Origin of the sequence: Terrisporobacter othiniensis (assembly GCF_000808015.1) — a bacterium.
GTDB lineage: Bacteria > Bacillota > Clostridia > Peptostreptococcales > Peptostreptococcaceae > Terrisporobacter > Terrisporobacter muris.
The window spans coordinates 57,672-115,342 of sequence record NZ_JWHR01000115.1 but is presented as its reverse complement, the minus strand read 5'-3'; the positions used below and the strand labels follow the sequence as shown (position 1 = coordinate 115,342).

At 28.3% G+C, this 57,671-nt stretch carries 53 protein-coding genes (2 of these 53 cut by a window edge); 19 read left to right on the top strand and 34 right to left on the bottom strand.

All coding sequences use genetic code 11. The features are described from left to right. From QX51_RS14760 to QX51_RS20090, 5 genes are all read left to right on the top strand, one after another. On the top strand, positions 1 to 748 hold the 3' portion of the coding sequence (locus tag QX51_RS14760; protein ID WP_039680653.1) for an alanine/ornithine racemase family PLP-dependent enzyme. 377 nt of this gene lie to the left of the window's left edge; the window shows 748 of its 1,125 coding nt (coding positions 378-1,125); the start codon falls outside the window, past its left edge; the stop codon is at positions 746 to 748. Between the two features lie 126 nt (positions 749 to 874). Then, positions 875 to 2,254, top strand: coding sequence for a YjiH family protein (locus QX51_RS14755; RefSeq protein ID WP_052233080.1), 1,380 nt, complete (start codon positions 875 to 877; stop codon positions 2,252 to 2,254). A 230-nt stretch (positions 2,255 to 2,484) separates the two neighbouring features. Further along, the gene (locus QX51_RS14750) at positions 2,485 to 3,654 is read left to right on the top strand and encodes a PucR family transcriptional regulator (protein WP_039680652.1); all 1,170 of its coding nucleotides are present in this window, start codon (positions 2,485 to 2,487) and stop codon (positions 3,652 to 3,654) included. Between the two features lie 152 nt (positions 3,655 to 3,806). Beyond that, entirely contained in the window at positions 3,807 to 5,420 is a 1,614-nt protein-coding gene (locus QX51_RS14745; protein ID WP_039680651.1) for an amidohydrolase, read from the top strand. 90 nt (positions 5,421 to 5,510) lie between these two features. After that, positions 5,511 to 6,803, top strand: coding sequence for a protein kinase domain-containing protein (locus QX51_RS20090; protein ID WP_082007844.1), 1,293 nt, complete (start codon positions 5,511 to 5,513; stop codon positions 6,801 to 6,803). 41 nt (positions 6,804 to 6,844) lie between these two features. Here the strand turns inward: QX51_RS20090 and QX51_RS14735 are convergent, their stop codons facing one another. After that, positions 6,845 to 7,903: a HAMP domain-containing sensor histidine kinase gene (locus tag QX51_RS14735; RefSeq protein WP_039680650.1), complete on the bottom strand. Its 1,059-nt coding sequence runs from the start codon at positions 7,901 to 7,903 to the stop codon at positions 6,845 to 6,847. Next, the gene (locus QX51_RS14730) at positions 7,893 to 8,570 is read right to left on the bottom strand and encodes a response regulator transcription factor (RefSeq protein ID WP_039680649.1); all 678 of its coding nucleotides are present in this window, start codon (positions 8,568 to 8,570) and stop codon (positions 7,893 to 7,895) included. Before QX51_RS14730 ends, QX51_RS14735 begins: the two co-directional genes overlap by 11 nt. Positions 8,571 to 8,740: 170 nt before the next feature. Here QX51_RS14730 and QX51_RS14725 point away from each other — a divergent pair, with 170 nt between their 5' ends. Together QX51_RS14725 and QX51_RS14720 are read left to right on the top strand one after the other, a co-directional pair. Then, on the top strand, positions 8,741 to 10,504 hold the full coding sequence (locus QX51_RS14725; RefSeq protein WP_039680648.1) for an ABC transporter ATP-binding protein: 1,764 nt from the start codon (positions 8,741 to 8,743) through the stop codon (positions 10,502 to 10,504). Continuing rightward, positions 10,504 to 12,267, top strand: coding sequence for an ABC transporter ATP-binding protein (locus QX51_RS14720; RefSeq protein ID WP_052233079.1), 1,764 nt, complete (start codon positions 10,504 to 10,506; stop codon positions 12,265 to 12,267). The genes QX51_RS14725 and QX51_RS14720 overlap by 1 nt, the downstream gene beginning before the upstream one ends. Before the next feature lie 164 nt (positions 12,268 to 12,431). Here QX51_RS14720 and QX51_RS14715 read toward each other — a convergent pair whose 3' ends face one another. The 9 genes from QX51_RS14715 to QX51_RS20715 all read right to left on the bottom strand — a co-directional run bounded on the left by QX51_RS14715 (position 12,432) and on the right by QX51_RS20715 (position 18,813). Continuing rightward, positions 12,432 to 12,968, bottom strand: a complete 537-nt coding sequence (locus QX51_RS14715; RefSeq protein ID WP_039680647.1) for a hypothetical protein — start codon at positions 12,966 to 12,968, stop codon at positions 12,432 to 12,434. Between the two features lie 103 nt (positions 12,969 to 13,071). Further along, positions 13,072 to 13,200, bottom strand: coding sequence for a hypothetical protein (locus tag QX51_RS21465; protein ID WP_257560493.1), 129 nt, complete (start codon positions 13,198 to 13,200; stop codon positions 13,072 to 13,074). A 132-nt stretch (positions 13,201 to 13,332) separates the two neighbouring features. Further along, a complete protein-coding gene (locus QX51_RS14710; RefSeq protein ID WP_039680646.1) occupies positions 13,333 to 14,325 on the bottom strand; it encodes a catalase family protein in 993 nt (330 codons plus the stop codon). A 162-nt stretch (positions 14,326 to 14,487) separates the two neighbouring features. Beyond that, the gene (locus QX51_RS14705) at positions 14,488 to 15,852 is read right to left on the bottom strand and encodes an MATE family efflux transporter (RefSeq protein WP_039680645.1); all 1,365 of its coding nucleotides are present in this window, start codon (positions 15,850 to 15,852) and stop codon (positions 14,488 to 14,490) included. 260 nt (positions 15,853 to 16,112) lie between these two features. Beyond that, complete coding sequence (locus QX51_RS14700) at positions 16,113 to 16,580, bottom strand: hypothetical protein (protein WP_039680644.1); 468 nt, start codon at positions 16,578 to 16,580, stop codon at positions 16,113 to 16,115. Between the two features lie 230 nt (positions 16,581 to 16,810). After that, positions 16,811 to 17,788, bottom strand: coding sequence for an SPFH domain-containing protein (locus QX51_RS14695; protein WP_039680643.1), 978 nt, complete (start codon positions 17,786 to 17,788; stop codon positions 16,811 to 16,813). A 52-nt stretch (positions 17,789 to 17,840) separates the two neighbouring features. Next, the gene (locus tag QX51_RS14690; protein ID WP_039680642.1) at positions 17,841 to 18,026 is read right to left on the bottom strand and encodes a hypothetical protein; all 186 of its coding nucleotides are present in this window, start codon (positions 18,024 to 18,026) and stop codon (positions 17,841 to 17,843) included. A 74-nt stretch (positions 18,027 to 18,100) separates the two neighbouring features. After that, positions 18,101 to 18,571, bottom strand: a complete 471-nt coding sequence (locus QX51_RS14685; protein ID WP_039680641.1) for an HAD family hydrolase — start codon at positions 18,569 to 18,571, stop codon at positions 18,101 to 18,103. Positions 18,572 to 18,642: 71 nt separating this feature from the next. Next, positions 18,643 to 18,813, bottom strand: coding sequence for a hypothetical protein (locus tag QX51_RS20715; protein WP_161791929.1), 171 nt, complete (start codon positions 18,811 to 18,813; stop codon positions 18,643 to 18,645). Positions 18,814 to 19,223: 410 nt separating this feature from the next. Here QX51_RS20715 and QX51_RS14680 point away from each other — a divergent pair, with 410 nt between their 5' ends. The 3 genes from QX51_RS14680 to QX51_RS14670 all read left to right on the top strand — a co-directional run bounded on the left by QX51_RS14680 (position 19,224) and on the right by QX51_RS14670 (position 20,886). Continuing rightward, on the top strand, positions 19,224 to 19,793 hold the full coding sequence (locus tag QX51_RS14680) for an HD domain-containing protein (RefSeq protein ID WP_039680640.1): 570 nt from the start codon (positions 19,224 to 19,226) through the stop codon (positions 19,791 to 19,793). Positions 19,794 to 20,011: 218 nt separating this feature from the next. Then, a complete protein-coding gene (locus QX51_RS14675) occupies positions 20,012 to 20,557 on the top strand; it encodes an NADH peroxidase (RefSeq protein ID WP_039680639.1) in 546 nt (181 codons plus the stop codon). An 11-nt stretch (positions 20,558 to 20,568) separates the two neighbouring features. Then, positions 20,569 to 20,886: a DUF1540 domain-containing protein gene (locus QX51_RS14670; protein ID WP_039680638.1), complete on the top strand. Its 318-nt coding sequence runs from the start codon at positions 20,569 to 20,571 to the stop codon at positions 20,884 to 20,886. A 61-nt stretch (positions 20,887 to 20,947) separates the two neighbouring features. On the opposite strand, the gene QX51_RS14665 is transcribed toward QX51_RS14670, so the two are convergent. From QX51_RS14665 to QX51_RS14650, 4 genes are all read right to left on the bottom strand, one after another. Continuing rightward, positions 20,948 to 21,355, bottom strand: coding sequence for a VOC family protein (locus QX51_RS14665; RefSeq protein ID WP_039680637.1), 408 nt, complete (start codon positions 21,353 to 21,355; stop codon positions 20,948 to 20,950). Positions 21,356 to 21,748: 393 nt separating this feature from the next. Then, complete coding sequence (locus QX51_RS14660; protein ID WP_141660798.1) at positions 21,749 to 24,232, bottom strand: heavy metal translocating P-type ATPase; 2,484 nt, start codon at positions 24,230 to 24,232, stop codon at positions 21,749 to 21,751. Between the two features lie 95 nt (positions 24,233 to 24,327). After that, entirely contained in the window at positions 24,328 to 25,431 is a 1,104-nt protein-coding gene (locus QX51_RS14655) for a sensor histidine kinase (protein WP_052233078.1), read from the bottom strand. Next, on the bottom strand, positions 25,421 to 26,089 hold the full coding sequence (locus QX51_RS14650; protein WP_039680636.1) for a response regulator transcription factor: 669 nt from the start codon (positions 26,087 to 26,089) through the stop codon (positions 25,421 to 25,423). Before QX51_RS14650 ends, QX51_RS14655 begins: the two co-directional genes overlap by 11 nt. Before the next feature lie 158 nt (positions 26,090 to 26,247). Between QX51_RS14650 and QX51_RS14645 the strand changes: the two genes are divergently transcribed. Then, positions 26,248 to 27,198 (top strand): urease accessory protein UreH domain-containing protein, encoded by a 951-nt coding sequence (locus QX51_RS14645; protein WP_052233077.1) that lies wholly within the window; start codon positions 26,248 to 26,250, stop codon positions 27,196 to 27,198. 54 nt (positions 27,199 to 27,252) lie between these two features. On the opposite strand, the gene QX51_RS14640 is transcribed toward QX51_RS14645, so the two are convergent. From QX51_RS14640 to QX51_RS14615, 6 genes are all read right to left on the bottom strand, one after another. Continuing rightward, the gene (locus QX51_RS14640; RefSeq protein WP_039680635.1) at positions 27,253 to 27,894 is read right to left on the bottom strand and encodes a hypothetical protein; all 642 of its coding nucleotides are present in this window, start codon (positions 27,892 to 27,894) and stop codon (positions 27,253 to 27,255) included. A 155-nt stretch (positions 27,895 to 28,049) separates the two neighbouring features. Further along, positions 28,050 to 28,982 (bottom strand): 1-phosphofructokinase, encoded by a 933-nt coding sequence (pfkB, locus tag QX51_RS14635; RefSeq protein ID WP_039680634.1) that lies wholly within the window; start codon positions 28,980 to 28,982, stop codon positions 28,050 to 28,052. Positions 28,983 to 29,131: 149 nt separating this feature from the next. After that, positions 29,132 to 29,728 (bottom strand): cytidylate kinase-like family protein, encoded by a 597-nt coding sequence (locus QX51_RS14630; RefSeq protein WP_039680633.1) that lies wholly within the window; start codon positions 29,726 to 29,728, stop codon positions 29,132 to 29,134. Between the two features lie 50 nt (positions 29,729 to 29,778). Continuing rightward, on the bottom strand, positions 29,779 to 30,423 hold the full coding sequence (locus QX51_RS14625; protein WP_039680632.1) for an HAD family hydrolase: 645 nt from the start codon (positions 30,421 to 30,423) through the stop codon (positions 29,779 to 29,781). Positions 30,424 to 30,512: 89 nt separating this feature from the next. Then, entirely contained in the window at positions 30,513 to 31,151 is a 639-nt protein-coding gene (locus QX51_RS14620; RefSeq protein WP_039680631.1) for a CDC27 family protein, read from the bottom strand. Between the two features lie 87 nt (positions 31,152 to 31,238). Further along, positions 31,239 to 31,919 carry a CPBP family intramembrane glutamic endopeptidase gene (locus QX51_RS14615; RefSeq protein ID WP_052233076.1) on the bottom strand — a complete coding sequence of 227 codons (681 nt, stop codon included), beginning with the start codon at positions 31,917 to 31,919 and terminating at the stop codon, positions 31,239 to 31,241. Between the two features lie 150 nt (positions 31,920 to 32,069). Here QX51_RS14615 and srtB point away from each other — a divergent pair, with 150 nt between their 5' ends. After that, on the top strand, positions 32,070 to 32,765 hold the full coding sequence (gene srtB, locus QX51_RS14610) for a class B sortase (protein ID WP_039680630.1): 696 nt from the start codon (positions 32,070 to 32,072) through the stop codon (positions 32,763 to 32,765). Between the two features lie 103 nt (positions 32,766 to 32,868). Here the strand turns inward: srtB and QX51_RS14605 are convergent, their stop codons facing one another. From QX51_RS14605 to QX51_RS14565, 10 genes are all read right to left on the bottom strand, one after another. Continuing rightward, a complete protein-coding gene (locus QX51_RS14605; protein WP_039680629.1) occupies positions 32,869 to 33,546 on the bottom strand; it encodes a ferredoxin-like domain-containing protein in 678 nt (225 codons plus the stop codon). 69 nt (positions 33,547 to 33,615) lie between these two features. Next, positions 33,616 to 34,482: an aldose 1-epimerase family protein gene (locus tag QX51_RS14600; RefSeq protein WP_039680628.1), complete on the bottom strand. Its 867-nt coding sequence runs from the start codon at positions 34,480 to 34,482 to the stop codon at positions 33,616 to 33,618. Positions 34,483 to 34,580: 98 nt separating this feature from the next. After that, positions 34,581 to 36,290 carry a phosphoenolpyruvate--protein phosphotransferase gene (gene ptsP / locus QX51_RS14595; protein WP_039680627.1) on the bottom strand — a complete coding sequence of 570 codons (1,710 nt, stop codon included), beginning with the start codon at positions 36,288 to 36,290 and terminating at the stop codon, positions 34,581 to 34,583. Between the two features lie 69 nt (positions 36,291 to 36,359). Beyond that, positions 36,360 to 36,620 (bottom strand): HPr family phosphocarrier protein, encoded by a 261-nt coding sequence (locus tag QX51_RS14590; RefSeq protein ID WP_039680626.1) that lies wholly within the window; start codon positions 36,618 to 36,620, stop codon positions 36,360 to 36,362. Positions 36,621 to 36,665: 45 nt separating this feature from the next. Continuing rightward, a complete protein-coding gene (locus tag QX51_RS14585) occupies positions 36,666 to 37,916 on the bottom strand; it encodes a patatin-like phospholipase family protein (RefSeq protein ID WP_079764678.1) in 1,251 nt (416 codons plus the stop codon). A gap of 1 nt (position 37,917) precedes the next feature. Then, a complete protein-coding gene (locus QX51_RS14580) occupies positions 37,918 to 38,262 on the bottom strand; it encodes a hypothetical protein (protein ID WP_039680625.1) in 345 nt (114 codons plus the stop codon). 58 nt (positions 38,263 to 38,320) lie between these two features. Beyond that, complete coding sequence (locus QX51_RS14575; RefSeq protein WP_242842756.1) at positions 38,321 to 39,982, bottom strand: Eco57I restriction-modification methylase domain-containing protein; 1,662 nt, start codon at positions 39,980 to 39,982, stop codon at positions 38,321 to 38,323. Between the two features lie 223 nt (positions 39,983 to 40,205). Next, positions 40,206 to 40,343: a C40 family peptidase gene (locus QX51_RS21835; protein ID WP_408645576.1), complete on the bottom strand. Its 138-nt coding sequence runs from the start codon at positions 40,341 to 40,343 to the stop codon at positions 40,206 to 40,208. 639 nt (positions 40,344 to 40,982) lie between these two features. After that, the gene (locus QX51_RS14570) at positions 40,983 to 42,062 is read right to left on the bottom strand and encodes a C40 family peptidase (protein WP_039680623.1); all 1,080 of its coding nucleotides are present in this window, start codon (positions 42,060 to 42,062) and stop codon (positions 40,983 to 40,985) included. 251 nt (positions 42,063 to 42,313) lie between these two features. Next, positions 42,314 to 42,748, bottom strand: a complete 435-nt coding sequence (locus QX51_RS14565; protein ID WP_039680622.1) for a dUTP diphosphatase — start codon at positions 42,746 to 42,748, stop codon at positions 42,314 to 42,316. A 165-nt stretch (positions 42,749 to 42,913) separates the two neighbouring features. On the opposite strand from QX51_RS14565, the gene QX51_RS14560 reads away from it, so the two are divergent. Together QX51_RS14560 and QX51_RS14555 are read left to right on the top strand one after the other, a co-directional pair. Further along, the gene (locus QX51_RS14560; RefSeq protein WP_039680621.1) at positions 42,914 to 45,112 is read left to right on the top strand and encodes a type IA DNA topoisomerase; all 2,199 of its coding nucleotides are present in this window, start codon (positions 42,914 to 42,916) and stop codon (positions 45,110 to 45,112) included. A gap of 98 nt (positions 45,113 to 45,210) precedes the next feature. Next, the gene (locus tag QX51_RS14555; RefSeq protein ID WP_039680674.1) at positions 45,211 to 45,744 is read left to right on the top strand and encodes a dihydrofolate reductase family protein; all 534 of its coding nucleotides are present in this window, start codon (positions 45,211 to 45,213) and stop codon (positions 45,742 to 45,744) included. Between the two features lie 278 nt (positions 45,745 to 46,022). On the opposite strand, the gene pepT is transcribed toward QX51_RS14555, so the two are convergent. The 3 genes from pepT to QX51_RS14540 form a co-directional block, all read right to left on the bottom strand. Then, positions 46,023 to 47,240, bottom strand: a complete 1,218-nt coding sequence (gene pepT / locus QX51_RS14550) for a peptidase T (RefSeq protein ID WP_039680620.1) — start codon at positions 47,238 to 47,240, stop codon at positions 46,023 to 46,025. Positions 47,241 to 47,343: 103 nt separating this feature from the next. Continuing rightward, the gene (locus QX51_RS14545) at positions 47,344 to 48,726 is read right to left on the bottom strand and encodes a peptide MFS transporter (RefSeq protein WP_039680619.1); all 1,383 of its coding nucleotides are present in this window, start codon (positions 48,724 to 48,726) and stop codon (positions 47,344 to 47,346) included. A gap of 211 nt (positions 48,727 to 48,937) precedes the next feature. Next, on the bottom strand, positions 48,938 to 50,731 hold the full coding sequence (locus QX51_RS14540; protein ID WP_039680618.1) for an aminopeptidase P family protein: 1,794 nt from the start codon (positions 50,729 to 50,731) through the stop codon (positions 48,938 to 48,940). A 408-nt stretch (positions 50,732 to 51,139) separates the two neighbouring features. Between QX51_RS14540 and QX51_RS14535 the strand changes: the two genes are divergently transcribed. From QX51_RS14535 to QX51_RS14515, 5 genes are all read left to right on the top strand, one after another. Beyond that, positions 51,140 to 52,219, top strand: coding sequence for a M24 family metallopeptidase (locus QX51_RS14535; RefSeq protein ID WP_039680617.1), 1,080 nt, complete (start codon positions 51,140 to 51,142; stop codon positions 52,217 to 52,219). 268 nt (positions 52,220 to 52,487) lie between these two features. Further along, positions 52,488 to 54,305 carry a potassium-transporting ATPase subunit KdpA gene (gene kdpA, locus QX51_RS14530; protein ID WP_039680616.1) on the top strand — a complete coding sequence of 606 codons (1,818 nt, stop codon included), beginning with the start codon at positions 52,488 to 52,490 and terminating at the stop codon, positions 54,303 to 54,305. A gap of 13 nt (positions 54,306 to 54,318) precedes the next feature. Continuing rightward, on the top strand, positions 54,319 to 56,388 hold the full coding sequence (kdpB, locus tag QX51_RS14525) for a potassium-transporting ATPase subunit KdpB (RefSeq protein ID WP_039680615.1): 2,070 nt from the start codon (positions 54,319 to 54,321) through the stop codon (positions 56,386 to 56,388). Between the two features lie 165 nt (positions 56,389 to 56,553). Beyond that, a complete protein-coding gene (kdpC, locus tag QX51_RS14520) occupies positions 56,554 to 57,150 on the top strand; it encodes a K(+)-transporting ATPase subunit C (RefSeq protein WP_082007842.1) in 597 nt (198 codons plus the stop codon). A 186-nt stretch (positions 57,151 to 57,336) separates the two neighbouring features. Next, positions 57,337 to 57,671 carry the 5' end (the start) of an ATP-binding protein gene (locus QX51_RS14515; protein WP_039680613.1) on the top strand. It continues 2,362 nt past the right edge of the window, so only the first 335 of its 2,697 coding nucleotides appear in the window; it begins with the start codon at positions 57,337 to 57,339; the stop codon falls past the right edge of the window.

Genomic DNA, 57,671 nt, shown 5'->3' with positions numbered 1-57,671 from the left:
TCTTATGGTTGACCTTGGTGATTTGAGAGAGGGATTTTTTAATAAAGAAGAACTCATAGATATTACTTTATACATTGAAAATAATTTGGAATATGTAAAATTATATGGAATAGGAACAAATTTAAGCTGCTATGGATCAATCAAACCATCTCATGAGAATTTAAGTTATTTATGTGAAATAGCACAAGATATTGAAGATAAAATAGGCAGAAAACTAGACATAATATCAGGGGGATCAACAACATCTCTACCACTATTATTTGATAATAAAATGCCATCTAAAATAAATAACCTAAGAATAGGAGAAGCCTTAATAATAGGCAGAGATTTGATAGATTATTGGGGTTATGATTTAGATAAAATGCATAAAGATACCATGATTCTTAAGGCTGAAGTAATAGAAATAAAAGAAAAACCTACATATCCCATAGGAGAGATGTTCTTAGATGCCTTTGGAAATAAACCTGTTTATGAAGACAAGGGGATAAGAAAAAGAGCAATATTAGCAGTAGGAAAACAAGATTTTGTTAATGATAGAGACTTGGTACCATTAGATGAAAATGTTGAAATAGTAGGTAGTAGCAGTGATCATCTTATAGTAGATATACAAGATTCAGACACTAATTTTCAAGTGGGAGATATTATGAGTTTTGGAATGTTTTACTCCAATGCACTTTACTTAACATCATCAAAATATGTAAACAAACATTATATTCAATTGGAAGAGTTAGAGAAAGAATACGCATAGAAATTAAAAAAGTTTTTAAATGAAAATTCTAATAAATTACCTATGGAAACTATAAAGAATTATTGGAATAATTAAAATTATTAAAAAAATACAAAAATCATAAATGAAATTTACGGAGGAATTATTATGAATACAGAGCAAAATTACACACTGGAACAGACGAGTAGTATCTCGAAATTTTTAAAATTTTTTATACCATCATTATTGGGACTATTTTTATTTATCATACCATTACCTTTTGGAGAAATATTTAATGTGGCAGATGTATCACCAGTAAATATAGGTGTTGGATTTATTTCAGAATTATTAAAACTTGCCATAGGTGATTATGTACCAACTATATGTTTAGTGATAATTGTTGGATCAGCAGTTTTATCACTTGTAGCAAAATTTATAAATATAAAAAATGAATTTTTCAAAAACATATTAGATGTACCACCATTTTGGTTATTCTTCAGAATAGTTGGAGCAGTGTTTATGGCTATGATATACACAAATGTGGGACCAGAATTTATAATTTCTGAAGACACAGGTCACGTAATCTTAGGAATTATGCCAAGTTTAATAGCATTATTTTTAATAGCAGGATTTTTACTTCCTTTAGTTTTAGATTTTGGATTAATGGATTTCTTTGGAACAATGATATCTAAATTTATGAGAACTTTATTCTTAGTTCCAGGAAGAGCTTCAGTAGATACACTATCTTCATGGCTTGGAGATGCAACTTTAGGAATAATGATAACAAATACTCAGTACAAACAAGGCTTCTATAACAAAAAAGAAAGTTGTATAATAGCAGTTTGTTTCTCATTAGTTTCACTACCTTTCTCTACTGTTATAGCAGACCAACTTGGATTTATGGATAAATTTGTACCATTTTATTTAACAGTTTGTGCAGCATCACTTGTTTGTGCATTAATACTTCCAAGAATTTATCCTTTATGTAAAATAAAAAATGAAACTTACAACAATGTTCCTTACGAAGTAGAAGAGATTAATGAAGAAGGTGGATTATACAAACAAGGTTTAAACAATGCAATGAATAGAGCTGCCAAAGCACCAACGCTTAATGAAATAATAGTAAACGGATTTAAAAATATAGTAGATATATATATAAGTCTAATACCATTGGTATTAGCATGGGGAACAATATCTCTAGCTTTAGCTGAGTTTACTCCAGTATTCACATGGATATCATATCCAGTAATATTAGTATTAGAATTACTTCAAATACCAAATGCAGCTCAGGCAGCACCAGCAGTACTTGTTGGATTTACAGATATGTTCATACCATCAGTAATGGTAAGTGGAGACGGATTTGCAGAAATAACTAAGTTTGTAATAGGTGCATTATCTATCTCTCAATTAGTTTATATGACTGAAACAGGTGCAGTTATATTAAAATCAGAAATACCACTAAAATTAAAAGATTTAATGGTAATATTCTTAATAAGAACAGTAATATCTCTTTTAGTTATAACACCTATAGCTCATATGTTATTTTAATAAAAATAAGTAAAAAGATATCACATGAATGTGATATCTTTTTTTGTAAGAATTTTATATGTTTTTTGATAAAATATAAAATTAAGCTAGTTAAAAATGCAAATTTTACTAGATAAAGAATATTTTTATTGTAATATTTTATAATAAGTATAAAATATTAAGAGATATTTATAAGAAATAATTATTTATTTACTATAAATATAGTATATGGAAACACGAAGGAGAGTACTATGTCAGTAGGTTTGAGTTCTTTATATGAAGAAATAAAAAAGCATGGAGTAGAATTAGCATGTGGAGAAAATGGATTAAAAAATAAAATAAGATGGATTCAAATAGTTGAAAGTATTGAATCAGCAGGATTTTTGCAAGGAAATGAATTTGCTTTTACTACAGGACTGGGAATAAAAAATGAAAGAGATTTATTAGATTTAGTTGCAAAAGCAAATGAAAAAGGTGCAAGTGCTATTATTGTCTATATAGGAAAATATATTAAAAACATTAGTAGTGATTTGATTGATTATTGTAATACACATAACTTCCCTTTATTTGTAGCTCCTTGGGGAGTTGATATGTCAAATACTATGAAAGATATAACTATAAATATTATAGAATCAGAAAAAAAATATACAGAAGTATCAAATGCAATAAAAGATGCTATATTTTTACCTGAGAAAACAGATCTATATTTACCTGTGTTTAGAAAACTAGGTTACAAAACAGAGTGGAAATATACAATAAGTTTGATTGAAATTGAAGCAAAAGATGTGAAAACATATAATGTAGAAGACTATACATCATATATAATATCATATATTGATGAAGAGCTTAGTCATATTAGAAGTCAATACATATGTGTGAATATGGTAAATTCCATAGTTATCTTATTTTACAATAAAAGATATGATGAAATAAAAGATATAATTAAAAACATATACATAAAAATTGGTAAAAAATTTGAGAATTTTAATTTTTATATTGGAGTAGACAAGGAAAATAGAAAAATAGAAAACATGTATAAAAGCTATGAAGAATCAAAAAAAATAGCAAGAATAAATAAATTGTTACGAAATAACAATGTAAAAATAAGACCAAATGAACTTGGAGTATATAAACTGTTACTATCAATTGAAGATAAAGAGATAATAAAGAGCTTTTATGAGAATACAATTGGTGATTTGATAGTTTATGATGAACTTAATAATACAGATTATGTAGACTTATTAATAAATTATTATGAAAATAACTGTAGAATAAATGAGACGGCAAATGCGCTTTATATACATAGAAATACAGTAAAATATAAAATAAAGAAAATAGAAGAGATACTAGATGTTAATTTTTCTGATATAGGAGACAAAAATAAAATTTATATTTCACTTATGATTAAACAAATAATATAGTAAATTATATACTTTTGTGCAAATGGATAAATAATTATGTCCCTATCCATATGGTGATAATTTGTAATTAGTGGCATTATAGAAATATATCAGAGCGAAAGATTATTCAAACTGATTATGCAAATTACAAAAGACATATGGAGGTTGACAATATGAATAAAACAATTTATTTTAATGGGAATATTATTACTGTAGATGAAAACGAATCTATTGTACAAGCTATATTAGTTGAAGATGGTAGAATAAAAGCATTAGGAACTAATGAAGAAGTACTAGCTTTAGCTCAAGATGCTGAAAAAATAGATTTAGAAGGAAAAACTATGATTCCAGGATTTATAGATCCTCACGGACATATAGCAGCTATAGCTCAAACTCTATTATTAGTTCAACTTGGAGATGCTACTTCAGTAGAAGAAATAAAATCAAGAATAAGAAACTATATAGCAAACACAAAATTACCTGAAGGTGCTTGGGTAATAGGGTTTGGATATGATAATACTAAATTTGAAGATAAACAACATCCAACTAAATTTGATTTAGATGATGTAAGTACAGAAATAGGAATATATTGTACACATGCATCAGGACATTTAGCAGTCACTAACTCATTTGGACTAGAAGCATATGGTTATGCTGGAGAAGATTATGTAGTACCAGAAGGTGGAGTTGTACAAACTGTAAGTCCTGATTCAAGAGAAGCTAATGGTATATTAGAAGAAAATGCAATTATGGCAGAGGATAAAAAAGGTATAGTTCCTGCACCTAAGTTTGAACAAGTTTTAGATAGTTTAGTTAGAGCTCAAGACTTATATGCTGAACTTGGAATTACAACTGCTCAAGATGCAAGTTTAGACCCAGGATATGATCAGATGTTAACAGTAGCAGGTCAAATGGATAAATTAAAAATAGATATATTAGGATATGCATTAATGCCTTTCACTGAACAATTAATGAAGACAAATGAAGGAACTCCTAAAAGAGACTACGTTAACCACTATAAAGTTGGTGGAGGAAAGGCTTTCTTAGATGGTTCTCCACAAGGAAAAACTGCATGGTTAACAAAGCCATACTATGAAGCTCCAGAAGGTGAATCTGCTGATTACCTTGGATATCCTACTCAAACTGATGAAGATATGGTAGCATACTACAAAATGTGTATAGAAAATAACTGGCAAGTTCATACTCATTCAAATGGAGATGCAGCAATAGATCAATTCTTCAGATGTTATAAAAAAGCTTTAGAATTAACAGGAAATACAACTGCTACAACAGACTTAAGACCTGTATTAGTTCACTGCCAAGCTATAAGAAAAGATCAATTAGAGCGTATGGCTAAATTAGGAGCTGAACCAACATTCTTCAATGACCATGTTTGGTTCTGGGGAGATTATCACTATGAATCAGTATTTGGACCAGAAAGAGCTCAAAACATATCTCCGCTTGGTTGGGCAAAAGAAGAAGGATTAAAGTTTACACTACACCAAGATCCACCAGTAAAAATGCCAGATCAAATATTAGGTATGCATAATGCTGTAAATAGAAAAACTCAAAGTGGAAGAGTACTTGGGCAGCAACATAAAATAAGTGCTATGGATGCTTTAAAAGCAGTAACTATAAATGGTGCTTACGGATATTTTGAAGAAGATATAAAAGGTAGCTTAGAAGTAGGAAAATATGCTGATATGGTTATATTAGATAAAAACCCACTTGAAGTACCAAGTGAAGAAATAAAAAATTATTATGCAACAACTCTTTTTTTAATGTAAAATTAAGGATTGTTCATATAAATATTTACAAATATTATTAAATTGGTAAAATTATTATATGAAAGAATTTAGTAATTGAAGGGGAATCCAATGAAGTATTTTAATGAAACATATATAAAAAGAAAATTTATGACAAGAAATGAATGGGCTGATACATATAAAGCAGTTCACGCAACTACTGAGGAAAAAGTAATATTAAAAGTTCTAGTAAGAAAAAGTCAAGATGAGGAATATATAAATAATTTATTAAAAGAAGTAGACAATCTAAAAACTATAAGAAATCCTAATCTAATTCATGTGAACAATATGTTTAAGTACAGTGGGTGTGGAAAAACGTACTACTATATAGAAGGTGAGTATTTTAAAGGAATTTCTTTAGAAGAAAAGTTAGCTAGTAAAAAGTTTGAAGAAAATGAAGCACTTAAAATAGTGGAAACTGTATCACAGGGCTTAAAAGAGTTTCATGACAGAAATATGTTATTTAATAATTTAAGCTTAAACAACATATTTATAAACTCTAAAGATATAGTTAAAGCAGATATTTTATCATACTTAGAAAATAAAGAGTTTGCCTATCTATCCCAGGAAGATGAAGAAACAAAAGTTGAAGAACTGAAATTTAATCCAGAGAAAGATATTTATGATTTAGGAGTTGTTTTATATAGTTTATTAACTGGAAAATTAACTTTTGAAGCTAATAATTACAAAAAACAAATATCTAATAAAAACTTAGTATCCATTATAGAAAAAGCTACAAATAACAATTTAGAAAGTAAATATCGTAATATAGATAGATTTATACTAGATTTAAAATCATATTTACAATATGGTGAACTAAGTAATGAAACTTATGATGTAGAAGAAATTTTACCTAGAAAGAAAAGAAAAAAAGGTAAGTTAGGAAAAACTCTTGGAGTTTGTGCAGCCATTGTTATAGTGGGAGGAGCTGCTGTTTATGGATATGATTTATTAGAAAAAAATAAAAAGGACAAAACTGATAAAAATAAAACTGCTACTTCTAATAAAAAAGATAATCAATCTAGTAAAAAGGACTCTTCTACTAGTGATTTAAATAAGAGCAATAGTTCAAATAATAACTCAAACAATAATAACTCAAGCAGTAATAGTTCAAACAATAATAATTCAAATAGTAGTAGTTCTAGTAACAATAATTCAAATAATAACAGTAGTAATAATACAAGTAAACCAAATAAACCAAACAAACCAAACAACACCGGAGGTTCAGGAGGTACAATAACTAATCCAGATGAAGGAAATAATGGTGTGAATCAAACTCCTGAAGTTACACCGCCTTCAAATGATAACTCTGGAAGCGAAAATACAACACCAGAAGCACCTAGTCCAGAAGTGGAAAGTGAATAATTATAAAAAGGTATTACCACAATTGTGATAATACCTTAAGATTACTTTTTTTCAATAGGAAGATATATATTAAATGTTGTACCTTCATTTATCTTACTTATTACATTTATTTCACATTTACACAAATCTAAAATTTTTTTTACTAAAGTTAAGCCAAGACCATTTCCTTGAAAATTACGCGACCTATCTCCTTGATAAAACTTATCAAAAATTCTATTTTTAACATCATCACCCATACCAATACCATTGTCGCTAATAGAAACACAAATGCCATTTGGTGCTTCTTTTAAAGTAGTAACAATAAGTCCATTTTCAGGAGTAAATTTAATAGCATTACCAAAAATATTTAACCAAACTTGCATTAATAAATCTTCACTACCATAGTAGTTAGTTGTTTTAAGATCCATATCAATATCAATATTTTTCTTTGACCATTGAGTTTCCAATAGTAATAAAGCTTGTCTTAATTGCTCATCCAAAGAAAAGTATTTTTTATCAGGAATAATTTCTTGAGTTTCCAGTTTTGATAATTTAAGAATATTTCCAGAAAGAGAAGAAAGCTGTCTAGAACTATCTAAAATAATTTTTGTATACTCAATTCTTTCATTTTCACTTAAATCACTATCTTGCAATAATGTGGCATATCCTTCGATAGCTGCTATTGGTGTTTTAAATTCATGAGATACATTTACGATAAAGTCATTTCTCAAAGTTTCAATACTACTTAATTCTTTTACCATTTTATTAAAAGAAGTATTCATTTCGTAAACTGTAGGAGGAACATTACATTCTCTTAGTCTTATTGAAAAGTCACCTTTAGAAACTTCATTTGTAGCCTCAATTAGTTTTTTTAAAGGCTTCATAAAATTATTAGTTAATGCACCTATAATACAAGTAAAAATAGAAGCTAATGTAACATTAATTGAGATAAATAAGAATAGACCCCATAAAGTATTTAACTTTTCATTATTAACTATATCTAATCTTGTACCTATAGAAAATCCGATACTAACAATAAAGAAAGTAACAGAACAAGTTATAAAAATATTGATTATAAAAGGTCCCCAAAAATGAAGTGCTTTTTTATTTTTAGCTTTCATTTTTTACCGCCTTATATCCAAGGCCTCTTACAGTAACGATTGTAAAATCAGGATTATTTTCAAAATTTCTACGAAGTCTATTAATATGTACATCTATAGTTTGAAGATCAGATGGACTATCTACACCCCAAATCTCATCCATAAGTTGATTTCTAGTAAATACTTTGTTTGGATAAGATAATAATTTATATAATAAATAAAATTCTTTTTGAGGTAAAACTATAGTTTCATCATTTACAGTTACACTTAAAGCATCGTATTCTAAAACAGTACTACCCACAACTTGTTTTTTATCATGAACTATTTTACTTCTTCTTAGAAGAGCGTTTACTCTTAATATCATTTCATTTACATCAATAGGCTTTACCATATAGTCATCTATGCCAATTAAAAAGCTTTTTTGCTTTGATTTAAAGTCATCCTTTGCAGTAATCATTAAAATAGGAATTTCCGCATCGAATTCTCTAATGGATTCAGTAAATTCGTAACCATTCATATTAGGCATCATTATATCTGAAATAATTAAGTCCACATGGTTATTTCCCATTATATTAAAGGCTTCAATACCATCTTTGGCACTATGTATATTAAAGCCTTGTTTAGAAAGTACAGTATAAAATAATTTATTTAGCTTATCATCATCTTCAACTAATAATATATCGATCATTGTATCCCTCCTTTGCAACTTTTATTATATTAGATTATGGATACGAGTCAATATTTATAAACATAAAATAAAAAAGTTCATTTTTAGTTCATCTTTAATTAATCTTTAGTTAATTTTTGTTTAATAAAATTTCAACATATAATTTTAATTAAATAGAAAGGAATACAACAATGATAAAAATATTAAAGTTTTTAACTAAAAAAGACTGGTTGTTTATACTTTGCAGTTTTGTATTTGTAATTGCACAAGTATATCTTGACTTAAAACTCCCAGATTATATGTCTGAAATTACAATGTTAGTTCAGATGCCAGGTAGTGAAATGAGTGAAATATTAAAGTCTGGAGGATATATGTTATTATGTGCATTAGGAAGTTTAGTAGCATCATTCATAGTGGGATACTTTGCAGCAAGAATAGCTTCAAACCTATCTTGGATGCTTCGTGCAGATGTATATGATAAAATAGAAGGATTTTCAATGGCAGAAATAAATAAATTCTCTACTTCCAGTTTAATAACACGTTCAACTAATGATATAACACAGGTTCAAAATATAGTAGCTATGGGACTTCAATTAATAATGAAAGCTCCTATAACAGCAATTTGGGCTATAGGTAAAATACTAGGTAAAGGTTGGGAATGGACTACAGCAACAGGTATAGCACTATTTACTATAATATTACTAATAGCAATCATAATGGTATTTGTTGTGCCAAGATTTAAGAAAGTTCAAGGTTTAACAGATAAGCTTAACTTAGTAACTAGAGAAAATTTAACTGGGATACGTGTAGTTCGTGCATATAATGCAGAAGGTTATCAAAATGAAAAATTTGAAAATGTAAATAATGAAGTAACAAAAAATAATTTGGTTATAAATAGATCTATGGGTCTAATTATGCCAGGAATGATGTTTGTATTAAATATATTATCTTTATCCATATATTTGATAGGTGCATATTTAATAAATGACGCATCTATGGAAAATAAAATAACATTATTTAGTGATATGATAGTATTTTCATCTTATTCAATGCAAGTTATAATGTCATTTATAATGTTAACAATGATATTTATAATGATGCCAAGAGCAAGTGTTTCTGCTAAACGTATATTGGAAGTTCTAAATACTAAAGAAAGTATAATTGATGGACATGGAAACATTGAACATACTACAGATGAAGGTGAAATAGAATTCAAAAATGTTAGCTTTAGATATCCTGATGCACAAGATTCAGAATATGTACTTCGTGATATAAGCTTCAAAGCTAAAGCTGGTCAAACTGTTGCTATAATAGGTGCAACAGGGAGTGGTAAAACATCTTTAATAAACTTAATACCAAGATTTTATGATACTTGTGAAGGTGAAGTTTTGGTTGGTGGAGTTAATGTAAAACATTATAAACAAAAACATCTTAACAATATTTTAGGATATGTTCATCAAAAGGCTGTATTATTTACAGGAAACGTAAGCTCAAATGTTGCTTATGGAGATAATGGTAAAGGACAATATTCTCATGAAGATATTAAAAAAGCCATAGATATAGCTCAAGGAACAGAGTTTGTTAGCAAAATGGAAGATACTTATAAATCAAGTATATCACAAGGTGGTACAAACGTATCAGGAGGTCAAAGACAAAGACTATCTATAGCTAGAGCAATTTGTAGAGAGCCAAAAATATACATATTTGATGATTCTTTCTCAGCTCTTGACTATAAAACAGATAGAAAACTTCGTTCAGTACTTAAAAAAGAAACAAAAGGTGCTACAAACTTAATAGTAGCCCAACGTATAGGTACTATAATTGATGCAGATAAAATAATAGTGCTTGATGAAGGTCAAATAGTAGGTATGGGAACCCATGAAGAACTTATGAAAAATTGTAAAGTGTATCAAGAAATAGCATATTCTCAACTTTCAAAGGAGGAGTTAGCTTAATGCGTAAAGAAAATAAATCAAATTCTAAAGGTGGACTATTAGACCTTATTAAATATATGAAAAAACATGCTATATATTTAGTTTTAGCTTTAATATTTGCCATAGGAGGATCCGTAATTACAGTTTATGGTCCAGAAAAATTAAGTGAAATTACAGATATAATTACAGAAGGTATAATAACAGGTATCGATATGGATAAAATCTATGAAGTAGGTATATTTATGGCTATATTATATGCTATTAGTATTGTATTATCTTACTCACAAAGTTTTATAATGGCTACAGTAACTCAGGTAACAAGTAAAAAACTTAGAAGCGATATAACAGGAAAAATAAATAGATTACCATTAAAATATTATGATAAAACAACTGTTGGTGATACTTTAAGTCGTGTGACTAACGATGTGGATACAATAGGACAAACATTAAATCAAAGTATGGGTGCTTTAGTAAGTGGAGTATCTTTATTTTTAGGTTCTTTATTTATGATGTTAAAAACAAATGTAACTTTAACTATTACAGCAATAGTAGCAACTGCAATTGGTTTTGCTTTAATGATGTTAATAGTATCAAGATCTCAAAAATTCTTCCAAAGACAACAAAACCTTTTAGGTAAGATAAATGGTCATATAGAAGAAACATATTCTGGACACAGTGTAATAAAAGTATACAATGCACAAGAAGAAATAAATAAAGAATTTAAAAATATAAATGATGAACTTCGTGATAGTGCATGGAAATCACAATTTATATCAGGCCTTATGATGCCTTTAATGGTGTTTATAGGAAACTTTGGATATGTGGCAGTTTGTGTTGTTGGAGCAATGCTTGCATTCAACGACAAAATAACATTTGGTGTAATAGTAGCATTCATGATGTATATTAGATTTTTCACACAGCCACTTACTCAATTTGCACAAGCAGCAACATCACTACAATCGACTTCAGCTGCATGTAAACGTGTATTTGAGTTTTTAGGAGAAGAGGAAATGAATGATGAAAGTCATAAGAAAACTTCTTTAGACAATATTAAAGGTAATGTTGAATTTGAGCATGTTAAGTTTGGATATGATGAAAGTAAATTAATAATAAAAGACTTCTCAGTTGATATTAAGGCTGGACAAAAAGTTGCAATAGTAGGACCTACTGGGGCAGGTAAGACTACTTTAATAAATCTACTTATGAAGTTTTATGATGTAAATAGTGGCACTATAAAAATAGATAAAACACCTATTCAAGATTTAAGTAGGGAAGCTGTTCATGATTTATTCTGTATGGTACTTCAAGATACTTGGTTATTTGAAGGAACAGTAAGAGATAATATAACTTATAATAAAGAAAATGTTTCTGAATCTGTAATAGTAGCAGCTTGTAAGGCAGTGGGAATAGACCACTTTATAAGAACTCTGCCTAATGGATATGACACTATATTAGATGATAATACTAATTTATCTGCTGGACAAAAACAATTAATAACTATAGCAAGGGCAATGGTTAAAAATGCACCACTACTAATACTAGATGAGGCAACTAGCTCTGTAGATACTAGAACAGAAATATTAATTCAAGAGGCTATGGATAAATTAACAGTTGGAAAAACATCTTTTGTAATAGCTCACAGATTATCAACTATTAAAAATGCCGATATTATCTTGGTTATGAAAGATGGAGATATTATTGAAAGTGGAAATCATGATGAGCTTTTAATTGCTAATGGATTTTATGCAGAATTGTACAATAGTCAATTTGAAAAAGCCAGCTAAAAATATACTGAAAAAAGTGCTAATCTTTTTGGGTAGCACTTTTTTTATTGTAAGGAAATTTTTATAAGAAAAAGAACTAAAAGAACTATAATATCATAATTTTATATATATGCGCAAAAAATCCCAAGAATTTCTAACAACGTATTTCTTAGGATTTTTTATTTCTATTTATTTTCACAAATATCTAAATATCTGTTAACTTCATCTAATTGTAAATAATAAATATCTGTATTTTCTATTTCTTTAATAATCTCAGTAAAGATTTCTTTAGCTTTGAAATAACTTCTACTATTCATAAGAAGCTTGCCTTCATTTATTCTTATATTCAAATTATTCTCATATTCTTTTAAATTCTTCAAATAATTGTTACTTTCATTTTTTATTTTTTCTGCTACTTCCTTTATGATACTATCTTCACTATCAGTGTTATTTATATTTTGACATAAGTCTATAGCTTCTTGGAAGCTATTTTCTTTTTCAAGATTTATTACTTCTAACAATATTTCTGATTGCTTATACAAGGCCCTCGCTTCTTTGTCATCAGACTTCTTATCTACAGCTTTTTTAAATAAATCTTTTGCCTTAATAAATTCTTCATTAATTATTGCTTTTTTTCCTTCTTCCATATACTTATTAAAATAAGAATTATTAAAACTTGTTATTAATAAAAATATTATTCCTACTACTACTAATTTTTTCATCTTCTGTCACATCCTCTATTGCCAACAATTATAATTCTTTACTATATTACCATATAATTAAATGTTTTTATATTATATTTTCCATGTTGAAATCTACAATTTACTACTTTGGCTTTTTAACTAATGCCAATATACCTGCAACAATTAAAACCCCAGTTCCTATCCAAATCAATACTTCGCCACAACTAGCAAAAGAAATGTCCTTTATACAAAAATCTAATATATTTTTCATCTTTTGACACCTCCTCTTAGCTTATTATTAAAAATATTTTGAGTTATTTAATTGAAGATTGAAATCTCTAATATATACTATGAATTCTAAGATAAAAAAATGACACCTACATATTTTAGGTGTCATCAACTTTCATATATTATCAAAATCTTCATCGCTTGGCTCATATAATTCTTCCTTGTTTCTATAATGTCTATATTTTGACATTTCCTTATATATTTCTATTCTTCCTTTATTCATATCTCCAATTGGCTTGTGAGAAAGAAGACTATGACCTGGTGAGAAAGACATTATTTCTGCCAAATCAAATCTTTTCTTAGTTGTAAATCTTTGCTTTGGAATTCTTATTTCTCCAAGTTTAACAAAAGGAGATTTATCAGATTCCCATTCAATTGAAGCATCATTTATTGGTGTATCTATATCATTTATATAAAACTGTATCATAAAGTCAAATGCTGCTTCTTCTTTATATAGATGCTTTTGCATATTTTCTGTAAGATAATTGTTTCCAAGTTTTTTTGGAAGTCTACTCTTGTATTTAGATTTAGGAATTATGCTATATTTAACTATTCTATTCCCAAACATATATGGAGTAGTACTATAATAGCTAATATCTAAAGGACTAGTATCATGCTTCATATTTTTCACAATATCAATAATTGCATTAATATTTTTATTTTTTATCAATTTAGCCACAAAAATTACTGGAGTGGATTTTATCGTATAGTATAAGGCATCATACATTAATTTTAAAGTGCCTATAGGCATAGTTTTCATACTAACGAAAAGAAAATCTTGAGTAAAATTTTCATCCTTTACACATTTTTCTCCATAAACATTTAGAAGTTTTATTGAAAATCCTCTAATATCTCTATATTTATCACTCTTTATCTTAGGATTTGAATTAGATACTCTTATAAAAGCTTTGTAATAGTCTCTATTAAAAATACCTTCTCTATACTGTAAAGGTAAATTTTTATCTACAATAAAATAAGCTTTTAAAAGTCCTAAACATTTAGGATGAGCATCTCTTTTTGTTAAACCTTTTGCATAATCCTTATCTAATTTTTCTTTTAATATAGATACTATTTTTAAACTTAACTCATTAGTGCTATATTTTCTCAATTATTTTGCTCCTTTGCTGTACTTGTAAATAATACTTATTATCCCAATAAAACAAAAGAATAATTCCAAAAGTTCGCTTAAATCATATAGTCATCAATATATCCTCATTATCACTTGTGATAGATACATTACTCAATAATTTACTTTTTTATTACTTCTTTTTTACTCAGTTATTGCACACTTATTTAATTTAGTTTCACTCTTAAAAGAATTGACCTTTAATTTTCTTATATATATTACTATTCCAACTAAAGTAATAATTTCTGTTATAGGTACAACAAACCATAAACTACTTCCTCCAAGTACCACTGGTAAACTTAATACAAGAATTATGTTTAGTAAAAATCCTCTTATAGCCGATATAAGTATAGATGGCTTTTCTTTTCCCACAGATTGAAAGTAGTTACAAAATAGTATATTAATATTCATAATACAAAAAGCACTTAAATAAGCTCTCACTGCTGGTACTCCCATGGAAATAATCTGGTCATTAGCTTTTACAAAAGCATAAATTACTTCTTCTGTGAACATAAATACTACTGCAAATAATAAACATCCTATTGAAATAGTAGTAAACATGGCATATTTTAAAACTGTCTTTACACGTTTGCTTTCTTTAGCTCCATAATTGGTTGCTATTATTGGTTGACTTGCTTGAGCTACACCATTAAATAAAGCCATTCCTACTATTACACAGTTAGATATTATCCCATAAACTACTATTCCCACATCACCTATATATTTTAAAATTTGAATATTAAATATAAATATTACAAATCCACTGGCAGCTTCCATTAAAAAGCTAGATCCACCGCAGCCTATTATCTTTTTTATCATCTTAATTGACGCATATGTTGGATATACTTTTATTCTATTTTTCTTTGATATAAAATGAGTTAAAAGAACTGCCACTGTTGTTAAACTTCCTATAACAGTTGCTAAAGCTGCTCCTACCATTCCCATATTCATAGGGAAAACAAAAATATAATCTAATACTATATTCAATCCAGCTCCTATAATCACTGATATCATAGCTAATTGGGGAGCCTTTTTATTACGAATTATTGGTGATAAAAAATTAGTTGCTATAAATACTGGTGTGAATAAAGTTATACACCTTCCATATTCTAAAACCAAGCCTATACTATTTTCATTTGCTCCAAGGAAGTAAGATATCTGCTCTAGAAATACATTTGTAAATATCGTAAGTATTAGTCCTATTATTGTCACCGCTATCAAGCTAGAAATAAAGTATTTATCTGATTTTTCTTTATTTCCTATACCATCTTCCATGGATATTAGTATTCCTCCACCAAGTCCAAACATAAGCCCTATACCATTATATATAGCAAAGAAAGGCAAGAAAATATTCAATGCAGAAATCCCTGCCGCTCCAACACCTTGTCCAATTATAAGAGTATCTACTAATATATAAATTGATGTTACAAGAGTAGAGCATATTGAAGGTATTAGATAATGATAAAAAACTTTCTTCTCATCATCTTTTAATAAATTTAATTTTTCCATTATAAGTCCTCCTATTCTTCTCAATATAAAAAAGCCAAATAAGCACGCTAAGTGCACTTATTTGGCTTACTACTTTTATTTTATTTTTTGAACCATTAATTTTTTGCACCGCGATTATAAATTAAATATAATACGCCACTATAATGGCTCTTTTTACTATGATTATTCTATTATATTAAATTAGCAAAGTCAACCTAATTTATTCCTGTATGTAATAAAAAAACATGAAGTTATTCCTTACTTAGAAAACCTTCATGACTCTAATTCCTTAGAGCTTTTATTTTTGATGAAGTGTTAAATCCTATAGCCAGTGGTAAAAATGCTGACATTGGAATAAATATAAATCCTAAATCGACATTATTGATAATGCAAAAAATTATATATGCCATTATACTTACAAGAACTAACTTCAAAAATACAAATAAATCCCCAGCCAGTAAAAATGCTTGTTGTTGTTTCTTTTTATTTTTTATATCTCCTATACCCCATAAAGATGGATTTAAAAATATAATAGTAAACACTATATATATTCCATAAGATATAGCTAATTTCCAAAGTATACTAGTTTTTGCTCCCATACCACCTATTTTACCTGAAATTCCAAAAGATATCGCTACTTCTTGTGGAATTTTGCCCCACATGACCGCCACATAAATTGATATTGCAATTAGTGTAAATACTGTAAGTCCTTCAATCATTCTCTGCTTTTGTGTGAAAGCCATCTTCATATTTTCATCTCCCCCAATTTTTTAACATGCAAGTACAATTTTACATTATATTATAAGTTTTAAAAAGATATTTTATTACAATATTCCTTTTTTATATATTGATTTTTTTAACTTTCTAATTAATTTATAAATTTTATATCCAAATACCATATCTAATATTTGTTAATATTAATAACTTTTGTATTTTTGTAAAAAAGCTAGATAGTAGTAATACTATCTAGCTACATATATTAATTAATACTTCCGCTATTTACAATAGGTTGAGCATCTTTATTTCCACAAAGAACAACTAATAAATTACTAACCATAGATGCCTTTTTCTCATCATCTAGTTTTACAATATCATTTTCATTTAATGAATTAAGGGCCATTTCTACCATACCTACTGCACCTTCAACTATTTTTTTACGTGCTGCAATAATTGCTTCTGCTTGCTGACGTTGAAGCATAGCCGCTGCAATTTCTGGAGCATAAGCTAAGTGAGTTATTCTTACTTCACATACTTCAAGACCTGCCACATATACTCTTGACTGTAACTCTTCTTTCAATTTATCCGCAACTTCTTGGGATGATCCTCTAAGAGTTTTTTCCTCTGATGCATCATTCACATCATAAGGGTAAAGTCTTGCCACATTTCTAAGAGCTGTATCACATTGAATAGATAAATAAGTTTTATAATTGTCAACATTGAATACTGCTTTCGTAGGATTTATGACTTTCCAAATTACAACTACCCCTATCATTATAGGATTTCCTATTTCATCATTTACTTTTTGTATTCCATTATTTAATGTTAAAGTTTTAAGAGATACTTTTTTTGTTGCAGATGTTAGAGTAGCTTCTGCCTTACCTTCATCCTCTTTTCCCTTAGTCATTCTAAGTGTTGCTGATTCATAAGTTGGGTTTATAGCACTGCAAAATGGATTCACAAAGTAAAAACCTTCTTTTGAAATTGTTCCATAGTAATTACCAAACAAGACCAGTACAATTGCCTCATTAGGATTTAATATTTTTAATCCACAAAGCATAAAAATGCCAAAGATTAAACATATAATTCCTAATATTGTTGGAAAAACTATATCTTTAATTACTGTAAAGTAAATTGCCACCGGGAAAATCAATATTAAAATTAATCCAATAAGTAACCCCATCCAACCACTTATAGGTTTAAGTTCTTTTTCATCAAATTTTATTCTTTCTTCTATCATAATCTTACCCCCTTAAAATTAAATGATATCCTGTAAATTTACTCTGCTTTTATTACTCTTTTACAAAAAACAAATATGCTATTGTAAAAACAACCTGCCAAAATGTTAATACTATTCCCATTGCATACTGTTTAGATATAAATAATTGATATATCCAAACAGCAACAAACAAAATTGTAAATAAAATATATAGAAATAAAATAAAATTATTGCTTGAAAATTTCTTATTTGAACTCAATCATATTGCCTCCCAAATACAAAGTGACTAAAAATATATATTACAGGATATCATTATAATATATTGTACTATATTTACCATCGTAAATCTGCTTTTATATGATTTGGAATTAAAAATAAATTTAATGCCTCTCCTATACTTCTAGTTACTATATCGCTATTAATTATAAGCTTACTACAAGTGCCTTCTCCTTCAATAACTGCCACAGATAATTCAGCATTTTTAAACATTTCTATATCATTAAATCCATTACCAATTGCTGCAGTATACTTTTGTCCTAACTTCTTCACTAACTCACTTTTATGTACTCCTGCACATCCAGTTGGGATAGTAATTACTTTTAAGTCTAATTTTTCGCACTCTTCTTGTGCCACTCCGTATGTATCAGCTGTAATCACATATATATTTATTAATTTTGATAATTCAGTTAAGGGTTTCTTAATATTTTCTAAAATTCTTCCATCTACAGCTATAGTCCCATTAAAATCAAGAACTAAATTATCCAACTCTAAACTTTCTCTTCCTGGTATATCAACCTTAATCATGATATTATTTCCTCACTTTTTATAAATTTTAAGTTACAATGCATTAAATATATTATTTACTCAAAGTTTGTTTAGGTCAATAAAATGATATTTTTCACATACAAAACATAGTATGTTTCATATAGTAATAATCTTTTAGGTTTAATGCTTAAACATCTTGCAATGGATAATCCCTGTTTTCGATCTCCAGGTATTTTTTCTGTAAACATATAAAGATCATTTTTTACTTCTCTTGCAATCATACCAAAATCTGCTGTCTTATCAATTATTACTTATACTTCCTGACCTAAACCACCTACTAATGCATCTATTTCTATATTATATTCATAGAAACCTTTATTTGACTCGAATTAAATCTTAATAAATCTTTTCTATATTTAATTATATAGATTTATCATAACATCATATATTATAATATAGTAAATATATAAAATAACATACAAAGTAAATATAAATTTGATGGTAGCTTAAATCACTCTTATAAAAATTGTGGTATTGATAAAACAGTTTTTTATAATCCAGAGATTTATAAATAAGATTTAGGAGTAATAATTTAAATTATTACTCCTTTTTATATATTAAATATAATTATAAGATATTAAATTATTTTATAAGTGTATTTAAAATTTAAGAAACCTTGGAGGAATAATACGTGGATACTAGAAAATTAATAGATACTATGGGTATAGCGGAAAATCTTAAAAACTACACAAGACATTCTTGGACTTCTACACTTAGACAAGAAAGTGTTGCAGAGCATAGTTGGAGATTGTCTTTATTAGCATATTTTGTTTCTGATGAATTCCCACAAGCTGATATAAATAAGGTAATTCAAATGTGCATTTTTCATGATATGGGTGAAGCCTTTACAGGAGATATCCCTGCATTTAACAAAACTGAAAATCATGAAAAAATAGAAATCGAAAAATTATATTCTTGGATAGATTCTCTACCTGATCCTTATAATAAAAAAGTTAGAGATTTGTTTATAGAAATGGATGAGCAAAAAACCATAGAGTCAAAAATTTATAAAGCTTTAGACAAAATGGAAGTTGTATTACAACATAATGAGGCTCCTTTATCAACATGGATTCCTCTAGAATATACTTTAAATATTGATCACAGCTCTGAACAAGTAGAGTTTTCTAACTACTTAAAAAACCTAAAAAAAGAATTAAATAATGATAGTATAAATAAAATACAAGCCACTTATCTTATTTGAGTGACTTTTATTTTCTTAATCTAATAAATAATTTTCATATAAATATATCCTCACAAAAAATTCAATTTTACTTCGCCTTCTCATATTACTAAAAATCATAGTTATTATCAATTAAATTTATATTCATCTTATGTAAGTTTTAATTTATTCAGTGCATATATTAGTTCTTTTATGAAAATAATAAAATTGTTACATAAATAAGTAAAGGAGTGTAATAGATGAAAAAATTTATTTGTACTGTTTGTGGATACATACATGAAGGAGATGCTCCACCGGAAGTTTGCCCAATTTGTAAAGTTGGAGCAGACAAATTCGTAGAAGCACAAGATGAAATGGTATGGGCTGACGAACATAGAATAGGCATAGCAAAAGATATAGACACAGAAATAATAGAAGGTCTAAGAGCAAACTTCATGGGTGAATGTACAGAGGTTGGAATGTATATTGCCATGAGTAGACAAGCTGACCGCGAAGGATACCCTGAAGTCGCTGAAGCTTATAAGAGAATAGCATGGGAAGAAGCTGAACATGCTTCTAAATTTGCCGAGATATTAGGAGAAGTAGTATATCCTAGTACTAAACAAAATTTATCAGCTAGAGTTGAAGCTGAGTTTGGAGCTTGTTCTGGTAAAAAAGAATTAGCTACTCTTGCTAAAAAACAAAACTTAGACGCTATACATGATACAGTTCATGAAATGTGTAAAGATGAAGCTAGACATGGTAGAGCTTTCAAAGGTTTATTAGATAGATATTTTTCTAAATAGGAGGTTTTCAAATGACTAAAATTAATTGTAATGTATCTAATTGTTCTCATAACAAATCTAATACTTGTTATTCTAATATAGTTAATATTACTGGAGGTTCAGCAAAAGAATCATGTAGTACTTGCTGTGGAAACTTCCTTGATGCAAAAAATTATTCAACTTTAACTAATAATACAAATGCTTGTGGTCCATGTGATGCTCTAGTTTGTACAGTTAAAACTTGTGTATATAATAGAAATTTAGCTTGTACTGCTGAAAATATTAGTGTAAATGGATCAAATGCTAATATTTATACAGAAACTAGCTGTTCTACATTTAAACACGAATAAATATACTTATAAAAGTCTATAAACAAATAAGTGGAGAGCTATATTAGTCTCCACTTATTTACTATATAATGTCAGTATCTCTTATTTCTATTTCAGTTCCTTCTGGAGCCTTTATTTTAAATAAACTTTCCCCTTCTACTTGATAAACTATCTCTCCATTTTTAACTTTAAAATCTGTATACCCTAATTTTTTTATTCTTTCATATTCTTCTTCTACGTTATCAACTATAAATCCCATGTGTACTGGTCCTGCATTTAGATTATTCCATTTATTAAATTCACTACCACTTTTAGGTGTTTGTAATTCTATCATAAAGTCACCTAATTTTAGCCAGGTATTATATTCTCTTCCATGAAAATTCTTTGTCTCATTTATTAGTACAAATCCTAATATATTTTTATAAAAATTTAATGACTCTTTATAATTTTCTGTTTGAATACATACATGATGTATTGTTTTTATGCTCATAATTTTCTCCTATTTTCCTTTTATATTCTTTAAAATACCTTCTAGTATCTATTATACATAATAATAAAAAATATAATAACCCTTATAACCTCTTACACCAATATATTACACTTATTAAGTAATATATTGGTGTAAGAGGTTAAAACCTTAAATTGTACTTATATCTTATATAATTTTAATGAACTTATTTCTATATGTAGCTACTTATGACAATGATTGTTGTCTAGATTGGATAATCGATGATATTTAAGAAGATATTTATGACTGTAAATAGTTTAACACTATAATACAAAACGCTGTACTTTCATCTATTACATACTTTAGAATTATTCCTCCGCTTTTTTAAAGTATAAATGGCTAATCTAAAATTAGATTAGCCATTTATACTTTATTTTATTTTTCTACCTTAAATCTTTTTAATCTCAATGCATTTAATAAAACCGATGTTGAACTAAATGCCATAGCAAGAGCTGCTATTACTGGATTTAAAAGAGGTCCACCAAATAAGTATAAAACCCCAGCTGCCACTGGTATACCTATTACATTATAACCAAATGCCCAGAATAAATTTTCTTTAATATTTGTCATTGTACTTTTGCTAAGCCTTATAGCAGTTGGTACATCTAGTAAATCACTTCTCATTAAAACTATATCAGCAGATTCCATCGCCACATCAGTACCGCTTCCTATGGCTATACCTATATCTGCTTGAGCTAAAGCTGGTGCGTCATTAATTCCATCACCAACCATGGCAACGAATTTTCCCTCTTCTTGAAGCTTTTTAACTTCAATTGATTTATCCTGAGGTAAAACTTCTGCTAAAACCCTATCTATTCCAACTTGGTTGGCTATTGCCGCTGCTGTCTTTTTATTATCTCCAGTAATCATGACAACTTCTATTCCCATATCATGAAGCTTTTTGATAGCTTTTGCACTATTTTCTTTAACAACATCAGCAACAGCTATTATACCAGCTATTTTATTATTAATTCCAATATACATCGGTGTCTTACCTTCACTGGCAAGTCTATCATATGTTTCTTCTAAATCTACAAGATCTATATTTTTGCTATTCATCAATTTCTTGTTTCCAAGTAAAATATCACTTCCATTTATGACAACTTCAATACCATAACCTGGTACTGCCATAAATTTATCTAATTTGTAAAACTCAAGATTTTTTTCTTCACAATCTCTGACTATAGCTTCTCCTAAAGGATGCTCTGAAGATTTTTCTGCACTTGCTGCTACTTTTATCAACTCTTCTTCTGTAATTTCTCCGTAAGTTATTATATCTGTAACTACAGGTTTACCTTCTGTAATTGTACCTGTTTTATCAAATACTATGGTGTTAATTTTATGGGTAGTCTCTAAAGCTTCTCCACCCTTGATTAAAATACCATTTTCTGCACCTTTACCTGTACCAACCATTATAGCCGTTGGTGTTGCAAGTCCCAATGCACAAGGACAAGCTATGACTAAAACAGCGATAAATACTGTTAGTGAGAATACTGTTCCTTTACCAGCTATAAACCAAGCAAGTCCTGAAACTATGGCTATTACAACAACTACTGGTACAAAATATCCTGCAATTATATCAGCAAGTTTTGCTATTGGTGCCTTTGAACCTTGAGCATCTTCTACTAATTTAATTATTTGAGATATTGCTGTATCACTACCTACTTTTTCAGCTCTAAATCTTATAGTACCATTTTTATTTATACTAGCGCCTACTACTGAACTACCAACATTTTTTTCTACAGGTATACTTTCTCCTGTTAACATTGATTCATCAACTGAAGTATGACCTTCTATAACAATACCATCTACAGGTATCTTAGAACCTGGTTTAACTATTATAATATCTCCAACTTCAACCTCTTCTATTGGCATTTCTATCTCTTTATCATTTTTAATTATTATTGCTGTCTTTGGACTAAGTCCAATTAATTTTTTAATAGCTTCACCTGTTTTACCTTTTGCACGAGATTCAAAGTATTTTCCAAGCAATACAAGGGTAATTATTACACCAGCACTTTCAAAATACATATGATGTACAGCCATTGCATCACCATTAGCTACTAAATATAGTGAATATAAGCTATATATAAGAGCTGCACTTGATCCTATTGTAATTAAAGAATCCATTGTAGGTGCTTTAGCTACCATAGATTTAACTCCCTTATAGAAAAACTTATTTCCAGCTATAATTATTGGTATAGTTAAAAACAATTGAACTAATGCAAAGTTTAATGGATTAACATTAGGATTTATTATTTCTGGTACTGGTAATGGTCCAATTGGTGCTGGTATCATAGTTCCCATGGCTATGTAGAATAAAGGAACAGCAAATATAGCTGATATTATAAATTTAACAAGCAATGTATTCATCTCTTTTTCTTTTCTTATCTTGTCTTCATCAACACTTTGCTTTTTTTCCATCTCAAGAACTTTAAATCCAGCTTTTTCTATAGCACCTTTTATCTCATATAATTTTACTTTTTCTGCTTTATATGAAATAGATGCTTTTTCTGTGGCCAAGTTTACTTGAATATTTTCTACACCATCTATCTTCTTTACAGCTCTTTCCACTGCTTTGACGCATGATGCACATGTCATTCCTCCAATTGGGATTATAACTTCCTTATTTTCTACTTCTTTTATTACTCCAAAGCCAGCTTTTTCTATGGCTTTTTGTATATCTTCATCTTTAACTTTATCCTTATCATAAGATATACTTAGTTTTTCTGTTGCCATATTCACATTAGCCTCTACACTTGAATCTAATTTTTTTACAGCTCTTTCTACAGCTTTTGCACAAGATGCACATGTCATTCCAGTTATTTTTATATCATCAACATTCATTTTTGTATCCATGATTTTCTCCTTTCATAAGTCATTTTTATTCTATTTATCTTACTACAATAACATCCTACAATAACTTTATGAATATTTTATGAAGATTAAAATTTTTAACTAGGAAGTGTAATTATAAATTCACTTCCTTCATTTATTTCACTTTTTACTTCTATTTTACCCTTATGTAAGTCAATTATAGATTTACATATAGTTAGTCCAACTCCAGTCCCTCCTGTATTTCTACATCTTGACTTATCTACTCTATAAAACCTTTCAAAAATATAATCTAAACTTTCCTTTGGAATTCCTATACCATTATCTTTTATATTTATTTTAATAAAATCATTCTCTTTATATAGTCTAATAACAATTTTCCCTTCTATTTTACAATTACAATTAGTATATCTTATGGCATTTGATATTAAATTAACTATTACTTGAGATATTTTTTCTTTATCTACTTTTGCTATAATTTCTTCCAAGTAATACTCTATTTTTATATTTTTCTCAAATGCAAAACTTTGATTATTATATATAATATTTTTAATTAATTGTTTTAAATCAACTTCACTTATTTGCAATTTATTTTTTTCATTATCATATTTAGCAAGATTCTTTAATTGATTCACTAAATGACTAAGTCTAATTACTTCTTCATTTACACTATTTAATCTTTCTGGTGATGGCTCCCATACTCCATCTATCATTGCCTCCAAGTGTGTTTGAATACTTGTTAAAGGTGTTCTAAGTTCATGAGAAATATCAGAAGTTAATTTTTTTCTCATTTCCTCCATTTTATATAGCTCTTTTGAGAGCTCATTAATTGAGTTTATTAAATTATCTATCTCCACAATAGAACTTTCATATTCTAAAGTCTGATCATACCCCCCATGCTTTATAAAATCTGTCATTTTTGACACAACAATTATAGGCTTTGAAATCTTTTGGGATAAAAAGATAGAAATAGATATTACAACTATAATCATAAGTAAAGATATTCCTATAATTACGTTCTTCACATCTCGTAAAAACAGAACTCTACTTTTAATTAAGGATTGTTTAGATAATTCAACCATATTTGAAGAATAATAAATAGTTTTCTTTTCCACTGATAGATTTACGCTTACAGCCATGATAACGATTATGCATATCATTACCATTGCTAAATAAAATATTAACTTCTTATTAAGATTTAATTTTTTCTTATTAAATTCCAAATTTATACCCCACTCCATATACTGTTTGTATTATTTTTGGCTTTTTCGTATCTTCTTCTATTTTTTGTCTTAAATTTTTAATATGGGCATCTATAATTCTATCAAGTTTTTCATAATAATCATCCGTAACTAGCTCTAGTAATTCTTCTCTAGTAAAAATTTTCTTTTTATTATTTACAAATAATAATAGCAGCTTATATTCTGTATTTGTTAAACTTACATCATTTCCTCTTATTTTAACTTCATGTGATAAAGTATTAATCTCTATTTCATCACCAGCTTTTATAATTTCGTCTTTTTTCATTTTTCTGAACACAGCCTTCACTCTTAAAACTAATTCTTTCACATTAAATGGTTTACAAATATAATCATCACATCCAACGTTAAATCCATCTATTTTATCTTCGTCTTCAGTTTTTGCTGTTAACATTATTATATGCACTAAAGATGTCTCTCTAATTTTTTCACAAATTTCCTCACCGCTTATGTCTGGTAACATTCTATCTAAGATTACTAAATCAAACTCATTATTATGAAATAAATTTAATGCCTCATTACCATCATGAGCTACAAAAGTATTATAACCTTCTTTATCTAAATAAGCTTTTACAACTTCTGTTATTTTTTTTTCATCATCTACTAGTAATATATTAAACATAATTCCTCCTAAAAATTTCCTTATAAATTTACAATAACATAAAATTATATATTCTTTATGAATTTTTTAAATTTAAATATTTCTATTCTTCATTATTTTTTCATAATTTTAGAATATAATATACATGATATAAACTTATTTAATATTGAGGTAAAACTATGAGTAAGATCACGAAATTTTTTGATGTTTATGGAATGAAATGTCATTCCTGCGAAGCGGTTGTTGAAGAAGAAATTAATAAGTTACAAGGTATTATAAATATAAATGCTGATCATAAAAACTCTATGGTTATCGTTACTTATGAAAATGAACTATGTAATGATGATAAAATTAAATTAGCTATTAAAAATTCTGGTTTTTCATCAAATAACAATATGTTAATAAAAGTTTTATGTCTAAGTATTGTAGTAATATCTATGTTTTTCCTGGGAAATAATCCTTTAACAGGATCAATTGACTCTTTCACTAGTATTGAAACTTCTTTTATTATGTTACTTATACTAGGATTTTTTACATCCTTTCATTGCGTTGGAATGTGTGGAGGAATTTTACTTACACAAACTATAAATAGAAAGGATAATATAAGTGATAAAAAGTCATCTTTTAAAATTGCCCTACTTTACAATAGTGGGCGTATACTCTCTTATACTATTATTGGTGGAATTGTTGGTGCTCTTGGTTCAATTTTTTCTTCTACTATACAAATCCAAAGCTTTATTAAAATAGTTGCCGGCATTTTTATGATAATTTCTGGACTTCATATGATTGGAATTAAAATATTTAATAATATTAGACTTCCTATATTTTTTAAAAAAAGTACATGTGTAAATAATCATAAAAATCCATTCATCGTAGGTTATTTAAGTGGTTTTTTACCATGTGGACCTCTGCAAACCATGCAACTATATGCTCTCTCTAGTGGGAGCTTTATAATGGGAGCTTCATCCATGTTTGTATTTTCCTTAGGAACACTTCCTATTATGTTATCATTTGCTTATATTTCATCTAGAATGAGTAAATCATTCAACGAAAAAATATACAAATATGCCGGAGTTTTAATTATTGTACTAGGTATCTTTATGATGAAACCTGGACTTAATTTTATATAAAGATATTATAATATAAAATAAACCGATAAAGTTTTATCGGTTTATTTTACTTATTTAAACTATTTTTGTAATAATTAAAATTAAATCTGAAATTATTATTTGATTTAAAACTGTTAAATCAAATTCAAAATTTTTCAATGAAATATTGATTCTATAAGGTAAATTTTCATCTATAACCTGTAACTTATTTCCTTGAATTGTGTTTATTATTTCTTTACTTTCCCCGTCAACAATATTAGGTACAGTTATCGTATTATCTATTCCAAAAATCTCTTCATCATTTCCATTTATTTTAAAAGCTACCCTAAGTACATCACCTTTTTTTGCATTTTCATTGAACTTAAAACTATATCTTAAAGAAGCATATATAGAGTAAACACCTGATTCATTTATTACTAATGTATCATTTGGTCTTTGAATAACACTTGATTCAATCTTATAAGATGATGTATTTATATCAAGAGGTATAGCTGTAAGATATAAGTTTTGATTATTAGTTATTATTTGAAAAAGCTTAGGATCGTTAACTTGAGCTATACATATATCTTTTGGGTGTAGGTAACAACAATTATTATTGTTATAAGATAGTTTATCGCATTTACATATACATATTCGCTCACATCCACAAGGGCAAGGTTCTTTACATCTTTTACACTCTTCACAATTACTATTTGTTGAATTATCTTTTATAGTCATTTTATTACTTCCTCCTATATATTTAATTACTATCTTGATTCAATATAGCTCTACAATACTTTATTCTTTATATTGCCTTTTAGTGACGTTATTAGCTATTCTTTATTTGCAAAAAAAGATGTAGATAAGTTTTATAAAAACTTATCTACATCTTTTTAATAAATTTTTTCAATTATTGTATTCTCAAATATACTATCTGCATCTTTTGAGTTGAAATTACCTGTTGAAAAAGTCATTGCATTGGCTGCAGAAATAGATACGGCATACTTCAAACTGTCTGTATTTGAATAACCTCTTTCCATGGCCACTGAAAATGCTGCAACCATAGAATCTCCACATCCCACGGTATTTACAACTTTAATTTTAGGTGGTTTTCCATGATAAACCCCTTCTTCACAAACTAGTAATGCACCATCACCTCCAAGTGATACCACTACTAATTCTATTCCACTTTCATAAAGTTTTATAGCACTTTTAATTACTTCTTCTCTATTATTAATGCTAATACCTAATAAATTTTCCATTTCCTCACTATTAGGTTTTATCATCGTTGGTAAAGCTTTTATACCCTCTTTTAATAAATCACCCGATGCATCTAAAATAACTTTTTTATTTTTAGCTTTTATCATTTTTATTAAAGTGGCATAAATATCAGTTGGCACACCTTGAGGTACACTTCCTGAAATAGTAATAATATTACTATTATCTATTATTTTATTAAAGTCCTCTATAAATTTATCTATCTCATTCTTATTAACATAAGATCCTTTTTCTAAAAATTCTGTCGATATATTATTCTCATCTAATATATTAATACAACTTCTTGTCTCACTATTTACATGTGTAAATTGATTTTTTATGTTATCATTTTCCAATAATTCTTCAACTAATGCTCCACAATGACCACCTACAAATCCTGTGGCTAAAACTTCTTCTCCACAAATAGAAATTACCCTCGAAACATTTAAGCCCTTTCCACCTGCAGTATTATTACACTCTAATACTCTAATTACTTTCCCAGACTCTACAGAACCTTTTATTTTATATGCTTTATCAATAGATACATTCAAAGTTACAGTTGAAATCATTTTTTATCTCCTTATAATTTATTGTTAAAAATCTGCACTCTACAGTCTATTATACTTTAATTCTCTTTTAACGTTGTAATAAATTACCATTTTATAAAAATCTATTCTTTATACATAGTAATATATTTTTCAAGAAAAATATAAATTTATTATTTGTATCCTTTTTCAATAAAGTCTATTATTATTCTTATAGCTTCATCTATTCCCATAAAGCTGGTATCTAAGCATATGTGATAATTCTTTGCATCTCCCCAGTATGAATCTGTATAGTATTTATAATAAGATGCTCTTTCTTTATCTATTTTTTTCACAACAGAAGCACTTATTTCTTCTTTTACATTATGTTCAATTATCGCTCTTTTTCTTCTAAATTCAAAATCTCCATGAATAAATACATTAATTACATTATCAAATTCTTTTAATACATAATCTGATGCCCTTCCAACAAATATGCATGAGTTTTCACTGGCAAGTTTTTGTATCAAATTAAATTGTTTTAAAAATAATTGGTGATTAATAGGTAGAGTACTTGAGCAAGTATCAAATCCAAAATAACTTAAAACCTTTAATGGTTTCTCATCATACTTTTCAAAATATTCCTTACAATATCCACTTTCTTTAGCCACCATAGTTAGTAATTCCTTATCATAACATGGTATATCAAAATGTGTAGCTAACCTTCTTCCTATTTCTCCTCCACCACTACCATATTCTCTACTAATAGTGATTACAAATTTATCTTTCATAAGTATCCCCCACTTTTATAAATGAATATTAAAATAATAAATAATATTTACTACATAACATCTAGTATAGATGATAAATTATTTACTATCTTAATATTATTATATTCTTCAAAATCCTTTTGTGTTGTAGTTCCTGTAGTGACTCCAACAAAATCTATTTGCCCATTTTCGGCTGCCTTAGCATCTATATAGCTATCTCCCACATATAATACTTCTTCTTTTTTGCAATTAAAATAATCTAAGGCTTTAATTAAACCTTCTGGATTAGGCTTATGAGTTAATACATTTTCATAACCTATTATATGGTCGACATATCTTCTACAATTTAAATGTTCTAGTATTTTATCTATTCTAGCTCCCATTCTACTAGATACTATCCCAATCTTTACTCCATTATCCTTAAGAGCTTTTAATGTTTCTATAGTATCTTCAAATAAAACAGTATTTTGAATTGTAGTCTCCTCTGATTTAACCCTATAAATTGCTATAAGCTCTTTAACCTTCTCTTTATCATTTATTCCAGTTAATTCTAGAAAGGCATCATCCAAAGTCAACCCTATAGTCTTAATAACCCTTTCCCTATCAAATCCATCCAAATTCATTGTTTCAAAAGTATGCCTAAAACACTCTACTATGGGCTTCGTTGTATCCGCCAAAGTATAATCAAAATCAAATAAACATAATTTGTATTTCATCTTTGTCCCCCTAAATTTGTCATTTATTATTAATAATATCATAAATACAAATTTATTTCTTTACATAATTAAAGAGGGATTATACCCTCTTAATCATTTCCATGATCTTTCCAATATTTATCCCTCTTAGCACAATAATATTTATACATTTTTTCATTACCTAATTCTTCATAACAACATGCCATATCAAAAAAGAAAAAAGGATTGTCTCCATACAATTTGGTAATATTCGTTAACGTTTTAATAGCATCTTCATATTTTTTAACTTCTATCTGGCTTTGTGCTTTAAGATATTGTATATATTGATCTTTCTTAACCTCCTCTTCCATTTCTTCCGCAATTTCAAAATATCTAATAGCTTCTTCATGTTCATTTAGTTCTACTAATATATCAGCTTTTAATAAGTAACTATCTGGAAAAATTGGTATAAAATCAATAAGCTCATCGGATATTAACAAAGCCTTTTTGTAATTTTTCTTCTTTTTATATTCTTCACATATTGTATACAGCACATCATATTTACTTTCTAAATAATCAAAGTCTTTTATGGATGAAATAATTTCAAATGCTTCATTAACTCTATCTATTCTTTTTTGTGCAAGGAAGAAAACTGAGTCATCTACATTTAACTCATCATAATATTTTTTTATCAAATTGAAATAAGATTCCTTGACTTCCTCTTCTGAAAAATCTTCTTTTATATTAAGCTCTCTAAAAATATTTTTCATCTTGCCCCTCCATTGCATAGTAATTAGTTTTCTTATTTTAATTATAGTACTTAATTACTATTTAGAATCCATAATTTATAAATATTTTCATCTTAAAAATATGTTTATAAAGCTATGAACTAATATGCAAGAATATAAGTTTTTTATTTTATATCTAAAAAAGCCTATGAAAAGACCATAACTCAACATTAATGAGCATTTAATAAGAAGCATTAATGCCATATGATTAAATCCACTTGTCATAATAATTGTATCTATATATCCAATATGATAAATAGAAAACAATATTGTAGTTAAAAAATATACTTTTGCTTCATCCATGTTTTCTTTTTCCAATACTTTCCAGATGTAAGATCTGAATATAGTCTCTTCATATATAGGTGTCATTACAGTTGTATAAAGCAAAGGTAAAATAGTTTCAATAGATGCCTTTGATGAAAAAGAAGGCGAGGTAAAAATTAAAAGTACTAAGGCACTAGTCACAATAAGATAATAAATTTTAGATTCTTTATTCTCCATATAAGAAAATATATTTAACGAAACATTTTCTTTTTTAGATTTATATATTATAAATATTGTAAGGAAAAACATTATACTCATGGATATAAATGTGTCATTAAATTTATTGTATGATAAAAATAAAAATGCACCTTGTTTTAATATAATTCTACTTATCTGTAATCCAATTAGTAAAATTATAATCTTTATCATGGTGTAAGAGTTTTCATTATTATTTAATTCAGTATTATTATTAAAACTATTATTCATTTTTTACTCCTTTGTATTAATTTAAATAATTTCTCACTTTAAGTTTATTATTGTTTTTTATAATAATTACAGATACCATTCAATTTTAATTAATTTGTGTTTATTTTTAGTAAAATAATGTATAAAATTATATATGAAAGGGGAGGTGTAATGAAAAAATTCTTTCTTAATTTATTAACACTAATTTGTATAGTCGCAATATGTATATCTGGCTACAAAATTTATACCACTTTAAGAGATTATAAAAAGGCTGACAATGTTTATTCTCAACTTAGAGATAGAAAAGAAAATTCAAAAGATATGAACGATATTACAAAAAGTTTATTATCAATAAACTCTGATTATAAATTTTGGCTCAATGTGGAAGGTACCAATATTGATTATCCTGTAGTTCAAGGTAGCGACAATGATTTTTACCTAAATCATGATTTTAACAAAAACTACTTACCCGCTGGCTCAATATTTCTAGACTATAGAAATGATTTTAAGACAGATTCTAACAATGTTATCTATGGTCATCATATGAGAAATTCAACCATGTTTGGACAGATGGAAAAATTTAAAGATAAGGAATTCTTTGAAAACAATAAAATAATAACTCTCAAAACAGATGATGATACCTACGAGTATGAAATCTTTGCCATAGGTGTTTATGATGCAGATTTCGGATATAATGATGTTGGTTTCACTGATGAAGAAGATTTTAATAAATTTTTAAATAAAATATTAAGCAAATCTATGCATAGTAGAGACATTGTAAGTTCAAAGGATCAAATAATAACTTTATCAACTTGTAGTTATGAATATGACAACGCTAGGACAGCTATATTTGCTGTAAGAAAATAAATATATACTTAATAAAAAATACTCCTTTTCGGCATTGACTTTATATTTTGATCATTGCCATAAAGGAGTATTTATTTTCATTATAATCTCAAACTATTTTACATTACAATTTAAGCTCTAAGTTAGCTAGATTAAGAACTTCTTCTCTAAAAGTCTCTATACTTATTCGATCTATAAAATCGCCTAATTTTTCACCTGGATTAGCTGTATTTTTATAATAATAAAGTATAGTTTTAACTAAATTAAATGCTCCCTCTTCACTTAAGCCTCTAGTAACTAAATCTGCACTTCTTGGATAATATCCAGCACTACCACCAACAGTAATATAAAAAGTACTATCTAAATCAACCATTACTCCTATATCTTTAGAATATACACTAGTACATGCATTTTTACATCCTGCCACTCCTATTTTAGTTCTGCAAGGAAGTTCCATGCCATGAAATTTTTTACTAAGTTTCATTCCAATACCAATAGTAGGGTATTTTGATCGTTTGCAATAATTTGCTGGGCATATTTCTACATTTTTAAGTGAATTTTGCACCTTTACAGCTGGCTCCATACCTAACTCTTCCCATATTGCAGGTAAATCTTCTTGTTTCAAATTTGTAATTAAAATTCTTTGACCAGAAGTTAGCTTTAAAACACCTTTATATTTTTTAGCCACTTCTCCTATTTTTATTAAATCATCGGGAAGAATAAAGCCACCTGGAATATGTGGTGTTATGGCATACGTTCTTTTTCCATTTCTTATTTTTTGTAAATTTCCATATACACTCATTTACACATATCTCCTTTGTATAAATAAATTAATTAATATTTTAGTATACAACAATAAAACTTATTTTATCTACTTTATTTCAATATCATAACTAACTTCAAAACTCTCTCCAATATTTAACTTATTAATATATTTTTTATTTTTATATATCTTATTAGAGTCAACACTATCAGCTAATCCATACCAAGGTTCTATACAAATAAATGGTGCTGTACTATTCGTATCTTTATAATATGGAGTCCATATCCCTACCAACGGAAAATCTTTAATATTTATATTAATATAGAATTCTTCTTTGCTTGATTTTAATGAAACTTTATCTATATTCGTATAAATTATAGCATCATTTTCAAATACGCTAGAATTCAGCTCCAATATAGGCAAAGATTCTATTTCCTCTATTTCACCATAATAAGGGCCCTCTAAATTAATTTTATTCACATTCTTTCTACACTTAAATTCAATATAATAATCAATTAAGTTCTCTGGTGATGAAATATTAAAAGCTGGATGCCCTCCTATTGAAAAATATATTTCTTGCGAGTCTATATTTTCAACTTTCCAAGTAATCTTAACTTTTTCATCGATTATTGTGTATGAGATAAAAAGATTAAAATTATATGGATATATTTCTCTACTCTTCTCATCTGAAGTTAACTTATACGTTATAGACTTTTTATCTATACTAATTAAGTCAAAATCCATATCTCTAGCAAATCCATGTTGATTAATATTATATATTTTATCTTCTATTAGAGTTTCATTTTCCTTTAATCGTCCTACAATAGGAAAAAGTATCGGTGACTGCCTCCCCCAATATTTCTTGTCTCCATTCCAAAGAACTTCTTTGTTATACTTCTTCGAATATATTCTTGTTAATTCCGCTCCACTACTTTTACTCTCTATTATTAGATCCTCATTTTCTAAAATATACATATATCCTCCAAATTCATCTATATTATAGTTAATAAATATAAATTATGTAAAAAAAGCTATCTTTTGCAAGATAGCTTACTTTATATCATTTAAGTTAATTATTTATTAAAAGTTTTTTTTACATAAGCTTTTATTTCTTCTGCAGTCCCTAGAGATAATATTTCCTCTGAGAATTCTTTCATTTCTTCAAAGCTTACTGAATTTATTAATTTTCTAGCAGGTAATATTGATATTGGACTCATTGAGAATTCATCTAATCCAAATCCAAGTAATATTGGTATCATTAATTGATCCCCTGCAGATTCTCCACACATTCCAGCCCATTTGCCTTCTTTGTGTGCATTATCTATAACCATTTTTATAAGTCTAAGTACAGCTGGATTAAATTGGTTATATAAGTAGCTTATTTTTTGATTCATTCTATCAACTGCACAAGTATATTGAATTAAGTCATTAGTTCCTATTGAGAAGAAATCAACATGCTTAGCAAGAACATCTGATATTACTGCAGCAGATGGAACTTCTATCATCATACCAACTTCTACTTCATCAGAATAAGCTATATTTTCAGCTTTTAACTGTGCTTTAACTTCTTTACAAACTTCTTTAGCTTGTAATAATTCTTCTAATGAAGATATCATTGGGAACATTATTCTTAATTTTCCATGAACACTAGCTCTATATAAAGCTCTAAGTTGAGTTACAAATATTTCTTTTCTATCTAGGCAAAGTCTTATCGCTCTGTATCCTAAGAATGGATTCATTTCTTCATCCATTGGTAGATAATCTAATTTCTTATCTCCACCTATATCAAGAGTTCTTATAACTATTGGTTTTCCATCCATTCCTTCAAGTACTGCTTTGTAAGCATTGTATTGCTCTTCTTCACTTGGGAAATCACTTCTATCCATATATAAGAATTCTGTTCTATAAAGTCCTACACCTTCAGCATCATTCTTTATTAGACCGTCTACATCTCCTGGAGTACCTATGTTACCTGCAAGTTCCACATGTCTTCCGTCAGTAGTTACAGTTGCTTGCCCTTTTAACAATTCTAAAGCCTTTTTGTATTCTTCAAAATCAGTTTTTAATTTTCTATATGTAGCTATAGTTTCTTCATCTGGATTTATTATAACTTCACCAGTATCTCCATTAAATGCTACAAAATCACCATCTTTGATTTCTTTAGTAGCATCACTTAAACCAACTATAGCAGCTATTTCTAATGTTCTAGACATTATAGCAGTATGAGAAGTTCTTCCACCTATATCTGTTAAGAAACCTAAAACTTTTTTCTTGTCCATTGTTGCTGTATCAGATGGTGTTAAGTCATGAGCAACTAGTACTACTTCTTCAGCTAAGTCAGCTAAATCTACAACTTTTACATCTAATATATGTCTAAGCACTCTATTTGTTACGTCTTTTATATCAGCAGCTCTTTCTCTCATATATTCATTGTCCATAGATTCAAACATAGCTACGAACATTTCTTTTATTTCATTTAATGCAAAATCTGCATTAACTTTTTCATCGTTTATTTTGCTAACAGCAGATTCTACTAGTTCTGGATCTTCCAATACTAATAAGTGTGCTTCAAATATTTCAGCTTCATGCTCACCAAGTTCTGCTAAAGCCTTTTCCTTAACCTTTGTTAATTCTTCTTTTGAAACTTCAACTGCAGATCTTAATTTTGCTACTTCTGCCTCACAATCAGTTATCGATTTTCTTTCTATTACTAATTCTGTATCCTCAATTACTAATGCTTTCCCCAATACAATCCCTGGAGATGCTCCTATTCCCTTTAACATGTTGATTCTCCTCCTAAAGATATTATTTACATTAAAACCTGGGTAATTTATACCCAGGCTTCTATTGGATTATTCACCAAATCCAGATTCTACTAATTCAACTAAAGCATTAACTGCTGCTTCTTCATCTGCACCAGCTGCACATATAGTTACTTCTTCACCTTTTCCAAGGCCTAAACTCATTATTCCCATTATTGATTTAGCGTTTACTACTTTACCTTTGCATTTTACTTCAACTGTTGAAGTGAATTCTGATGCTTTCTTTACAAACATACCAGCTGGTCTTGCATGTAAACCTGTTTCATTTTTGATTACTACTAACTTTTCCATTTTACAACCTCCAGGCAAATTAAAAAATTTAATTAAATAATTAGCTTATTTTTGTTTATTAAAATCATAAATAATCAAATTAGTGATTATTTTCGCTAATTTACTAATTGAGTGAGTGACAAGTAACTTATCATCATTCATTTGTTTATTACAAACTTGGACTACTTTATTAAAATCATAAAGTTCAATCCTATTTATATTATTTTCCTCAAGCTTTCTTTCATATATACTGTAAAAAATATCTTTGTAGGTTGAGCTTTTATCAATATCTAAAACCTCAATAATTTTAGGTATTATATTTTCCATCAATGTTCTTCGATTTATATCTTTTTTTATATTCAATAAATAACATAAATCATTTATTGTATCCTTACTTAGATTACAGATTTTATTAAAGCAATAATCTTCGTTATATTTACAGTCAAGATTGAAGAAATAATTAACACCATCATACCTCTTATAAGCTTTCATTGTATCAAGATATCCAAGCTTTATATTTGTTTCAATATGATCCTTATCTTTGTTAAGTGAACCTCCCAAATACTGAGATGGTACTATAACTTTTAAATTTAAATCTTGATATCGATTTATTATCATCCTTCCAAGGAAGTCATCAACTAATCTAATTACTACTATATCATCATATCCCTTTTGTGCCAACATATTAATTGGTATATTGTCAGAAAACATTCCATCTAGATAAAGTTTGTCATCAAGCTTGTCCAATTGAAATATAGGTAATGATGCACTTGCTATTAAGTAATCTACTAATCTTCCCTCTGGTATATCATCTGTATAAAGAAGCTTTGGGAATATCTTACCATCCCAATATGCTGTAGTTATACCAAAGTCTATATTAGACTTTCTTATTTTGTCTTCATCGATTTTTTCCTCTAATAGTTTTCTAAGTGGGCTTATATCTATCCCTTGGTTTTTTCTAGCTTTATTCATTAGTTCAACTACATCATGAAAATTTTTTGCCTTCATTTCAAGATTTTTATATCTTTCATATGTATCTTCATCTATATTCATAAAGCTTTTATAATCATAGTTTACCCAAATATCTTCCATAGCATCAAAATCTCCTTGAACAATAAGTGCCCCATTTAATGCTCCTATAGAAGTTCCTGCTATGCCAGTAAACTGTATCCCTAAATCTTTCAAGGCTCTATATGCTCCTATTTGATAAGCGCCTTTTGTTCCCCCACCTTCTAATACAAGACCTTTTTTCATTTTATCACCTAACTTTTCATGGAGAATATATATAATATAATACATTCTCCATATTTTTTCCATGTTATTTTATAGCCCCTTTGGTATTTACAACTTTAACTGACTTTAAAAATAATTTCTTTTCTATCGGTTTTAGTGATAAGTTGTTCATTATATAATTTTCTTCATCTACAAGATAAATTTTTTTATATCCTGTTTTTAAGAAAGACATACATACTGTTCTTATATCTTCTTCATCTTCACATTCAAAGAAAGACGGTGAAACTACCAACTTATATAATGATATTTTTTTGTTTTTCATAGTCTGTTTATAAGTGTTTAAAAAATTACTTGCCTCTTTTTTACTTATAAAACCACTTACATCAATATAAACTCTTTTTTCATCTTCATTTATGTTCATATTTATCACTTATCTCACCTCCAAATAATTCATTGTCTTATTATATGAATTAAACTTGGCAAAAGTGCTATAAGTTAAGTGATTTATTAATTAATTCGTTAATTTTATTTTGCAGGAAATGGCTTTCATTTTCAAGGTAATTAATTTCCTTATTAAGGATATTTTTTTTACCTTGCAACTTTACTCTATTTTTGCTCATTTCAACTTCTTTTTTTATAGAAATTATTTTTTTGCTAGTATCTTCTATTTCATTATAATTCTTATCTTTAAATATCTTTAATTTCATCACTTTATTTGGATAGTAATCATATATTTTATTTCCCATACATTTTCCTATCATTTTAAAATATCTATCATATATTTTACTATTTAATATTCCAACTATGTATTCATATGAAAATACCTTTTCATACTCTTTTTTTATATAGAATGAATACACATCCGCACTGCTAAAATTATTGTTGTTATCTATAGCAAACTTATTATTAGAACTTTTATATGGATACATTATTTTTCTTCTTTCAAATAAACTTGTATCTCTGCCCCATTGAAGTTCATACCATTTTCTAACTTTCTTAATACACTCTCTTCTGTTTTCTAATTTATTTTTGTAAGGTTTAAAGCATTTTTCTTCAATATAGGGATAATTATTAATCTCCTCAATATCATTTGAATAAATTAATTTTTGATCACTTTCTTCTATTATATATTGATTTACATTTCTATTTTTTATCCATGACTTTAAAAGTTTTTTATCAATATGTTTTATTCTTTCATCTTGGTTATTTAATATAAATGCCTTGTCGCAACCAGTAATTATTCCTTGAAAACTTATACATATATCCTCTAAAGTATATTCACTTTTTTCCTCTATTCTATCATAAAGTATTTTTTCTTCATGATTAAGTATTATCCAATCATTTTGTAAATATTTTTGATTAATGCTTATTTTCTCACATTTATCACCATCTAATAATATCTTTAGGTCTTTTATATTATCAATATTTATACTATCTCTTATTTTATATGTAGCTAATATATTATAATCTGTTTTTTTCTCTAAAATAGCTATGAGAGTTGCTATACCTAAGTTTTTAAACACATTAACATTTTTTAAGTCTATAATTTTTTTTATATTACAACTGCTCCAAAGATAATCTCTAAGAAATTTACCTGATGGACTTTCTAAAAAATACCTCGGTGTAATAAATCCAATTTTCCCCTTATCATTTATTAAGGATAAAGCTTTTTTATAAAAACAAAAATACACGTCTGCCTTATCTTTATAAACTTCTTTATATTCACTTAATAAAAATTTTTTATATTCTTTATCTAACATCTTATGACCTATATAAGGTGGATTTCCTACAATATAATCAAATTTAATGAAATACTCTTTCCTTAGAGCATCTTCACAACTTATATTGTTTATGATTATTGGAGTGTCTTTTTCTTCATTGTCATAATATAATTTCTTTTTATTTAAAGTTTGTTTTAATATATTTATTGCATCTTTATCTATATCTACACCATAAATGCATTTACTTATAATATGATCACTTATATTATTAATGTATTCTTCACCATATTTCTTATTTATTTCTTCTATATTATTTTTTATTAGTGTATATAGCACATCATAAACTTCTATTAAAAAGTTCCCACACCCACATGATAAATCTAAAATCTTAGGTTCTGGATTTTTGACTATATTGTGATTTTTAAACATTTCTTCTAATATGTATTTAACTATTATTTTGGGTGTATAGTAGATCCCCTTTATTTTTTTATCGTATAAAGTTAAGCTTTCTTCATATGATTTTGCAAATTCATAATTATCTATTTTTCTCCCCCCTTACAAACTTCATGCCCTCTGTTGAAATTATAGCATATTTGTTTTTTGTATAAATATGTAAATTAAAAAACCGCCCCTTTTTAAGAGGCGGCTAAAATTATTTCAATACTCTTCTTCCATTTACAAAAGCATTTGAATAATAATTGCTATCTAATTGAGAAATTACCACTTTACCCTGACCTGAAGATGAATGTATAAATTGATTATTGCCTATATAAATTCCTACATGAGAAATAACATTACCTTTAGCTCCTACAGTATCAAAAATACTAAATCTGATGGTTGTAGATCTTCTTTACTTATATATGTCCCGTAAGCTCCTTGCTCCTTAAATGTGCGTGGTAAAGATATATTAGCTATATTTTATATACATACCAAGTAAACCTAGAACAATCAAATGTATTAGGAACTTCGTCCGCCCACACATATTTCTTTCCAAGTAAAGTTTTAGCATATTCAATTATTTTGGCTGCCTTTGCAGAGATGGTTATTTGATTAATATCTGTAGTTTTATCACTTAAATATTTGTTCTCGATAAAAATCCAAGTGTATCTTATATCTAACTAGAGTCCATCAATCTGACTGTGGTGATATTTCTACTTCACTATTCTTAGGTAGTTATTGTATTATTTCATAATCAGTTGATGGTCCCTTTCTAAAATTCAAATTATCTGTATTAACTTTTTTTATTTTATTTTCTATAATTTCACTCATATCATCTCTTATAATTTAATATTATAAGATTATCAAGTCCTATTGATAATTTTAACAGAGAAAAGCTCTATTATTGTAAATATATGCATGTTTATAGATATTTGTGTTTGTATATTTTTATGTAAAAAAACTGTCTCTAAAAATAGAGACAGTTTACAGTCTATAATACTCTTCTAGCATTTACAAAAGCTCCATTATAATAAGAACTCATTTGCGATATTACAACTTTCTTTTTACTTGATGAAGCGTGTATAAACTCATTGTTACCCATATATATTCCAACGTGACTAACATTTCCATCATTTGATCCATTTGTATCAAAGAATATTAAATCACCAACTTTTAAATTACTTTTACTTACAGAAGTACCATACTTACTTTGATCCTTTGAAACTCTTGGTATAGTAACATTTACTGAATTTTTAAATACGTAGTATGTAAAACCTGAACAATCAAAGCTACTTGGGCCTTGAGCTCCCCATACATATGGCTTTCCAAGTAAAGTCTTAGCTAGTGATATAACTTTACTTGCTGATGAAGATGTCGAAGTAGAACTATCTGAAGCAGTACTACTTAAATACTGACTTGAAACATATCCTGTTTGGCCATTATATTTTATTTTTGACCATCCATTTGATGTTGATATTACTTCAACCTTATCTCCACTTGATAACTTTCCTATTACCGAGTTATTTGTTGATGGCCCACTTCTAACATTTAATGATGAAGCATTTACATATTTTATTGTTGTAGTACTTGATTCTGGAGCACTACTACTTAAATATTTACTTGAAACATATCCTGTCTTGCCATCATATTTTATTTTTGACCATCCATTTGATGTTGATATTACTTCAACCTTATCTCCACTTGATAATTTCCCTATTACTGAGTAACTTGTTGATGGTCCACTTCTAAAGTTTAATGATGAAGCATTTACATACTTCGTCGTTTTAGTGCTTGATGTATCTTTCTCCACATAATCGCCATAAACATATCCTGTTTTACTAGAATATTTAACTTTTATCCAAGAACCGCTTTCACCTAAGTACTCTACTTTATCACCTTTGTTAAACTTCCCAATTGATGAATAACTTGTTGATGGTCCACTTCTAAAGTTTACTGCATCTGCTGTTATGATCCTATATTCAGTATCCGCAAATGCTGTCGTCATTCCTGTATGTAACATTATTGATGATGCTACTAATCCTGTTAAAACGTATTTCTTATCAATACTCATAAATGTATTATAACTTATTATAAGTTATAATTCACTCAACTCCTCTCCCAATGTTATTTTATATATATTGTCAATTTTAAATATAGCTTACCTAAATACTTTCAAATATTACTATTAGTATTATTACAAAAATGTAAGTATTTGTCCATAATACTAAGGGTATTTACATTATTTACATGAGTAATTTACTAGTTTTTGGATATAATAATAGGCCAGCAATTACTTTGCTGACCTATTATTATATCAATTTATTATTGTTTACCTGTGCTTCCAATTCCGCCTCTATCTTCTGCTTGAAGCTTTTCAACTTCATTAAAAACTATCTTAGGTTGGTTTTCTTGAATTCTAAATTGGCATATTCTATCATTTACTTCTATTACTGTGTCTCTAAGAGCAAATGCTGGCATAAACCACCAATCATTTGGTCCACAATATGTATTATCTACTATTCCACAGTGATTAGTTTGAATTATACCAAAGTTTTTGAAAGTACTACTTCTTGGTACTATATGAGCTTCATAACCTTTTGGTAATTCCATAGCCACACCTAACGGAATTAATTTAAACTCTCCTGCTTTTAATTCAACTTTTTCAGCTGCTCTTAAATCTATCCAATCAGATTTTCCATCTATGTATTCTAATCTTTTTATCTCATCATTAAGATATTGAATTTTAATATTTTTCATTTCTTAATCTCCTTTTAAAGTTTAACTATTATATCCAATTTTAAATACTTTTATATTTTACTACAATATATAATAATATGTAAGAGTGTAAGAATTTAATTTGCAAATACTTGAGAGAACACCTATTCTATGGTAATATTGTAAATGTTCAAAAGGAGGTAGAAAATGAAACTTATTTTAGCAGAAAAGCCATCTGTCGCTAAAACTATTGCATCCTTTTTAGGTGCCAATGTAAGATGTAATGGATATTTTGAAGGAAATGGATATATTATTACTTATGCATTTGGACATTTAGTTTCTTTATATGATATGAAGGATTATGATAAGGATAGATACTCTGGATCATGGAAGATGGAGAATTTTCCATTTATCCCGCAAGATAGATTTAAATTTAAAGTTGAAGATTCTAAAAAAAATCAATTTGATGTAATTAACACTCTATTACATAGAGATGATATTGAATATATTATAAATGCAACAGATAATGACCGTGAAGGTGAACTAATTGCCTTTTTAATTTTTCTTATGGCAAAAAATAAAAAGCCTGTAAAAAGAATATTAGTAAACGAATGGACACCTCAAGATATAACAAAAGGTCTTCAAAATCTTAAAGATGAAGAAGATATGAGAAACTTACAAGCAGCAGGATATACAAGATTAATAACAGACTGGTTAATAGGTATAAACTTTACTTCTATTGCAACACTTAAATATGGTAATGGAAAGTTATTAAATATAGGACGTGTAATTCTTCCAACTGTAAAACTTGTTTATGATAGAGATATGGAAATTCGAAACTTTGTTCCAAAAACTTATTATGAAATAGAAGGAAGTTTTAGATGTAAAAACGGTGAATATAAAGGTAAATTAGTAAAAAATAAAAATAGTAAATTTGATACACCAGAAGAAGCTAGAGCAATAATTGATAGTATTACTTCTAAAGAAGGTATCATAACTGATAAAAAAGTAACTACTTCTAAAGAATATGCTCCTAAATTATTTTCTTTAACTTCACTGCAAGGTTATATTACTTCAAAGTATAGTAATTTTACATCTGACAAGGTCCTTACAGTCTGTCAGTCTTTGTATGAAGGTAAAGGTAAAGGTGGATATATTACTTATCCAAGGACTGACTCAGTTTTCCTAGAAGAAAGCTTAGTCGATAAAACTTCTGATACTTTAAACAAATTAAAAAAGGGCCTACCTTATGAAAGTAAAATTAAATTTACTAAAACAAAAAGAGTTTTTGACTCTTCAAAGGTTGATAGCCATAGTGCCATCACACCAACTTATATAGTACCAACTAAATTAACGCCTGATGAAGCTATTGTTTACAATGCCATCAAGGATAGATTTATAGCTAACTTTATGCCACCTGCAGAGTATGAAAATACAGAAATAAAAACTGATGTGAATAAAAATATATTCATTACAAAAGGAAAAGTCCTTAAGGTTAAAGGATATTTAGAAGTTTATAATAAAGAAGAAAAAGATGATTTACTTCCTATGATGGATAAAAATGAGGCAGTTGATGTTATAGAAGTAAAACCTATAAGTAAACAAACTACTCCTCCTAAGCCATATACAGAAGATACTTTACTTAAAGCCATGAAAAACTGTGGTAAAAATGTACCTGAGGAAGATACAACAGTATTATCTGGTTACTCTATAGGTACTTCTGCAACTCGTGCTGATGTCCTTAAGAAAATCGGTCAAGTTGGATATGTAAGTAAAAAAGGTAAGTCTTACGCTATAACTGATTTAGGTCAAAATCTAGTAGAAATTTTCCCTGTCAAAGAATTATTTGACGTGGATTATACTGGTAAACTAGAAAAAAGTTTAAGCGATATTCAAAAAGGGCAATATACAAGAAAAGAATATCTTAATAACATTATGAGTTTTATTTGGAATAGTGTTAATTTAATTAAAAATGATAGGCCTAGAAAAATAAGTACAGAAAGTTTTACTTATAATGCTAAAACTAAGAGGTTTGTAAGTGATAAATCTATATCATCATCTAAAAAATCTACATCTTCTAAATCTGTTACAACTAAAAGTTCTGGATCAAACGATAATACTCCTTTAGGTAAATGTCCAGTATGTGGCGGAGATGTTCTGGAAAACTCTAAAGGCTTCTTATGTACTAATTATACTAACTGTAAATATGGTATTTTTAAAGACGATAAATATTTACAGTTATTTAAAAAGAAACCTACTAAAACTATGGTAAAAAGCTTGCTAAAAAAAGGTGAAGCTAAGGTGAAATCCTTAACTGGTAAAGATGGAAATAAGTTTGATGCCATACTTAAATACGAAAAAAATGACAAGGGTTATTATTCTTGGTTAATAAAAAAAGATCAATAATAAAAATAGAGGGATTAATTGCTTTAATACCTCTATTTTTATTATTATATAAATTTTATATAATAATAAACTTAATTAAAAATGAAAGGATGTATGTTATGGACGGAAAAGTAATATTAAATTTAGCAATAAGTATAGACGGATATATAGCTGACGAAAACGGAGGATTCGACTGGATAGTTGGAAATGATGACAATTCGTTAAATACTAATAATAAATGGGACTTTGGAAACTTTTTAGAGGATATCGATGTTATAGTAATGGGTAAAAATTGCTATGATCAGGGCTTTCATAAAGATTACAAAGAAAAGCCAGTATATATAGCCACATCAGAAACAATGGATGACTATGAAAATTATCATTTTATAAATGATAATTTATGCGAAACAATACTAAAATTTAAAAATGAAGGTAAAAACATATTCTTATTCGGTGGAGGAGGTTTAGTAGATAACTTTCTTAAAGCTGATATTATAGATCAATTTATAGTTGGAATAATACCTACAATTTTAGGCAAAGGCATACCTCTATTCCTTGAAAATAATCTTAAAATAGACTTACATCTTGATTCTTACATAATAGAGAATGGGATAGCAATATTGCAATATTCAAAAACAAATGAATCACTTTAATTTTTATCTATATAAATGATTAATATAAAATTACTAATTTAAATAAAAAATTCGCTTCACTCGTATCGCCAACGAAATGCCTTTGAGCAACGTGTTGGCGAATCATTTCGTTACCACTTCAGGCAACTCCGTTGTTCAAAAGTAATTTTTTACAATTTTATAGTTGTTGATATTCCTTAATTATATAGCTTATCCACAACTGTAAGAATATTATAATGTCATAGCATGTAAAAAAACTGATCTTATTTTAGATCAGTTTCCTTATAATTTATAATATATTACATTTGAGCATATATCTTAACTAGCTCAACAGCTATATCAACAACTTTATCCATACCTTCCACACTTATATGTTCGCAAGCTCCATGATAAGCAGCTCCACCAGTTCCTAAGTTTGGGCAAGGAAGTCCTTTGAAACTAAGTTGAGCCCCATCAGTTCCTCCACGTATAGCATCTACAGTTGGCTCTAATCCTACTGCTTTTATTGCCTTTTTAGCATTATCTATTAAATGCATACATGGCTCTATTTGTTCTTTCATATTTCTATATTGTTGTTTTATAGTAAGAGTTACTACACCTTCACCATATTTTTCATTCATAGTTCTCGCTATATTCTCTAAGAATTCATTTCTTGCAGCAAATTTGTCTGCATCATGATCTCTTACTATATAAACAAGTTTTGAGTATTCTACTGAACCTGTTGTCTCCATTAAATGATAGAATCCTTCATACCCTTCAGTAGTAGCTGGAGTTTCTTTTGGTAACATCGAGTTTATCTCCATTGCTAATAGTTGAGAATTAACCATTATGTCTTTAGCACTACCTGGATGAACATTTATACCTTTTATCTCAAATGTTGCAGAAGATGCATTAAAGTTTTCATACTCTATTTGTCCTTCTAGCCATCCATCTAAAGTGTATGCGAAGTCAGCACCAAATTTTTCAACATCAAAATTATGAGCTCCAGCTCCTATTTCTTCATCTGGATTAAATCCTATACATATTTTGCCATGAGGTATATTTTCTTTTTGTATTCTTTCTATAACAGTCATTATTTCTGCTATACCTGCTTTATCATCTGCACCAAGTAAAGTTGTTCCGTCTGTAGTTATCAAAGTTCTTCCTTTAAAACTTTTTAAATGTGGAAAATCACAAACTCTTATAACTCTTCCACTATCCCCTAAAACTATATCTTCGCCATTATAATTTTCTATAATTTGTGGATTAACATTTTGTCCACTTATATCTTCTGAGGTATCTAAGTGAGCTATAAACCCTAGTTTAGCTTTATCTTCATATCCTTTTGTTGCAGCTAAAGTTCCATAGACATAACTTTTATCGTCTACGTGAGCATCTTCTATTCCTAACTCTTTCATTTCTTCAACTAATAGCTTAGCTAAATCAAATTGACGAGAAGTAGAAGGCACAGCATCGCTACTACTATCACTAGTAGTCCAAACTTTTACATAGTTCAACATTCTTTCATATGCTCTCATATTATTACTCTCCTTATAAATATATATTAATAAAACAAAAACTGGGCTCTGTAACAGCTCAGAACCCAGTTAAGTATTTATTTCATATCAATCTACGACAATATTAAACTGCCATTTTGTCAGCATCTTCACTATCATCATCAGCAACTAATGTACTTAATTTTTTATCTAATGCAAATAATGATACTGCACAAACAAATAAGATTACTGGTATTACAGTGTAAACTATTATCATATCGAATTGTTTAGTAAAGTTGTATATAGCTCCATGAGTTTTACCAGCTATAAAAGTAGCAAAAGTCCAAACTCCCATTAATACTGCTAAGTATTTCTTTGGAGCGTATTTACTTACAAATGAATTCCCAAGTGGAGAGAAACACATTTCTCCTAAACTTAAGAAGAATCCAAATGCTATTATCCATCCTATAGAAGCCTTCGCTGTCTCTGGAGCACCTATACCTCTTGTAAATTCAGCCCCAACTAACATTAAAAATGCAACTCCTAGGAATGCTAATCCTATACCTGTTTTCTTAAATAGAGATAAGTCTCCTTGTGGTCTTTGAGATAATTTATACCATAAAGAACCTAAGATTGGCCCAAGAAGTATGCATAATAATGCATTTTCTGAATCAAACCATAATAAAGGTACTTCAAAGTTTCCTATAGACATATCTACAAAAGCTCCACCATAATCATAAACTGCTAAATAAGTAACATACCAGAATAACCAGAATATTACCGAGAAAGTAGAAACTAAAACTATAGCCATAATTCTTTTCTTTTCTATTATAGTTAATGGTGATTTTGTATCATTTTCAGCATTATCATTTTTTTCTTGGCCAGCTAAGAATGGTTTTTTACCATGTTCACCTAAGAACTTCCACCCTAAAACAAATATTATTGCTCCTACTATCATTATAACAGCTGAGAATTTAAAGCATGCTGTAAATCCTAAAACTTTTCCTTTATTAAATAAGTACATATAAGCAAACCCAAAGAAAGTTGTTCCAAAGAAACTACCTGTATTTATAAAACTATACTGTGTTGAGAATGCTGAATCAAGTTGATCTTGATCAGCAAATAAAGTACCTGTTAATGCAGATAAATTACCTTTAAATAAACCTGTACCTAAAGCAACTAAAGCTATCATTATATTGATTCCTGTTATATCTGTAGCATTAGCTCCTATAAAATAACCAGCACCCATTATTAACATTCCTGCTGGTATAGCGTATCTAGCTCCTATCCATCTATCACAAATCATACCACCAAATATTGGTGCTAAATAAGTGAATGCAACTAAATTAGCAACTGCTAAAGCTGCTTGGTCTGATGTAAGCCCTAATCCACCTGTTGCAACACTTGCCGCAATAAATAATAATAATATTCCTTTACTTCCATAATATGCAGCTCTTTCAAATGAGAAAGTGCTTGAACATAGGTAGAAAGCTAAAGGTCTCTTTTTTGATTTAACTGTGTTTTCCATGTTGTCCCCCATATATAATGTATTTCTTGTGTATCTTTTCTAATCAGTCATTTCCTAAGCTGTTAATAAATATGGCTGATTACGTCATACACAGTTTTATGATAACTAATAAAGATATAATCTTACATCTTTATTAGTTACAAACTCCCTAATTTGGCCTCAAACTTTTGTATTATATTTTATTGCCATTTTCCACAATAATAACTAAATATTATATTTCTCTTGTATATTCTTTTAACCAGCTTCTTTCCTCATCACTTAAATAAGGACTGATTGTTTCATATACATTCTTATGATAGTCATTTAAAAATGATTTTTCTCTTTCAGTCATTAAACTTGGATTAATTCCATCTAAATCTATTGGACACATAGTTATTGTATCAAATGCCATAAATTGTCCATTTATATTTTTCTCTAGTTTTTTAACAACTAATTGATTTTCTATACGAATTCCATGAGAGCCTTCCATATATATTCCTGGTTCATTTGTTATAACCATCCCTTCTTCAAATGGAGTGGTTTCATGTTTAGATGGTACTATATACCATCTAAATCCACTTGGCCCTTCATGTACGCTTAACATATATCCTACACCATGACCTGTTCCGCATTTGTAATCAATTCCCATATCCCACATTGGACCTCTTGCAAGTATATCTAAGTTGTATCCTCTGCATCCATATAAGAACTTCGCCATAGACAGATTTATCATACCTCTTGCTACTGCAGTGTAGTGAGTCTTCAGCTCATCGTCTATCTCTCCCAATATGTAAGTTCTTGTAATATCAGTAGTTCCTTCTAAATAATGTCCTCCAGAATCTACTAAAAACATGTGCTCTGCGTCTATTTCATAGTCACTTTCTTCAGTTGCGGCATAATGCATCATTGCAGCATGTTCTTTATAACCTGCTATAGTTTCAAAACTCAAATCAAAAAAACCTTCTTGTTCTTTTCTAAGTTGTAATAATTTTTCTGATGCACTAAGTTCACTAATCTTGATTTTTCCTACATTAGTTTTTAACCAATACATAAATTTAGTACAAGCTATACCATCTTTTATATATGCTTTTTTCATATTATTTAACTCAGTTTTATTTTTTATTGCTTTCATTAAAACTGCAGGGTTTTCTATTTCTATTTTTTTAATGTTTTCTGAAATATTATTATATAGAGAATAGTTTACTCTCTCTGTATCTAACATTATAACTTCTTTATCATCTAATTTTTTTATAAAATCATAAACATCATTATATGGTCTTATTTCTATATTAGATTTATTGAATTCTAATTTTATATCATCATCAAGTTTTTTCTCATCAATAAATAAATAAGCATTATCAAGAGTTATAGCCGCATAAGCAAGTACTACTGGTGTATAACTTACATCATTTCCTCTTATATTAAATATCCAGGCTACTTCGTCTAACGTTGTAACCACATGAATTGTTGCACTATTTTCTTTCATTACATTTCTTATTCTATTTATTTTTGATTGGAAGCTCTCTCCAGCATATTTTTCTTCTAGTACAAAAGCTTTTTCTTCAGATATGCTAGGTCTATCTTCCCATACAGAATCAATAAGATCTTCATCATATTTAATAATAACGTTTTTCTTTTCTAACTCTGCTTTAAGTTCTAAACCCTCACCTGCTGATATTAATCTGCCATCAAATCCTAATATACCATTTTTCGGCATATTTTCTATTACAAACTCATTAACAGTTGGTACGCCTTCTTCACCCATTTTGAATAAATCAATACCGCTTCCTGATAGCTCTTTTTCAGCTTGTATAAAGTATCTTCCATCTGTCCACAGCCCTGCTTTTTCCTTAGTTATTACTACAGTTCCTGCTGAACCTTTAAAACCCGAAATAAATTGTCTAGATTTGAAATGTTCCCCAACATACTCACTTTGATGATTGTCTGCAGAAGGAATAATGTAAGCATCAATGTTTCTCTCTTCCATTATTTTTCTAAGTGCAGATACCCTACTTGCTATACTCATATACTATCCACCCCTAAATATAATATTTTGTAAAACATTTGATATTAAGTTGTCTACAAGTTATATACATTTGAATATAATTATTTCATTTGAAAATATATTTGCATTTAACATGTATTATCATCTGTAATTATAATATAATCTCAGAATAATTACACCATATATTATTTTATTTTTATATAAATATCCTATTATTCTCCACATTGCATCTTCATATTACATATATACATCATTTTTCTATACTATTTAAATTATTTCGTAAAATCAAAGAATTTTACTTTTTATTTTTTAAAGTTTTAAATGACTAATATTGACTTTATTATACATGAATACTACAATTATCTTAGTTAATTTAAATAATTAAATTTTAGATTAATTAATTTGTATTTACAATAGGGGGATTTATTAATGGATCAAATTAAATTACAAAGAATTATTACATCAATGAAGGAAAACGATATTCCTCAATTAATAGTAGCTGATCCAGCTTCTATATGCTATTTAACAGGACGTATGCTAAACTGTGGAGAAAGAATGCTTGCACTTTACCTTGATGTAGAAGGTAATCATAAATTCTTTATAGGTAAATTATTCCCACAATCTACTCCAATTGAAGGAGCTGAAATAGTTTACTTTGATGATACTGATGATTATGTAGGTATGTTAGCCAACTGTATGAGAGAAAATACTGTAGTTGGTATAGATAAAGTATGGCCAGCTAAGTTCTTATTGCCTTTAATGAGTAAATTAAATGCTACTAAATTTATTGATGGATCATTTATAGTAGATGATATACGTCAAATAAAAGATGAGAAAGAGCAAGAATTAATGAGAGCTGCATCTAAATTAAATGACAGTGTTATGGAAAGATTAATGCCACTTGTTAAAGATGGTTATACTGAATTAGAAATGGCAGATAAAATATTAGAAATGTACTTAGAAGGTGGGGCTTCTGGTCACTCTTTTGATCCAATAATAGGATATGGTGCTAATGCTGCTGATCCTCATCATGAATCAGATAACTCTAAAGGTAAGTTTGGAGATTCTGTTGTTCTTGACTTAGGTTGTGTAAAAGATGGATATTGTTCTGATATGACTAGAACAGTGTTTATTGGAGAAGTTTCTGAAAAAGGTAAAGAAGTATATGAAATAGTTAAAGAAGCTAACTTAAGAGGTATAGCTGCTTGTAAACCTGGAAACAGATTCTGTGATGTAGATAACGCTTGTCGTGACTACATAACAGAAAAGGGATATGGAGAGTACTTCACTCATAGAACTGGTCACTCTATAGGAATGGAATGCCATGAATTTGGTGATGTTTCTTCTGTAAATGAAGCTATTCTAAAACCAGGTATGGTATTCTCAGTTGAGCCAGGTGTATATTTACCAGGTGAAGTTGGAGTTAGAATAGAAGATTTAGTATTAATAACTGAAGATGGATGCGAAGTATTAAACAACGTAACTAAAGATTTAATTGTTATAAAATAAATATTATTTTGATGATATAAAAAATCGGAAGCCTAGGCCTCCGATTTTTTTATGCAAATTTTTAGTAACATGAATTCTTAAAACTAATCTTAATACTATTTTAATACTCCTCCCCTAAGTCTTAATACCTTTTTAAACTTTAGATTTTTATACTTAAGTTATAAAAAAAGGAGGTATGAGTAATGCAAATACTAATTTGGATAATTGGTTTAATTGCAACAATTTTATTAATTTACTACTTTGTAATTCTTATGGGAGGAGATAAACAATGACATCTACTATCGTACAATATTTTATTTATTTAGTAATTCTTGTAATACTTGCCATACCACTTGGTTCTTATATAGGCAAAGTAATGAATGGGGAAAAAGTATTTTTATCAAAACTTTTATCACCTTGTGAAAAATTCATTTATAAAATAATGAAAATTAAAGATGATGATGAAATGAACTGGAAAAAATATACTGTATGTGTTTTAGTATTCAACGGAATTGGTTTAATATTTCTTTTTCTACTTCAATTGTTTCAAGGTTATTTATTTGGTAATCCACAAAAAATTCCAGGAGTATCATGGGATTTATCTTTAAACACAGCAATAAGTTTTGTTACAAATACAAACTGGCAAGCCTACAGCGGTGAATCTGGATTAAGTTATTTAACTCAAGCGCTTGGTCTTACAGTTCAAAACTTTGTTTCTGCTGCAACAGGAATAGCCGTATTATTTGCTTTAATTCGTGGATTTATAAAAGTTAAGTCAAAAGGACTTGGTAGTTACTGGGTTGATATGACTAAAATAATACTTTATATATTAATACCTTTAAATGTAGTTATTTCTATTGGACTGGTATCTCAAGGCGTTGTTCAAAATTTCAAATCAGCTGAAACAGTTCAACTAATTGAACCTATTGCTGTAGATAATGAAGGTAATATTATTGAAAATGCAAAAATTGACTTAAAAACTAATACGGTATCTGTTAACAGAAAAATAGTTAAAGATGCTGAAGTCATAGACGAAGAAATTATTCCTCTTGGACCTGCTGCCAGTCAAGTAGCTATAAAACAAACTGGTACTAATGGTGGTGGTTTCTATGGTGTGAACTCAGCTCATCCTTTAGAAAACCCTACAATAATTTCTAATTTACTTGAAATGATTTCTCTTTTATTAATACCTACAGCTTTATGTTTTACATTTGGTAGAAATGTTAAAAACAAAAAGCAAGGTATTGCAATTTTTATGGCTATGTTTATAGTTCTTGTAATTGCTCTTGCAACTGTAGCTGTATGTGAACAAAATGCAACTCCTCAACTTGCACAAAATGGTGTTGTTGATACAACTACTATAAATCAATCCGGTGGAAATATGGAAGGTAAAGAATCTCGTTTTGGTATAGTTGCTTCTTCTACATGGGCTACATTTACTACTGCTGCTTCAAACGGTTCTGTAAACTCTATGCATGATAGTTATACTCCTATTGGTGGAATGGTAACCATGTTACTAATGCAACTTGGGGAAGTAATATTTGGTGGTGTTGGATGCGGATTATATGGAATGTTAGCATTTGCAATATTAACTGTATTTATTGCTGGTCTTATGGTTGGTAGAACACCTGAATTTTTAGGTAAAAAAATTGAACCTTATGAAATGAAATGGTCAGCACTTGTTTGTCTTGCTACTCCTATTGCTATATTAGTTGGTAGTGGAATTGCATCAGTATGGCCAACTATTACAGATAGTCTAAATAATTTGGGCTCTCATGGATTTTCCGAAATACTTTATGCTTATTCATCAGCAAGTGGAAATAATGGTTCTGCTTTTGCTGGATTTGGAGCTAATACAGTATTTTTAAATCTTACATTAGGATTATGCATGTTATTTGCAAGATTTATACCAATAATAGGTATCATGGCTATTGCAGGTAGCTTAGTTCAAAAGAAAAAAATTGCTACTACATCAGGAACATTATCTACTACTAATGCTATGTTTGTATTCTTATTAATTATGATTGTTTTATTAATTGGTGCTCTTAGTTTCTTCCCTGCTTTATCACTTGGACCAATTGCTGAATATTTCAGTTCAATCTTATAGGAGGTGCTTTTAATTGAATAATAATTCACAAGGTGCTCTTTCTAGTAAAAGTATGATTAAAAGAGCTATAAAAGATTCATTTATAAAATTAAAACCAAAAACACAAAAAGAAAACCCTGTAATGTTACTTGTTTATATATCCGCCATATTAACTAGTTTACTTTGGATAATATCTTTATTTGGAATTAAAGACGCTTCATCTGGATATACCTTAGCCATAGCTATAATACTTTGGTTTACAGTTATATTTGCAAACTTTGCAGAAGCTATAGCTGAAGGTAGGGGCAAAGCTCAAGCTGATACTTTAAGAGCTAGTAAGCATGATGTAGATGCTTATAAAATTGTATCTTTAGATAAAAAAGATAAATTTACTGTAGTTCCATCTGCTACTTTAAAAAAGGGTGATCTTGTAATTGTTAAAGCTGACAACCAAATCCCTGCTGATGGTGAAGTTATTGAAGGTGCTGCCTCTGTTGATGAAAGTGCTATAACTGGTGAATCTGCACCAGTTATACGTGAAGCAGGAGGAGATAGAAGTGCAGTCACTGGAGGTACTACTGTAATATCAGACTGGATAATAGTAAAAGTTACTAGCGAAGAAGGTGAAAGCTTCCTTGATAAAATGATTGCCATGGTTGAAGGTGCTTCAAGAAATAAAACACCAAATGAAATAGCACTTGAAATATTCCTTGTTGCTCTTACAATAATATTTATTTTAGTAACTATGTCTCTTTATACTTACTCTGCTTTTAGTGCAAATCAATCAGGCATAAATAATCCAATATCCATCACTACATTGGTTGCTTTGCTTGTTTGCCTAGCTCCAACAACAATAGGTGCCCTACTTTCTGCTATTGGTATAGCAGGTATGAGTAGATTAAACGCTTCCAATGTACTTGCAATGAGTGGCCGTGCTATAGAAGCAGCTGGAGATGTTGATATATTAATGCTTGATAAAACAGGAACTATTACTCTTGGTAATCGTCAGGCCAGTGAATTTATTCCTGTAGATAATACCGCACCTAAAGATTTGGCTGATGCTGCACAATTATCATCTTTAGCTGATGAAACTCCAGAAGGTAGAAGCATTGTAATTCTTGCAAAAGAACAATTTAATATAAGAGGTCGAGATCTTAATGATAAAAATATTAATTTCATTCCTTTCTCTGCTAAAACTCGTATGAGTGGCGTTGATTATAATGGAGATGAAATTCGTAAAGGTGCAGTAGATGCAATAAAAGACTATGTTTCTCAATTTGGCGGTGTATATAGTGATGAATGTGATGAAGTTGTAAGAAAAATATCTAATCAAGGTGGTACTCCTTTGATAGTTACTAAAAATTATAAAATACTTGGAGTAATACACTTAAAAGATGTTATAAAAAAAGGTGTAAAAGAAAAATTTGCAGACTTAAGAAAAATGGGTATTAAGACTATAATGATTACGGGAGATAACCCTCTTACTGCGGCTGCCATATCTGCTGAAGCTGGCGTTGATGACTTCCTTGCAGAAGCTACTCCAGAAGGGAAATTAGAATTAATCAGAGATTATCAAAGAAAAGGCCATTTAGTTGCCATGACTGGTGATGGAACAAACGATGCTCCAGCTCTTGCTCAAGCTGATGTCGCTGTTGCAATGAACTCTGGTACACAGGCTGCAAAAGAAGCTGGTAATATGGTTGATTTAGACTCATCACCTACAAAACTTATAGATATAGTTCGTATAGGTAAACAACTTTTGATGACTAGAGGTAGTCTTACTACATTCTCTATAGCAAACGATCTTGCAAAATACTTTGCCATAATACCTGCTCTATTTTTAGGATTATATCCTCAACTTTCTGCATTAAACATAATGAATCTTCATAGTCCACAAAGTGCTGTTTTATCAGCAATAATATACAACGCTTTAATAATTGTTGCTTTAATTCCACTTGCTTTAAAAGGTGTTAAATATCGTGAGGTATCTGCTGGTAAATTACTTTCTAAAAACTTATTAGTTTATGGTCTTGGTGGTATAATAGCTCCATTTATATTTATAAAAATTATAGATGTGTTATTGACTTCTCTTGGTCTTGCTTAATGATATTGTTATGATATATCAATTAACATAACTGATAATGAAAAATAGTTAGATATATTAATCTGGTTAGATAGTGTATCTTCTCTAGAATCATTCATAAGAGCAGTGAGAATCCCTTTTATTCCTGCTTTTATTATTTACTTAATCTCATAAGGAGGTATAAAAATGAAATCTATTTTTGCTAAAGGATTATCATCCTTTATAATTTTTACTATACTTTGCGGTGTGCTATATACAGGTTCTATAACATGTATTTCTCAAATCCTCTTCCCTTCCGAAGCAAATGGAAGCATTATTGAAGTTGATGGAAAAAAATACGGTTCACAATTAATAGCTCAACAATATACAGATGAAAAACATATGTGGGGACGTATAATGAATTTAGATACAGAAACATTTACAGATAAAGATGGTAATAAAGTAGTATACTCCACTCCATCTAACTTAAGCCCCGCTAGTGATGAATATAAACAACTTGTAGCTCAAAGAGTTGATAAAATAAAATCTTCTCATGAATATAATAAAGATGAATCAATCCCTGTTGATTTAGTAACTTGTTCTGGTAGTGGATTAGATCCTGAAATTTCATTAGCTGCTGCAAAATATCAAGTTAAAAGACTTGCTACTAATAATAATATGACTGAATCAGAAGTTGAAAATATTATTGATAAATGTACTAACAAACCTGTTTTAGGAATACTTGGTGAAACTACAGTAAATGTATTAAAAGTTAATTTAATGATAGATAAAATACTTTTATAAATCAAAAAATCAAAAGCAAAGCTTATAAATATATTAGCTTTGCTTTTTGTAACTTTGATAATATAAATTTTACACAAATTTAATACAAATCTTTATATAATCTTTATACAATCATATAAAACTATAATACTTTCATAACACATGTTCTGCTAAACTTATATCAAATTCTGTTTTGAGGTGCTTATTATGATAGATAGACAAATAAACCCAGATAAAATATTAGAAAAAATAAATTATGAGGAAAATACTAAACAAAAAGGTCATCTTAAAATATTTTTTGGATATGCTGCTGGTGTTGGTAAAACTTATGCCATGTTAAAAGCTGCTCACAAAGCAAAAGAATCTGGCATTGATGTAGTTGTTGGATATGTTGAACCTCATGCAAGGCCAGAGACAAAAGAACTTTTAAATGATTTAGAAATTCTTCCAACCCTTACTATAAAATATAAAGAAATTAATTTAAATGAGTTCAATATTGATTTGGCAATAAAAAGAAATCCTACAATTATATTGGTAGATGA

Bases quoted from the DNA above. Each gene is read 5' to 3' on its own strand.
- QX51_RS14755 (WP_052233080.1), top strand. From the start codon at position 875: ATGAATACAGAGCAAAATTACACACTGGAACAGACGAGTAGTATCTCG.
- QX51_RS14750 (WP_039680652.1), top strand. From the start codon at position 2,485: ATGTCAGTAGGTTTGAGTTCTTTATATGAAGAAATAAAAAAGCATGGA.
- QX51_RS14745 (WP_039680651.1), top strand. From the start codon at position 3,807: ATGAATAAAACAATTTATTTTAATGGGAATATTATTACTGTAGATGAA.
- QX51_RS20090 (WP_082007844.1), top strand. From the start codon at position 5,511: ATGAAGTATTTTAATGAAACATATATAAAAAGAAAATTTATGACAAGA.
- QX51_RS14735 (WP_039680650.1), bottom strand. From the start codon at position 7,903: ATGAAAGCTAAAAATAAAAAAGCACTTCATTTTTGGGGACCTTTTATA.
- QX51_RS14730 (WP_039680649.1), bottom strand. From the start codon at position 8,570: ATGATCGATATATTATTAGTTGAAGATGATGATAAGCTAAATAAATTA.
- QX51_RS14725 (WP_039680648.1), top strand. From the start codon at position 8,741: ATGATAAAAATATTAAAGTTTTTAACTAAAAAAGACTGGTTGTTTATA.
- QX51_RS14720 (WP_052233079.1), top strand. From the start codon at position 10,504: ATGCGTAAAGAAAATAAATCAAATTCTAAAGGTGGACTATTAGACCTT.
- QX51_RS14715 (WP_039680647.1), bottom strand. From the start codon at position 12,968: ATGAAAAAATTAGTAGTAGTAGGAATAATATTTTTATTAATAACAAGT.
- QX51_RS21465 (WP_257560493.1), bottom strand. From the start codon at position 13,200: ATGAAAAATATATTAGATTTTTGTATAAAGGACATTTCTTTTGCTAGT.
- QX51_RS14705 (WP_039680645.1), bottom strand. From the start codon at position 15,852: ATGGAAAAATTAAATTTATTAAAAGATGATGAGAAGAAAGTTTTTTAT.
- QX51_RS14700 (WP_039680644.1), bottom strand. From the start codon at position 16,580: ATGAAGATGGCTTTCACACAAAAGCAGAGAATGATTGAAGGACTTACA.
- QX51_RS14695 (WP_039680643.1), bottom strand. From the start codon at position 17,788: ATGATAGAAGAAAGAATAAAATTTGATGAAAAAGAACTTAAACCTATA.
- QX51_RS14685 (WP_039680641.1), bottom strand. From the start codon at position 18,571: ATGATTAAGGTTGATATACCAGGAAGAGAAAGTTTAGAGTTGGATAAT.
- QX51_RS20715 (WP_161791929.1), bottom strand. From the start codon at position 18,813: ATGATTGCAAGAGAAGTAAAAAATGATCTTTATATGTTTACAGAAAAA.
- QX51_RS14675 (WP_039680639.1), top strand. From the start codon at position 20,012: ATGAAAAAATTTATTTGTACTGTTTGTGGATACATACATGAAGGAGAT.
- QX51_RS14670 (WP_039680638.1), top strand. From the start codon at position 20,569: ATGACTAAAATTAATTGTAATGTATCTAATTGTTCTCATAACAAATCT.
- QX51_RS14665 (WP_039680637.1), bottom strand. From the start codon at position 21,355: ATGAGCATAAAAACAATACATCATGTATGTATTCAAACAGAAAATTAT.
- QX51_RS14660 (WP_141660798.1), bottom strand. From the start codon at position 24,232: ATGGATACAAAAATGAATGTTGATGATATAAAAATAACTGGAATGACA.
- QX51_RS14650 (WP_039680636.1), bottom strand. From the start codon at position 26,089: ATGTTTAATATATTACTAGTAGATGATGAAAAAAAAATAACAGAAGTT.
- QX51_RS14645 (WP_052233077.1), top strand. From the start codon at position 26,248: ATGAGTAAGATCACGAAATTTTTTGATGTTTATGGAATGAAATGTCAT.
- QX51_RS14640 (WP_039680635.1), bottom strand. From the start codon at position 27,894: ATGACTATAAAAGATAATTCAACAAATAGTAATTGTGAAGAGTGTAAA.
- pfkB (WP_039680634.1), bottom strand. From the start codon at position 28,982: ATGATTTCAACTGTAACTTTGAATGTATCTATTGATAAAGCATATAAA.
- QX51_RS14630 (WP_039680633.1), bottom strand. From the start codon at position 29,728: ATGAAAGATAAATTTGTAATCACTATTAGTAGAGAATATGGTAGTGGT.
- QX51_RS14625 (WP_039680632.1), bottom strand. From the start codon at position 30,423: ATGAAATACAAATTATGTTTATTTGATTTTGATTATACTTTGGCGGAT.
- QX51_RS14620 (WP_039680631.1), bottom strand. From the start codon at position 31,151: ATGAAAAATATTTTTAGAGAGCTTAATATAAAAGAAGATTTTTCAGAA.
- QX51_RS14615 (WP_052233076.1), bottom strand. From the start codon at position 31,919: ATGAATAATAGTTTTAATAATAATACTGAATTAAATAATAATGAAAAC.
- srtB (WP_039680630.1), top strand. From the start codon at position 32,070: ATGAAAAAATTCTTTCTTAATTTATTAACACTAATTTGTATAGTCGCA.
- QX51_RS14605 (WP_039680629.1), bottom strand. From the start codon at position 33,546: ATGAGTGTATATGGAAATTTACAAAAAATAAGAAATGGAAAAAGAACG.
- QX51_RS14600 (WP_039680628.1), bottom strand. From the start codon at position 34,482: ATGTATATTTTAGAAAATGAGGATCTAATAATAGAGAGTAAAAGTAGT.
- ptsP (WP_039680627.1), bottom strand. From the start codon at position 36,290: ATGTTAAAGGGAATAGGAGCATCTCCAGGGATTGTATTGGGGAAAGCA.
- QX51_RS14590 (WP_039680626.1), bottom strand. From the start codon at position 36,620: ATGGAAAAGTTAGTAGTAATCAAAAATGAAACAGGTTTACATGCAAGA.
- QX51_RS14585 (WP_079764678.1), bottom strand. From the start codon at position 37,916: ATGGAAAAAATATGGAGAATGTATTATATTATATATATTCTCCATGAA.
- QX51_RS14575 (WP_242842756.1), bottom strand. From the start codon at position 39,982: ATGTTTAAAAATCACAATATAGTCAAAAATCCAGAACCTAAGATTTTA.
- QX51_RS14570 (WP_039680623.1), bottom strand. From the start codon at position 42,062: ATGAGTATTGATAAGAAATACGTTTTAACAGGATTAGTAGCATCATCA.
- QX51_RS14565 (WP_039680622.1), bottom strand. From the start codon at position 42,748: ATGAAAAATATTAAAATTCAATATCTTAATGATGAGATAAAAAGATTA.
- QX51_RS14560 (WP_039680621.1), top strand. From the start codon at position 42,914: ATGAAACTTATTTTAGCAGAAAAGCCATCTGTCGCTAAAACTATTGCA.
- QX51_RS14555 (WP_039680674.1), top strand. From the start codon at position 45,211: ATGGACGGAAAAGTAATATTAAATTTAGCAATAAGTATAGACGGATAT.
- pepT (WP_039680620.1), bottom strand. From the start codon at position 47,240: ATGAGAGCATATGAAAGAATGTTGAACTATGTAAAAGTTTGGACTACT.
- QX51_RS14545 (WP_039680619.1), bottom strand. From the start codon at position 48,726: ATGGAAAACACAGTTAAATCAAAAAAGAGACCTTTAGCTTTCTACCTA.
- QX51_RS14540 (WP_039680618.1), bottom strand. From the start codon at position 50,731: ATGAGTATAGCAAGTAGGGTATCTGCACTTAGAAAAATAATGGAAGAG.
- QX51_RS14535 (WP_039680617.1), top strand. From the start codon at position 51,140: ATGGATCAAATTAAATTACAAAGAATTATTACATCAATGAAGGAAAAC.
- kdpA (WP_039680616.1), top strand. From the start codon at position 52,488: ATGACATCTACTATCGTACAATATTTTATTTATTTAGTAATTCTTGTA.
- kdpC (WP_082007842.1), top strand. From the start codon at position 56,554: ATGAAATCTATTTTTGCTAAAGGATTATCATCCTTTATAATTTTTACT.